This is a genomic window from Trichocoleus sp. ST-U1 (assembly GCF_039961835.1).
In the GTDB taxonomy this organism is placed as follows: domain Bacteria; phylum Cyanobacteriota; class Cyanobacteriia; order Cyanobacteriales; family FACHB-T130; genus FACHB-T130.
Window position 1 is genome coordinate 1 of sequence record NZ_JAMPJZ010000045.1, and the last position, 46,211, is coordinate 46,211.

Annotated in this window: 39 protein-coding genes and 1 pseudogene; 11 read left to right on the forward strand and 29 right to left on the reverse strand. The window is 45.1% G+C overall.

The features are described from left to right. Together NDA06_RS16335 and NDA06_RS16340 are read right to left on the reverse strand one after the other, a co-directional pair. Positions 1-940: pseudogene (locus tag NDA06_RS16335) on the reverse strand (hybrid sensor histidine kinase/response regulator); the annotation flags it as partial. Then, the gene (locus NDA06_RS16340) at positions 925-1,725 is read right to left on the reverse strand and encodes an alpha/beta hydrolase (protein WP_190986065.1); all 801 of its coding nucleotides are present in this window, start codon (positions 1,723-1,725) and stop codon (positions 925-927) included. The gene NDA06_RS16340 and the pseudogene NDA06_RS16335, both read right to left, overlap by 16 nt. Positions 1,726-2,289: 564 nt before the next feature. On the opposite strand from NDA06_RS16340, the gene NDA06_RS16345 reads away from it, so the two are divergent. After that, a complete protein-coding gene (locus tag NDA06_RS16345; protein ID WP_190986064.1) occupies positions 2,290-2,988 on the forward strand; it encodes a hypothetical protein in 699 nt (232 codons plus the stop codon). A 44-nt stretch (positions 2,989-3,032) separates the two neighbouring features. Here the strand turns inward: NDA06_RS16345 and NDA06_RS16350 are convergent, their stop codons facing one another. From NDA06_RS16350 to hpsE (NDA06_RS16440), 19 genes are all read right to left on the reverse strand, one after another. Next, positions 3,033-3,578: a hypothetical protein gene (locus tag NDA06_RS16350; protein WP_199324109.1), complete on the reverse strand. Its 546-nt coding sequence runs from the start codon at positions 3,576-3,578 to the stop codon at positions 3,033-3,035. A gap of 312 nt (positions 3,579-3,890) precedes the next feature. Then, the gene (locus NDA06_RS16355) at positions 3,891-5,111 is read right to left on the reverse strand and encodes a glycosyltransferase family 87 protein (protein WP_206755374.1); all 1,221 of its coding nucleotides are present in this window, start codon (positions 5,109-5,111) and stop codon (positions 3,891-3,893) included. Between the two features lie 287 nt (positions 5,112-5,398). Further along, positions 5,399-6,124 (reverse strand): SDR family oxidoreductase, encoded by a 726-nt coding sequence (locus tag NDA06_RS16360; RefSeq protein ID WP_190986062.1) that lies wholly within the window; start codon positions 6,122-6,124, stop codon positions 5,399-5,401. Positions 6,125-6,155: 31 nt separating this feature from the next. After that, a complete protein-coding gene (locus tag NDA06_RS16365; RefSeq protein ID WP_190986068.1) occupies positions 6,156-7,433 on the reverse strand; it encodes a DUF4910 domain-containing protein in 1,278 nt (425 codons plus the stop codon). A gap of 313 nt (positions 7,434-7,746) precedes the next feature. Next, positions 7,747-8,688: a hypothetical protein gene (locus NDA06_RS16370; protein ID WP_190986061.1), complete on the reverse strand. Its 942-nt coding sequence runs from the start codon at positions 8,686-8,688 to the stop codon at positions 7,747-7,749. Between the two features lie 104 nt (positions 8,689-8,792). Beyond that, entirely contained in the window at positions 8,793-9,341 is a 549-nt protein-coding gene (gene rfbC, locus NDA06_RS16375) for a dTDP-4-dehydrorhamnose 3,5-epimerase (protein WP_190412206.1), read from the reverse strand. Next, positions 9,338-10,579 (reverse strand): class I SAM-dependent methyltransferase, encoded by a 1,242-nt coding sequence (locus NDA06_RS16380; protein WP_190986060.1) that lies wholly within the window; start codon positions 10,577-10,579, stop codon positions 9,338-9,340. The genes rfbC and NDA06_RS16380 overlap by 4 nt, the downstream gene beginning before the upstream one ends. Continuing rightward, positions 10,566-11,615 carry an SDR family oxidoreductase gene (locus NDA06_RS16385; RefSeq protein ID WP_190986059.1) on the reverse strand — a complete coding sequence of 350 codons (1,050 nt, stop codon included), beginning with the start codon at positions 11,613-11,615 and terminating at the stop codon, positions 10,566-10,568. Before NDA06_RS16385 ends, NDA06_RS16380 begins: the two co-directional genes overlap by 14 nt. 11 nt (positions 11,616-11,626) lie before the next feature. Further along, positions 11,627-12,841, reverse strand: a complete 1,215-nt coding sequence (lhgO, locus tag NDA06_RS16390; protein ID WP_190684323.1) for an L-2-hydroxyglutarate oxidase — start codon at positions 12,839-12,841, stop codon at positions 11,627-11,629. A 53-nt stretch (positions 12,842-12,894) separates the two neighbouring features. Continuing rightward, positions 12,895-13,668 carry a glucose-1-phosphate cytidylyltransferase gene (gene rfbF / locus NDA06_RS16395; RefSeq protein WP_190428867.1) on the reverse strand — a complete coding sequence of 258 codons (774 nt, stop codon included), beginning with the start codon at positions 13,666-13,668 and terminating at the stop codon, positions 12,895-12,897. Positions 13,669-13,976: 308 nt separating this feature from the next. Beyond that, positions 13,977-14,324, reverse strand: a complete 348-nt coding sequence (locus NDA06_RS16400; RefSeq protein ID WP_190412201.1) for an SMR family transporter — start codon at positions 14,322-14,324, stop codon at positions 13,977-13,979. A 45-nt stretch (positions 14,325-14,369) separates the two neighbouring features. Further along, positions 14,370-14,954 (reverse strand): YqeG family HAD IIIA-type phosphatase, encoded by a 585-nt coding sequence (locus NDA06_RS16405; protein WP_190412200.1) that lies wholly within the window; start codon positions 14,952-14,954, stop codon positions 14,370-14,372. 52 nt (positions 14,955-15,006) lie between these two features. Continuing rightward, positions 15,007-15,987, reverse strand: a complete 981-nt coding sequence (locus NDA06_RS16410; protein ID WP_190986058.1) for a decaprenyl-phosphate phosphoribosyltransferase — start codon at positions 15,985-15,987, stop codon at positions 15,007-15,009. A gap of 564 nt (positions 15,988-16,551) precedes the next feature. After that, entirely contained in the window at positions 16,552-17,754 is a 1,203-nt protein-coding gene (locus NDA06_RS16415; protein WP_190986057.1) for a glycosyltransferase family 87 protein, read from the reverse strand. A gap of 361 nt (positions 17,755-18,115) precedes the next feature. Then, positions 18,116-19,420, reverse strand: a complete 1,305-nt coding sequence (locus NDA06_RS16420; protein WP_190524873.1) for a hypothetical protein — start codon at positions 19,418-19,420, stop codon at positions 18,116-18,118. 40 nt (positions 19,421-19,460) lie between these two features. After that, positions 19,461-20,327 (reverse strand): glycosyltransferase family A protein, encoded by an 867-nt coding sequence (locus tag NDA06_RS16425; RefSeq protein ID WP_190524875.1) that lies wholly within the window; start codon positions 20,325-20,327, stop codon positions 19,461-19,463. 74 nt (positions 20,328-20,401) lie between these two features. Further along, positions 20,402-21,571, reverse strand: coding sequence for a glycosyltransferase (locus tag NDA06_RS16430; protein ID WP_190986056.1), 1,170 nt, complete (start codon positions 21,569-21,571; stop codon positions 20,402-20,404). 185 nt (positions 21,572-21,756) lie between these two features. Then, positions 21,757-22,734, reverse strand: coding sequence for a hormogonium polysaccharide biosynthesis glycosyltransferase HpsE (gene hpsE, locus NDA06_RS16435; RefSeq protein WP_190436068.1), 978 nt, complete (start codon positions 22,732-22,734; stop codon positions 21,757-21,759). A 124-nt stretch (positions 22,735-22,858) separates the two neighbouring features. Further along, complete coding sequence (gene hpsE / locus NDA06_RS16440; protein WP_190412193.1) at positions 22,859-23,887, reverse strand: hormogonium polysaccharide biosynthesis glycosyltransferase HpsE; 1,029 nt, start codon at positions 23,885-23,887, stop codon at positions 22,859-22,861. A gap of 906 nt (positions 23,888-24,793) precedes the next feature. Between hpsE (NDA06_RS16440) and NDA06_RS16445 the strand changes: the two genes are divergently transcribed. Further along, entirely contained in the window at positions 24,794-24,985 is a 192-nt protein-coding gene (locus NDA06_RS16445; protein WP_190428861.1) for a hypothetical protein, read from the forward strand. A 100-nt stretch (positions 24,986-25,085) separates the two neighbouring features. On the opposite strand, the gene NDA06_RS16450 is transcribed toward NDA06_RS16445, so the two are convergent. Beyond that, positions 25,086-26,561, reverse strand: coding sequence for a leucyl aminopeptidase (locus tag NDA06_RS16450; protein ID WP_190436074.1), 1,476 nt, complete (start codon positions 26,559-26,561; stop codon positions 25,086-25,088). A 145-nt stretch (positions 26,562-26,706) separates the two neighbouring features. On the opposite strand from NDA06_RS16450, the gene NDA06_RS16455 reads away from it, so the two are divergent. From NDA06_RS16455 to tatC, 5 genes are all read left to right on the forward strand, one after another. Beyond that, positions 26,707-27,813, forward strand: a complete 1,107-nt coding sequence (locus NDA06_RS16455) for a class I SAM-dependent methyltransferase (RefSeq protein ID WP_190986054.1) — start codon at positions 26,707-26,709, stop codon at positions 27,811-27,813. Positions 27,814-27,861: 48 nt separating this feature from the next. Continuing rightward, positions 27,862-30,093 (forward strand): transglycosylase SLT domain-containing protein, encoded by a 2,232-nt coding sequence (locus tag NDA06_RS16460; RefSeq protein ID WP_190986053.1) that lies wholly within the window; start codon positions 27,862-27,864, stop codon positions 30,091-30,093. A gap of 755 nt (positions 30,094-30,848) precedes the next feature. Then, entirely contained in the window at positions 30,849-31,058 is a 210-nt protein-coding gene (locus NDA06_RS16465; protein WP_190412187.1) for a hypothetical protein, read from the forward strand. After that, a complete protein-coding gene (locus tag NDA06_RS16470; RefSeq protein ID WP_190668196.1) occupies positions 31,055-33,319 on the forward strand; it encodes a transglycosylase SLT domain-containing protein in 2,265 nt (754 codons plus the stop codon). Before NDA06_RS16465 ends, NDA06_RS16470 begins: the two co-directional genes overlap by 4 nt. Positions 33,320-33,554: 235 nt before the next feature. After that, entirely contained in the window at positions 33,555-34,358 is an 804-nt protein-coding gene (gene tatC, locus NDA06_RS16475; protein WP_190412185.1) for a twin-arginine translocase subunit TatC, read from the forward strand. A gap of 98 nt (positions 34,359-34,456) precedes the next feature. Here the strand turns inward: tatC and NDA06_RS16480 are convergent, their stop codons facing one another. Both NDA06_RS16480 and NDA06_RS16485 read right to left on the reverse strand, forming a co-directional pair. Beyond that, positions 34,457-34,663: a hypothetical protein gene (locus tag NDA06_RS16480; protein ID WP_190986052.1), complete on the reverse strand. Its 207-nt coding sequence runs from the start codon at positions 34,661-34,663 to the stop codon at positions 34,457-34,459. Positions 34,664-34,893: 230 nt separating this feature from the next. Beyond that, entirely contained in the window at positions 34,894-35,211 is a 318-nt protein-coding gene (locus NDA06_RS16485; RefSeq protein ID WP_190412183.1) for a DUF3067 family protein, read from the reverse strand. Positions 35,212-35,447: 236 nt separating this feature from the next. Here NDA06_RS16485 and petC point away from each other — a divergent pair, with 236 nt between their 5' ends. Together petC and petA are read left to right on the forward strand one after the other, a co-directional pair. Next, positions 35,448-35,987 carry a cytochrome b6-f complex iron-sulfur subunit gene (gene petC, locus NDA06_RS16490; RefSeq protein ID WP_190412182.1) on the forward strand — a complete coding sequence of 180 codons (540 nt, stop codon included), beginning with the start codon at positions 35,448-35,450 and terminating at the stop codon, positions 35,985-35,987. Positions 35,988-36,162: 175 nt separating this feature from the next. After that, positions 36,163-37,152 carry a cytochrome f gene (gene petA / locus NDA06_RS16495; RefSeq protein WP_190986051.1) on the forward strand — a complete coding sequence of 330 codons (990 nt, stop codon included), beginning with the start codon at positions 36,163-36,165 and terminating at the stop codon, positions 37,150-37,152. 205 nt (positions 37,153-37,357) lie between these two features. On the opposite strand, the gene NDA06_RS16500 is transcribed toward petA, so the two are convergent. Further along, positions 37,358-38,149, reverse strand: coding sequence for a cobyrinic acid a,c-diamide synthase (locus tag NDA06_RS16500; protein WP_190986050.1), 792 nt, complete (start codon positions 38,147-38,149; stop codon positions 37,358-37,360). A 235-nt stretch (positions 38,150-38,384) separates the two neighbouring features. On the opposite strand from NDA06_RS16500, the gene NDA06_RS16505 reads away from it, so the two are divergent. Continuing rightward, positions 38,385-38,609, forward strand: coding sequence for a hypothetical protein (locus NDA06_RS16505; RefSeq protein WP_190986049.1), 225 nt, complete (start codon positions 38,385-38,387; stop codon positions 38,607-38,609). A gap of 145 nt (positions 38,610-38,754) precedes the next feature. On the opposite strand, the gene NDA06_RS16510 is transcribed toward NDA06_RS16505, so the two are convergent. Then, entirely contained in the window at positions 38,755-39,993 is a 1,239-nt protein-coding gene (locus NDA06_RS16510; protein ID WP_348251781.1) for an EcsC family protein, read from the reverse strand. A 210-nt stretch (positions 39,994-40,203) separates the two neighbouring features. Continuing rightward, the gene (locus tag NDA06_RS16515; protein ID WP_190412178.1) at positions 40,204-40,968 is read right to left on the reverse strand and encodes a hypothetical protein; all 765 of its coding nucleotides are present in this window, start codon (positions 40,966-40,968) and stop codon (positions 40,204-40,206) included. Positions 40,969-41,180: 212 nt separating this feature from the next. Here NDA06_RS16515 and NDA06_RS16520 point away from each other — a divergent pair, with 212 nt between their 5' ends. Beyond that, positions 41,181-42,770, forward strand: coding sequence for a glycoside hydrolase family 57 protein (locus NDA06_RS16520; RefSeq protein ID WP_190412177.1), 1,590 nt, complete (start codon positions 41,181-41,183; stop codon positions 42,768-42,770). Between the two features lie 12 nt (positions 42,771-42,782). On the opposite strand, the gene NDA06_RS16525 is transcribed toward NDA06_RS16520, so the two are convergent. Continuing rightward, on the reverse strand, positions 42,783-44,189 hold the full coding sequence (locus NDA06_RS16525) for a CHAT domain-containing protein (protein ID WP_190429823.1): 1,407 nt from the start codon (positions 44,187-44,189) through the stop codon (positions 42,783-42,785). Positions 44,190-44,545: 356 nt separating this feature from the next. After that, positions 44,546-45,940 (reverse strand): hypothetical protein, encoded by a 1,395-nt coding sequence (locus NDA06_RS16530; protein WP_199324242.1) that lies wholly within the window; start codon positions 45,938-45,940, stop codon positions 44,546-44,548. Between the last annotated feature and the right edge of the window lie 271 nt (positions 45,941-46,211).

Below are 46,211 nucleotides of genomic sequence, written 5' to 3' on the forward strand. Positions count from 1 at the left end.
CGGCTTGATTGATCCACCCTTGCTCCCCACTTTCATCTACAAATACCACTCCCTGATGGATTGTCTCTAACATGGCACCGAAGCGGGCTTGTAGATTCTCCAGCCGTAGGGTGGTATCGCTGAACTGTAGAAGGGTGCGTAACTCGCCAAGTAGCGACTCAATAAATTGGCGCAGACTTGGGGAGATACTGGTCTGGCGATGCCAGATCAGCAAAATTGCACCGCTATGGGGCGCTGATAAAGTCGTGCCCCTACCGGGATACTGAAATGGAAGGATGGCGAGGGATTGAGTCCCTTTAGCGACCAAGACATGAGAAGCACCGGGAGTAGCGGGGTAGTTTGGATAGTAGAGACAGCGATTTTGAGCGATCGCTTTCTCAAACAAGGTGGGCGTTGTCAGTTGATCTGGCAGCGCCTGCTGGGGAATACACACCAAGGCTTCAGCGGTGACATCATCAAGTTGGCGTAGCGCGATCGCTGCGTCGGCACAAACAAACTCCCGCAGTAAGATCAGGGCTTGCCGGATCGGTATATCGGGAGAATTTCTGGTATCGGTATTAGTAAGAGTACTCAGCACCGATTGGGACGCCAACCGCCACTCGATTCCCCGCAGAAAAGAGCCTACAAATGTTCCGAACACAGCCACACTGCCCAGCTCAAGTGACTGGCGGGTTAGCCGCCAATCGCCATGCAGCAGTCCCAGCAACAGAATGTAAAGCCCTGCGGCGGGTGCAACTTGCACCGCTGGTAGGGGTAGAAGCGTGCATATTGTCAAGATGACTGGGGCGACCATCTGCATAGGCTTCCATCCATCCAGCACGCCCAGTCCGATGAAAAAGAGGGTTAGCCAGATTAGGACGGCTCTAAAGGTCGGTAGTCGGTCAGGAGGACAAAGCAGCAACCGCGATCGAAGAAGATTTAAGTTTAAGCGGCGATACATTGGGCAATTGCACTCGTTACCACGTCGGGAGCGCTGATATGCGGTAAGTGTCCTCTAGCAGCGATATTCATCAGCTTACCTTGAGGAATTTTATCTGCCATGTACTGACCAACTTCAGGCGGTACGGCAATATCATCGCTTGCCTGTAAAATCACAGTTGGTACATTCAATCGTGGTAAATCATCTCGGTGGTCAGACTGGAAAATCACTTTAGCGACCGCTTGCGCGATATCTGGACGGATAGCAGCTAGCGTATTAGCAAACTCCGCTGCCAATTCAGGTTTATCCTGAGTAGCCATTGCGATCGGCGCAAAACCGCTAGCCCAAGCATAGTAGTTGGTTGACATGGCTGCATAGAGTGTATCTAAGTCAGACTGCTCGAAGCCACCCACATATCCGACATCGTTGAGATAACGGGGGGACGCATCTAGAAAGATCAGTTGGCTAAAGCAATCAGGCTCGACTAAGGCTGCCAGTAAACTAACCATCCCGCTGACCGAGTGCCCCACCAAGATGCTCTTGGTTAACTTTAACTCGGCACATAAATCCAGCAAATCCTCAGCATAGCTGTATAAACTGCTGTAGCGGCGCGGACTATAGGCAGAAAAATCTGACTTACCTCCCCCTACATGGTCGAACAGCACAATGCGAAAATTAGGTGCGAAGGCTGCTACCTGATGTCGCCAAGCCGTCTGATCCGAGCCAAAACCGTGGGCAAAGATGATTGTCTGGCTGCCATCACCCAGCATCTGGACATTATTACGCTGCATGATGCTCGTTGCCATAGGTAGTTACTCCTGCTCTTTATTAGCTTAATGCAAGACAAAAACTGTACCGAAACCAAACTAAAAGACTTACCTCATTGAGGTTATATTTTAGCGTTCCCTAAAAGCTCAGATATGTAACAGCAGCCATGCGAGAAGCTGTCAATTACTATACCGACTTTCTTAACGCGGTTCCCAAGCCCGATCTAAAGACAATAACCTAACGATCCTTTAAATAATTTTAGGTTGAGGCATACTAAGCCTAATGCAAAAATAAACAGTAACGATAAAACGAACATAACTTAAGCTGACCCAATGACTAGATTACAGAATTTCGCTTGATTGTCTCCCCAACCCTTTGTGGCTCCAACTCTTTTTAGCTGCTCAAGCGATCTATTCGTCTACTGTATTTCTTGAAGTACAGAAAGCTTCAGTACGGGGATAAATCAATGATGTTCCCCAGTTACCTGGACTAGTTCGTTCAAAGTTATTCATACTCAAATACATAGAAATGTAAAAAAAATAAGCATTTATTATTTTTTACATTTTTTTAGCATAGAATTAATACAAAAAGCTTGACTAAAAATGCGTAATTTACAAATAAAAAACATCTGGCAAGACATCAAAAAGCAAATCCTAGAAGACCGCTCCGTTCTTGTTCTTAATGGTCTAGTGCTGTTACTGTTTCTGGGAATGACAGTCTATGTCAAAATGGCAGGCACCTACTACGGTTCAGACTACTATGCCAGAGTTAATTTCATAAAACTTCTATTTGCTGAACCTTTTCGTAAAGACATCCCTTACCTGGCTCTTTTCACTCACTTTTCAGAAATCCTCTGGTGCATCTCTTTAACGATCTGTTTATTTAGCTTTACCTTACTAAAAAGAATTCGTCATAGTCACAAAGGCGATCCCTTTATCCTCTTCTCTGCGATCGCGCTGACTATTTTTCTATTGGATGATATATTTCGGCTCACGTTGACGCTGGATTTATTAGTGGGTATCCCAAAGGTAATTATGTATTCCCTATACGGTCTTGGTTTAGTGAGCTATATCGTTGCATTTTGGCGCAGAATATTATCAACGCCCTATATTCTGTTGCTAGCCGGTTTTAGTTTATTTATAATCTCTGGTATGGCGGACTTATTGCCTATTAAGGGTGAAGGAACTCCAGTTATTTTAGAAGATGGAAGCAAGATATTAGGCTTAGTGAATATTATTCTCTATTTTTGGGACGTATGCGAAAAAGAAGTAATGCGATCGCGCAACCTGTCAAATGAATAAATTGCTTTATAACTATTTTTTATTGTAAGGCTTATTTAAAATTGCTAATTCAGTTTATACAAGCCAAATTCGCTACGAATTGATTTCGTTATAAATCGATAATTGAAGGCTTCTCTTATCTGAGATCGGAGGCTTAACGTGATTCCCGCCTTAGCACCAAATAAAGTGTCGAAACCTGTTGGATAGAGATTTTCTCCATTTCCGATAATATAAACAGCACCTTCAAAGGGTAATTCCTTAAGTCTTTCTCCCTGCTTGCTCTCGGTTAATTTATAAGAATCAAGGCGAATAAGAGAAGTTAGCTTGGCATCTTCCATCTTTTCAGGCAAATTATACAAATCGTACCGGACAATTCGGCAGCTTCCACACGATCTATTGAAAGCATATTTTTTGTAATATATGAGTTGGCTACCCTCCTGATATACATAGCCCTTATCTACAAACCATCCATTAGATTGAGGATGCTTATTAACAAATTCTGCCAAATACTTACTTACACAGTCATCGGCATCAATAGCATTATATGAGAGGGTTTTAGCTGTTGAGCATAGATGAAACCTGTCATCACTTTTTGCAACTTGTCTAAACACTTATATGCCAAATCAGGAGCTTTCTATTTCTCCATAGCCGCAGTTCTTTAAAGCTGGACCTGGCGGTAGTAAATCTACTTCAATGTAGGTAATGTGAGGATGATTCAACTCAATATTTTGGTTTTTGTGACAAACAAAAATCACCCTAAAATCTGGTGAAGTTTGATTGCAGATTGACTTGATACATCTTTCAAATAACTTAAGAACGCGCTCCCAAGAATTTGAAGATTGCTGACTTCTGAGCGGTATAACAAAAACAATCATACTGACACCTTAAGAATTAATGCCATAAAGCATGGTCACAAAGCAGGGTTACAGAGAACCAAGACTACTTTGAGATTGCTGAAAGCGTTTTGAATTCTGCCATCGAGCAGCCAACAAGACTCCCAGTAGTAAGATGCCGCCGAAGAAGTAATGAGAGATAAACACCCTGGATACTAAATAACTCAGAAATTGAGCATTTCCTGGTTTGAAGTAAGCCAGAGTATAGGTAACAGGCAACGATATCAATAAAATGCCTAATATTATTAGGCTAGACCAAAGCTGTTTATTAGGGACTGCTAATTTGTTGCCTAGATAGAGAGATAAAGGTAGTAGCAACAAGAGATAGTAGTGAGTCCAAGAGATAGGACTTGTAAGCAGTGCTAAACAAAGGACAACAGAAAGCTCTAAATTTTCTTCTTCTAATGTGACAGGTTTTTTTGAGCGCCAGCAAATCCAAATAGTCGCACCAAACAGCAGTGAGAGCAATGCGTACCGCACCAGTTTGAACCCCAATCCTACCTCTAGAGGCAGCCACTTAGTAAGACCACCGTCAGTTAGCAAACGAGCTAAGAAGCTATCAAGTGACTGACTGTTGTAGGCGGCGATTGGCTTTCCAGCGTAAGGCTGAATGCACATCTCAAACCAAGTCTGATGTAAATCGAAACCGAACAAAAGGATTGATGCTCCGACAATTGCCAGTAGCGCTGCACTAAACCCCGCCACTACTCGCCATCGACTTCTCATTACAAAGTAAACACCAAAAAGGAACAAGGGAATTTTAATCAAAGCAGCGATCGCTAAGAGCGCACCCGTCCAAATTTCGCGTTTAGCCTGGATGCAAAAAAAAGCTGCGATTAGCAACAACAAGACAAAATGAGTCGAATTTCCTTCTCGCAAATTGTAATAAAGAGGACCATTGATCGCCAATAGTCCGAGTAGGGCGATTTTTTGTTTTTCGGTTGTTAGTTCGCCTAGCTTGATTAGTAAATAGTAAGTGAAGAGAATCGCAATGCCACTTAAAAACATCAGCAGAACGTGGGCGTTTTGCTGACTCAATAATGAAAAAGGAGTAAATAAATAGGCGATTATTGGAATATTTACAAAAGTTCCAGCCGGACAACCTGGTTGTCCTAAGCAATTTTTATCCGGTAGGTATAAATCAGCAGGATTTTCTAGTATCAGACGACCTGCCGGGTAATAAGCTTTGTCGAAGTCAGCAAATAAATTTTGTGCAGGGGGATTAGAAATATTCCATAAAAATAGCATCATAAGTAAGACAGGGAATCCATAGCCTAACCATAAATTCCATCGCTTTTTTAAGTATTTATCAGCAAGGCTATTTAGCCCAACTGCCCCTAAGATTAAAAGAATGAAAATCAAGTAATTTTTCATAGAAAACCTGATTTAACTCCTATAAATGCTATAAAAAGTTCTGAAGATAAGGCCAGACAAATGATATCTCAGCTCGTGAAAACATAAAGTTGAGGATTATGACGCCTATTAAGCCTTTGGTTATTACCCAAATGTGTCTTTGATTCTATGAACTTGAAGGAAATTTAAGCTTTTCTCAAAGGTCGAATGTTGATGTCAGTTACTTCGGCGGTGCGGGGCAAACTGAGGGCATTGAGTACCACGGCGGCTACATCTTCTGGTTGCAGCAAGCGATCTGGCTGGTATTCTCGACCCTCCATCTCTTGAACCGATGCTTGCATGGGACTAGCAGTGCGTCCGGGGTAGATACTGAGAACGCGCACGCCATCTGCGTTGACTTCTTCTCGCAGACTGTCAGCGATCGCTTTCAGTGCATGCTTGGTCGCAGCATATTGTCCCACACCGCCTCTGGCATTCAAACCCACGGTCGAGTTGAGGAAAGCGATCTGACCCTGACGAACTGTTAGCATCGGCAATAAGGCTTGTGTCAGCGCATAAGGAGCGCGAACATTGACACGGTACTGCCAGTCAAAGTCTTCTAGAGAGGCGGTTTTCATCTGCCCTAAGGTGATAACACCAGCACTATGAACGAGCAGATCAACCTCTCCTACATCTTGCTCAAGACGAGTTTTTAGCTGCTGAATGTCTTCGTCTAGTGTCAGGTCAACTTGATACAGCAGAACTTTGGATGCAGTTGCTTTAGCAGTTTCGGCAACTGCCTCTAGCGCTTCTAAATTACGTCCCACCAAGCAAAGCGTTGCTCCTTGTGCTGCCAAACCGAGAGCGATCGCTTTGCCAATTCCGCTACTCGCTCCCGTTACAACTGCAATTTGGTCTTTTAAGGCTGACATTCAATTTTGGATGCAAGGATTTAGATTAATCTCAGCTGACGGCTGCTGATTTCAAACACTCTTTCAATAAATCATGTTCTAGTAAAGCATCTGCTGCTCTTCTAATCTCATCAAATGCTAAACCCGACCTGTCTGCTATGTCTAGCAAGGTATGATTGCCATCGGCTAAATTCAAAACCCACAAAATTGCCATTTCATTCAGTGCCCCCTCTTTCTGCCCGCCAATTCCTTTATATAGACCCCTTTTTCCCAGTCTCGGCTCGCATTTAGGATTTTGATTTAAGTAAGTCCCATTGCCTTCCAAAACGTGGAAAATTGACAAACATTTAGAGAATGAGTCAGCCAGATATTGCGGTTGCACAAAATCTAGATTATCTGCCGATGTGTGGTATTCGGGAAACTCACCGTGCTGCGATCGCATAAAACAACCCACAGCCAGATTGAACCCCGGCGAACAATACTGCCGCTCATCGTAGCCATAGGGGAAGAAATCTATAATCTCATGCTCTTGCCCCGAATGCTTTAAAACGTGAAGGCTGGCTCTATCGATTTGAGCATCACCTTGGCGGCTTCTCTTATAAGTAACTTTGCCTGGATCTCCCACACATGTTAGTACCAATCCGTGTTTAATTTTTTGGGCTTGGGCTTCATTTAAACACAGCCAAGTAATGGAACCAATCGTTCCCGGAATAAATAGAAATCGGTAAGAGTATCTCAGAGAAATCGAGCTGAGATGTTTTGCTAAATAGGCACTTAGAGCGATGCCCGATAGATTGTCGTCGCAGAGAGATGGATGACAAGCATGGCAGGAGATTAAAACTTCGTCTGGGCTTTCTCCCTTGATGTAATACTCGCCATAAGTCAGGCTTCCTGGTTCTAAAGATGAATCAATGCAGACTTCATACTCTTCATCTTTTAGTTCTAAAAATTGCTTGTGGCTCAAACAAAAGCCCCAAGTTTCTTTATAATAAGAAGTTCGATAAGGAATCCACTCAGGAGTATCTGGTAGGGTAAACAGGTGTTCTTTCAGTTCCTGGAAGGGCATTTTTTTCCGAACCGGCACGCTGTAATTGACAACATGCAAGTTAGATTTTTGGAAGTCTACGACTCGCTCACCTTGGGAATTTTTGATGTAGGCATCTTTAATGTTCCACTCCTTCGGAACCGTCCAGTCGAACACTTCCGTTCCCGTCGGTACCTCGTGAATTTCTAAAGGAATGAGTTCTTGAATAATCTTGAGAGTTTCTCGAAAGCCATTTCCTGTAATACTGCGGCAAATCGGATATAGCTTTGAGATCACCTGGTACATCTCGTTGCCAATATCATCAGGGTTAAGAACTCTCTTTAGATCGGTGAGGTTCACAGCTTTAAGCCTCTTTTGCAAAAAATCAAGGGCAACTCGAACGTCCTTAATACTAGCTTCAGCACCCGTAAAGTTAGCACTGATTTTAGCGACCTTTACAGGATTGTTAGTTGCTGCATCAGATGGCAATACATCTGAGTGGGTCATTTCAGCTCTCGGAGATCCCCCCAATTGCCTTTTAAAAAGGGATTGGGGGAGATCCTAAACCGAAGAGGGCATCATCTGGAGCTGGAAGTGTTTGCTGAATGCTCGTTAACTTCTAACGAACAGAGTTTAGGACTTCCGCTGGAGGTTGGAACACAAGCCCCTCCTCACTGGGTGGTGGCTCGTTTTCGTAGAGCGCAATGATGTCATCAGGAATGCGAGTGAGATCGCTACCCCGCATGAGTTCTCTGAGCGTAGTGCCCTGAGGCGCGGAGTCGAGATTCGGTGCGCCGCCCTTAGCGATAACATCGTCGAGGTGTACAGTTCTGAAGTCGATGCTAAAGCGCGTGCGTCCGGAGGTGTTGGGCACTGTCCAATGCAGCTGTGCGCCAGAGAAGAGGATGATTCCGCCTGGTTTGGTAACGACTCGGAGCTGCGGATCGAGATCGACGTGTTCTAATGGGCGGGGCTGCTTCCGGGTATCTTTCTTTATGTGCTGGGCGGCGTTTTTCCGCCCCTCCCGGTTCCACTCATAGTGGTTGTACTCGCTAGAGCCATTTTTTACTGGCTGGCTCCAGTAGCGGGGCTGAAATGCCATCGAACTCTCGGATTCATAGTCGTAGATGGGAAGCCACCAGTTCATCTGGCAGAGAGGAGCGGCGTACCAGGTATCACGATGCGGGTGCAGCGGATAAGCAACCCCTGCGTTGAGGTAGGTGCCATCACACACAACCCTCATGCGCGGAACGTCGAAATAGGTTTTGTTCATTTCGCAGCCAAGATCCTCTAGCAGTTCCCGAATCAGCTGCTTTGACTTGGGGTGATGGATAAATCTGGGCTTGAGCGGAGCGACAATCTCCACAAACTTTTCGACGGGGAGGCTAAATTGTGCTTCTCGTGGATCTAGAGAACCAAACGCTTCTTGGGTGAGTTCGCGAGCTAATTCGCACAGCGCGATCGCACTTGGACGGGGTGAGAAGACGAAAATCTGTCCGTTGAAAAGATGTTTTCGCCTCACCTCATCGTTAACATCAGAATCGAAAAAGATTGTGTTCACTTTGCTATTTCCTTAAGGGTTGTAGCGCTCCATTCACTCTACATTATCCAAACATTGAGCGGGTAGTTCTGTATCGAACAACTCGCTCAATAGTTAGAAAAAAATTATGCCCCGACAAGAACATAAGAGCTGAACAAAGGCCAGGATAAATCTTTTTCGGAAATTTCACTGACGGGTAAGGGCCATTCAATCCCCAGGATGGGGTCGTCATAGTGCAGCCCGCGCTCATACCCTGGTGTATAAAACTCGCTCATCTGATATACCACTTCGGCGTCATCGGTTAGGGTTTGGAAACCGTGGGCAAACATTTCAGGAATATACAGGGCACGTCGGTTTTCAGCGGTTAGTTCGATGCCAACATGACACAAATACGTGGGCGATTCTGGACGCATATCGACGATTGCATCGTATATGGCACCACGGGTACAGCGAACTAATTTTGTTTCGCTGGCGGGGGCTGCTTGATAATGCATACCCCGCAACGTCCCTTTTTTGTAGTTCACGGATAGGTTGCATTGGGCAACGTTTGGCTTTAATCCACGATCTGCAAATTCATTGGCACAAAAAGTCCGAGCAAATAATCCTCGATTATCTTCTCGTTGCTCTATGTCAATAATAAAGGCACCCTTGAGTTTGGTTTCGGTGAATATCATAGGTAAACTTGCACTTCTGGAATTGGGACTACAAATTTGCCTCCCCACTCTCGAATAAATGCCATCTGCTGCATAATTTCCTCTTTGAGGTTCCAAGGCAAAATTAGCAGGTAGTCAGGCTGTTTTTCGCGGATTTCGTCGGGGTTGAGGACGGGGATATGAGTGCCGGGTAGAAAGGTTCCTTGCTTGTGAGGGCTGCGATCTACCGTAAAATCAACAAAGTCTGTGCGAACTCCACAATAATTTAGGAGGGTATTGCCTTTGGCTGGGGCACCATACCCTGCGATCGCTTTCCCCTGTTGTTTCGCTTCAATCAAAAAAGTCAGTAGCTTGCGCTTGGTTTCTTTGACTTTTTCTCCAAAGGTCAGATAGGTGTCTATCTTATCTAAGCCTGCCTGGGTTTCCTTGGATTTTAATTGATTGACGCGATCGCTCATGGCTGGCTCAGCCGCATTGTCATGCTTGCCGTAAATTCGTAGCGAACCGCCGTGAGTCGGGATTTCTTCGACATCAAATAAGGTCAAACCGTGAGCTGCAAAGATTTTTTCGACGGTTAAGAAGGAGAAGTAGGAAAAATGCTCATGATAAATTGTGTCAAACTGATTTTGCTGCATCAGCTGTAACAAATGGGGAAATTCCATTGTCAAGATGCCATCTGGCTTCAAGGCTATCTTCATTCCCGCTACAAAATCATTCACATCCGGAACGTGGGCGAGGACGTTGTTGCCCAACAACAGATTGGCTTGCTTCCCCTCTGCTGCCAGTTCCTTAGCTGTTTCCACCCCAAAGAACTTGACTAAGCTGGGAATTCCTTTTTCCTCTGCAACTTTTGCTACATTTGCCGCTGGTTCGATTCCTAAAACCGGGATTCCCTTTTCATGGAAATACTGCAACAGGTAGCCGTCATTACTAGCAATTTCAATGACTTGATGATTTTTGTCAAACCCAAACCTTTCTACCATCAAGTCCGTGTAAGCTTTGGCATGACGCAACCAACTGTCTGAGTAAGAAGAAAAGTAAGCGTAGTCTCCATCCCCAAAGATATGATCGGGAGATTCAAACTCTTCTAGCTGCACCAAAAGGCAACTTTCGCAAACATAGGCATGAAGTGGGTAACTTTTTTCTGCCCGACGCAGCTGTTCTGGTGTTAGGTAGTCATTGGCAATGGGTGACATCCCTAGATCGGCAAAGGTGTGCTCAAGGGATTTGCTGCAAAAACGACACTTAGCGCTCGCCATGATTTAATAACTCCTTACTCCAGAAAAAATCTCGATCAATTTGTTGAGTGCGAATTAGGTACTCTAGCTGCTTCAAGCGAGTGAACCCTCTGAACAAGAAGATGTCTTCAGTCATATCAATTTGCTTGAACAAATCGAATAACTGCTGGGCACCCCGTTGGGCATCCCATTCACACTTAAATCCCGGTAGGGTTTTGTTAATCTTCTCGAAAGAAACTCGATAGCTGCGGTTATCCGAGCCATTTTCTCCAAAGGTTAACTGGCATCCTTGGAAGACTGAGGCAATAATTTCCGCAATTTCTTTAACTCGATAGTTATGAGCGGTGTCTCCGACGTTGAAAATTTGGTTGTGAACAATGTCACGGGGTGCTTCTAGGGTGCAGATAATTGCCTTACAGATATCAAGGGCGTGAACCAACGGACGCCAGGGAGTTCCGTCGCTGGTCATTTTGATTTCTTTCGTTGTCCAAGCTAAGCCCGCCAAGTTGTTTAAAACAATATCAAAACGCATTCTGGGGGATGCCCCAAAAGCGGTGGCATTTCGCAGAAAGGTCGGAGAAAAATTGTCATCGGCGAGTGGTTTGACATCTCTTTCTACGAAGGTTTTACATTCCGCATAAGCAGTTTGGGGATTGACAGGAGACTCTTCAGTCACATCGTCTTTTGTTGCTACGCCGTAGACGCTGCAAGAAGACATATAAACGAAGCGCCGCACACCCGCTGCCTTCGCTAGATTGGCAAGGCGAACTGAACCTTTATGGTTAATGTCGTAGGTGATATTGGGTGAGAGTTGTCCGGCGGGATCGTTGGAAAGTTCTGCCATGTGAACAATTGCCTCGACCCCCTCTAAGTCTTCTGGTGTGATGTGCCGCAAATCTTTGTTGAGGGTTTTGGCAGTTAAATCGGTGGCGTTATACAGCCAACCTACTTTGTAGAAGCCGGTGTCTACCCCGATCGTTTCGTGTCCGCGTTTCATCAAAAGGGGGGCGAGTAACGAGCCAAGATAGCCTTCTGTTCCGGTTACTAATACTTTCATTCGTTCAATTCCTAAACGCTAACAGTTGTTTGTAGGGGTTGGGGTTCCGGAATTTGCTCTACGATTGCTTTGCCAATTTCCAGGGAAGAGGTAGCCGCGGGGGAAGGCGCATTGCAAACGTGGACGGAGCGATCGCCTTTGACAATTAAAAAGTCGTCCACTAACTTGCCATCGTTCATCAAAGCTTGAGCGCGAACCCCAGCGTGGGTGGGAATTAGGTCATCCGATTGCACTTCCGGAATCAGCCTTTGCAAGCTCCGCACAAAGGCGGCTTTACTGAAAGAGCGAATGATTTCCTGAATGCCTTCGTCGGCGTGTTTTGCCGCTAGTTTCCAAAAACCGGGATAGGTCATCACTTCAGCAAAATCCCGCAGATTAAAGTCTGTCTTTTTGTAGCCTTCACGCTTGAGGCTGAGAACGGCATTGGGTCCTGCGTGGACGCTTCCATCAATCATCCGGGTGAAATGAACGCCTAGGAAGGGAAAATCTGGGTTAGGAACCGGATAAATCAGGGTTTTGACGAGATAGCGTTTTTCTGGCGTGAGTTCGTAGTATTCTCCCCGGAACGGGACAATTTTCGCTTGTGGATCGACGTTTCCTAATTTGGCAACGCGATCGCTATGCAGTCCGGCACAATTGATGACAAAGTGCGTTTCAAACGTGCCGTTATTTGTCTCAAGTACCTGATTCTCGCCCGTTCCAACAATTTTCTCAACTTTGGTATTGAGGCGAAGTTCTCCACCTTGGGCTTCAACTAGCTCAGCATATTTCCGAGCCACCTGCTTGTAATCGGCAATCCCCGTTGCGTACACCCGAATACCCGCGATACAGGCGACATGAGGTTCAATTTCTTTGACTTCCTCTGCACTAATCTTGCTAATCTTTAACCCATTTTCCAAGCCGCGTTGATAGAGGCTTTCTAATCGTGGCAGCTCTTTTTCCTCCGTTGCCACAATTACTTTGCCGCAGACTTCGTGTGCAATGCCATGCTCTCGGCAGAATTCTACCATTGAGCGGCTTCCTTCTCGGCAAAATTTAGCTTTGAAACTTCCTGGTTTGTAATAAATGCCAGCGTGAATCACGCCACTATTATTGCCAGTTTGGTGATAAGCCCACTGGCTCTCTTTTTCCAGCACCACTATACGGGCAGAGGGATAGCGTTTGCCTAAAGCCATTGCTGTAGAAAGTCCAACAATCCCGCCGCCAATAATTGCAAAATCATACATAAGAATTCTTGCCCCTGCAACTGAAATGGATGAGTGTTTATCCTAAAAATTTGTTACCAAACTTTCCAAGGAGCATTCCCACTCTTCCAAAGTTCTTCTAGGTAGTTCTTATCTCGTAAAGTATCCATTGGTTGCCAAAAACCAGGATGTCTGTAAGCAGCCAGATGTCCATCTTGAGATAATTTTTTCAGGGGTTCTTGCTCCCAAATTGTGGTGTCATCTTCAATATAATCAATGACTTCCGGCTCTAGAACAAAGTAACCCCCATTAATCCAAGCACCATCCCCTTCAGGCTTCTCCCGAAAAGTGGTAATTTTATGTTGATCGGGTTCTAAAGAAATCGCTCCAAAACGTCCCGGTGGCTGAGTTGCAGTCAAGGTTGCCAAACACTTTTGCTCTCGATGAAAGTCTATTAGCTCTTGAATATTGACATTCGCTACGCCATCTCCATAAGTAAAGCAAAAGGTTTGATTCCCAATATGCTCTCTAACTCGCTTTAAGCGTCCTCCGGTCATCGTTTGATCTCCGGTATCTACCAACGTGACTCGCCAGGGTTCGGCATAGCCACAATGCACATTCATTTGGTTAAACCGCATATCAAACGTGACATCGGACATATGTAAGAAGTAGTTGGCAAAATACTCCTTAATTACGTAGCCTTTATAACCACAGCAGATAATGAAATCGTTGATTCCATAAGCTGCGTAAATTTTCATAATATGCCACAGCACAGGTCGTCCACCAATTTCCACCATCGGCTTTGGTTTGATTGTGGTTTCTTCCGTGAGTCGAGTTCCAAGGCCTCCAGCCAGTATCACTGCTTTCATGCGATCGCCTCTTTTTTCATGAAAATGAATCTATACCTTTAGATAGATTCATGTATAATAGAAATGTATTGTTAGTCGAAAAAATCAATTTTCTCTAATTAAATATTCTAAGCGGAAAATACTGAGATATCTGTAAAGATACAGTAAACAAATAGAGGGTCTTTATTAAAACTTTAAAAAGTTGAGCCTCTAGTAGTTTTAAATTTTTAACTCATAAAAACAGCAAAAAAATCGCAAAATCGACTAATTTTGCGATTCAAGCTTGTAGGCTAGAGCAGTAGCCTAGAAGGTTGCCGATAGAATACTAACTATGTTATTGAAGACAATCTGCCAAAAGCGATCGCGCAAATTCCACTGATCATCAATCCCACTCCCACCCAATCAACCGGAGAAACTTTCTCCCTGAGAATAACTGCTCCGGCAATCGTCGTTGCTACCACCGTTAAGCCAATCACCACTGGATAAGCAACTGATAAATTAAACTTCCCCAAAACTAAAATATAGAAAACTGTACTGAGACCATAAACTAAAATCCCACCCAGCAAGTAAAGATTTAAGGGATTTTGACCGGCTCCCAATTTTAACAATGTTTGTGCGAGAGTATTTAAGCCAACGGTCAGCAAGATTAAAAAAGGAAATAGAAGATTAGCTAACATAAACAACGACACTTTCTTGGATATTCAGCTTGCTTAAGCCATCGCTTAATAAAAAGAATCAAAATCCCAAAGCTCGCGGTCGTTAGGCCACGGTGTTTGGACTCGTTTTCCCAGGAGTTTTTCCCACCATCGAAAGGGATGAGGAAGCGTGGCAACTTGGATGCTCGCACAGCCGCTTAGCCATGCCCCTAACACATCTGTATGACGGCTATCACCAATAACGACAACTTGTTTTGGTTTAAGCCGCATATATTTGATGGCTTTACGGAAGGCAAAAGGAAAGGGTTTCTTGGCTGGGTTGATTGCTGGAATCTCTAAACGATGGGACCAAGCCTTTACCCGATACCGGCGCTTGCCATTCGAGAGAATGAAAAATTGAAATCCTTGTAATTTTGCCTGTTCGATCCAAGCTTCGGCACCAGGAGACACGTAGCGATCGTCTTCAGAAACAATGGTGTTGTCTAAATCGATAATAATCCCTTGAATTCCGCAAAGCTTTAGCCAGTCAAGCTCTATGGCTGCCAAGCTGTACGCCTCTCTCGGAAAACTGTAAGGCCCCTGGTTGACAGCCGGTTTTTTAGATTTTTGTTTAACAGAGCGGGAAAAGAACAGAGACACTCGGTTTAACATTTGGTCATTTCACTCACAGCCACAACAAGTTCAGAGACTAACAACTCAAAAATTACTCGATTAGCCCTTGACGTTTCACGAATAGAATGACAAAGCTGGTAACGATCCAAAAGAGTACCGTCAGGAGAATCGGCACGTCTTTTAATAAAATTTCCTCCGGACGCTCAGTCTGTCCTCCTTCGTCATCGATATCGCTTCTCCGAGCGATTTCTTGCGGATCGCTCAGTAGCTGATAGCGGAAAACCCCGTATAAAACAAAGGGTAATGTAAGTAACATCCAAGGTGTTGATGCTCCACGAACTTGAGGTCCGGAACTCCAGATCGCGTAGGTCATGACTGCGCCGGTTGTCACTGTATTTTCCATGCGGCTGAGTAGAGGCAACGAGTAGCGTTTCAGTACAGACCGGGTCTTGCCACCTCTAATTGACAATAGCCGCAGTTCTGCTTTGCGCTTTTCCACACCCAGAAACAAAGCCAGCATAGCAGTACACAGGAGAAACCAGGGGGATAAAACAATGTTTGTTGCAGCAGCACCTGCATAGGCTCGCAAGACAAAACCCATTGCGATCGCAATAATATCCAAAATCACAGTCCGCTTCAGCCGCAGGTTATAGGCAATTTGCAGCAGTGCGTATGCGGTGATGGTTGCTCCCAAGTAGGGCGATCGCAACCAGCCGACAATTAAACCAGTACCCAGCAAACAGACTGCCATTACCATCGCCACTGGTACGCTGACTAAGCCTGCGGCAATGGGTCGCTTACTCTTGACTGGATGTAGACGGTCAGCTTCTACATCTGCAATGTCATTGAGTAGATAGAAGCTACTCGAAGTCAAACAGAACAAAGCAAACGCCAGTAAAGAGCCTAGCAAAGATTCCAGATTAATACTGAAAGCAAACAAGGGCGCTGCAAAAACAATCAGATTTTTTGTCCACTGGCGTGGTCTTAAAGCTTTAATATAAGGAAATTTTATAGAATTATCAGCTAGCTTAGTTGAATTTTGTTTATCACTAGGAAATCCGGGAATTTTCATTTGCTTTTAAACCTTTTTTCTGATAGAAATAATTTCTTTAGGCAGATTCACTGCAAAACTTCGTTTTAAAGTAACCCAGCTTGTAGTAAATACTACAGTCAACAACACCACGGTTTAAATGACTTTTATTCCCAATCTGTGGATGCATCTGTATGTAGTCAATGATTTCCGACTTTAGAACTCAATACCCACTTTACTCTCCTAAGTACCAATTCCTCCAGTAAGCAGCGCTGCTTTCATGCAATAACCTCGTAATTCTCACAGAGAGTAGCTTTTTTATCTAGATGTACCAGTTTAAGCCGAGATTAAATAAGAAAAAATTTAATCGCTTATTCCGTAATGATTTTAGTCTAAAAATCGTTAATAAACTATCAAGACTCCATAAATATGCATTCTTTTATATAAAGATTTGGCAAAGCAGGCAATTTCTCACGTAGCTCCCTAATTTCGTAAGAGCATTCAAAAAAAATACCCAGGTAAGTTGCACAATCGTTGATAACCAGGATTTTAAGTAAGCTCTGATAATTTCAAAGGTTATTTGCAGCAAATCGCCACTAATTGTTACTACTCAATAGCTACGTTATTTTGAGGGTTATCGTTACCCTCATTTATCTCATATTTCGTACCCCTTAAAATGTATAGACATACTAAAACCATTAAACCGCCAGCCAGTAAATAAGACAGAAAAATGTTTAGGGGGAGAAAAGCTATTTTTTTGTACGCTAAATCCTTAGCGATCGCAAAATAATTACTGGTTAAGAAATAACTTATAGCCAGGAAATAAATCGTAAACTTTCCTAATACTTTTTTTGTTAATAAATAAGGAAGTAAAAAAGCATAAATTGGCAAAAGAATCCCATAATGATGTTCCCAAGCAATTGGAGAAGCAATTGTGGAGGTTAATGCAATAATAGAGAAATCCGTGATACTTCCTTTCTCACTCGTTAGCATTGGCAAGAATAGAGCTGCTGAAATTAAAGCGATTGAACTTAGTACTGTTCCCAAGTAAACCCAAGGGTTATAGGGCGGGAAAGAATTATGATTAAAGTTAAGAATGGGATCGTTAAATAACCATCTATTTAAAACACCATTAATTGATTGGTTTGTAAAAAAAGTTTCGCCGTGCTTGGAAATAAATGATAATACGCTTAAGTAGTTAACATGATCTGCAAAGCCAATTAAGGATATTGAAACTATCAATCCAAGCGAGCTTGTGGCGATAAATCCCAGAGTAAAGCTCCATTGCTTACGCAAAATTCCCCATATCAAAATCAGAGCATACTGGGGCTTAATCAGGCACATTATTCCTCCTAAAATGCCTGCGATTTTTTTTCTATCTGTCATCCAACACCAAAAAAGCACAGCAAACAAAGCATTAAGCCAACACTGAATCTGCCCTAATGTATAGGCTTTCACTACCGGGTAAAAACTCAAACTTAAACAAACTAGGAAAAAATTGATAGCAATTCGCTCGAATCTCGGTATTGCTCCGTTTTCTTTCCATTTGTGCTTTTTTAAACTTAAATTAAATATTTGAATAACAAAAGAAATCGTTAGGATAATAAAATTCCATGAAATAAATTTTAAAGTATTAAATATAGATAATCCAATATTTCTTAGAAATCCCTCAACTACATTTATTTTTAGAAAATAGAAGACCAGCAGAGAGGTAGGGGGATACTGAAATTTTGTTTGTTCTTCAAAAAAAACCTTAGAGTATAATAATTGCTGATGCTCGGATTGAATATAGTTGAACGCTTCTAGCATGGGTTCCCATGAATCATTGATGGTTCGCCCGTACCGCAAGAAGATTTCAGTTCTAGATAATCCTAGGTCTTTCCACTCTGTAGAAAACAGGGTTATTAATATAAAATTAACGACGACAACATTAGCAAACGTAAAGAGCAAGAGGTTTCGATTTAAAGGATTTAATCTTCGCCAATAGTTCAGTAAATTGACTAAAATAAGCGAAAAATACATATGCTTCTTCTATACTCCTTGATTAGATTTGAATTTGAGATTTTTGTTAGTTCGCTTTTTTAGCCCTATCAACTCCTTTAATCAGTTCAAGCTAGCTTACGGCAAATTCGCAATACTTAAACATGCCCTATCTTGACTACGAAACTCGTTATACTTTGTTCAAGCTTAAATTTGATTGTTGATACAAGGAAACTAACGTGTCAACGAATTGTGCATTGTTTAAAAGTTGGGTGATTACAAACAGTAATAACAAGGCATTTAATACTTTTGAGCTAATCCCTTCTGCATGACTATAGAATTTTAGAGAAAGAGCCACCCAACTCAATACTAAAAAAGTCCAATTCGGAGTAAACAAGAACAGCTCATAGTCTTTTCCATAAATATTATGTAGTAAAAAATTAAATAAAATACAAAAAATTAAACTCCTCATTATCGGCATTTTATCGGCGCGAAACTTAATAAAGGCATAAAGACTCCAAAGGAGTAAAACTGTCCACAGCAAAAAAGCGATAATGCCTGGTATGTAAAGTGCTGTAATAGATGGAGGATCGAAGTTCACCCAAGGTGCAGGTGCAGAATTAAGTTTTACCCAAGAAGGTGGGTTATCTTCAATAGTTCTCCATATATGCGGCTTAATGGCAATAAAATTGAATATAAAAATATATCCTAGCAATTTTAGGATTCTCGAAAAAATACTGCTAGATTGAGCGGGCAAATTTACATAATCTCCCTCTTTAGAGTAATAACTTCCTGGAATAAAAAATAGATCGACACTTGGATATATCAACTTCTGCAAGAGGTTCAAAGCAATAGCACCAGACAAAACTAACCCGATGAAAATAATCAGTTTTGTAAAAACTTTTTTATTAAAGCTACCCTGATAGATGCTGAAAAAATAGGCAATAATCCCCTGCACTACGTTACTTATTACCATGCCGAGCGCAAAAATAGTTGCTGGAACCATGTAGATTAAGCTGCCTGGGTAAGCAACTGCCAGCAAATAAATAATAATCAGACTACAGGCAGCGAAAATAAACGTATCGGGAACCGAACTGAAAAATATATGAGATGTAGATAATCCTAAGATAGCCGAGTAGAGAATGGCGTGAAAAGGCTTAAACCCCAGTTTTTGGAAAAAAACTAAGGTTAAAACAACGCAAACAGCTCCAAAAAAGGTACTAAATAGTATGCCAACAATTTCCCCAGAACCAATTATTTTTTTGAGTAAAAATCCTAGAGGATTAAAGACAAGAATAAATAAAGGATGAGTATGAGTGCGCCAAAAATTAATTTTATACGTGGTTAGTTGAGTAATAACTCGATGATAATCTGAATGAAATAGTAAGTCGGAACGCTTGACTCCAAGTACTCCGGTAAAAAAAAGAGACAAACTGGAGAAAAGGTAAAGTATCCAAAAGGTTAGAAATGTTCCAACTCTAATTCTTGAAAACATTTAAGATTCTGTCCTGTATCTCAGACAATAATTGCAATTCTTAGAAGGCTAAAATTCGGTACTTAACGCAACCTTGTAAACGTCCTATACGCCAAGCCAAATCTTTTACCCATTTACTACGGGTTTCCTTAGTGAATACTTCTTTTGGAAGGCGCTTTAACAAGTGCAACCAAGCTTTTCCACTGGTCTTCCATGAAAGCTGGGGCATACCCAAGGGTTGATACTTTTTATATAGAAAAACATCATACTCTCCCCACAGGCGTGCCTGCTTGTACATACCGTTCAGAGTGCTGCGGAGCCGGTAATGAACGACTGCGTCTTTTACAAAGTGAAGTTTTACCCCGGCAAGTTGGAGCCGCCAACAATAGTCTACATCTTGCAGCCGGATCATGTTTTCATCAAAACCGCCGATAGATTCGTGCAGCGAGCGTTTAACACCAAGATTGCAGCTACCTGCAAAAGGCAGATAAGGAGGATATTTGTATTCAAGAAGCTCATTTCGCTGCTTAAGTGTATAAACTTTTTGTACCCAAGGTTCGTTAAGCTTTTGATATTCAAGGCGACCTGCTACAAATTCATACTTCGAGAGCGCTTCCCCCATAGCAGCAACCCATCCAGGAGCCACTTCGTCGTCAGCATCGCAGAACACCAGTGCGTCGCCAGTCGCCGCTTTTGCAGCAGTATTCCGTGCATAGGAACGCCCTTGCTGTTTAGATGAATCAACGATGCGGAGATTGGGTAACCGTTCTTTATATTGTTCCACAATTGCTAATGAATCGTCAGTGGAGCCGTTATCGGAGATAATTAATTCCCATGAGTTAAAGTAGTCTTGGTTTGCCAATGCTTCAAGTTGAATTGCAAGGGTATCTGCTGCATTAAAACAGGGAATAATAATACTTAACTTCATAAATCAATCTTCCGCTTCGCACCCGTAGCTATATTAAGTAATTTTATGTACTAGCTACTTAATATATTTGACACTTATTCTCTTTGCAAGTCATCTTCAACTTTATCTAAGACTTTAGTCACAACCTCCTGATATCGAGTTAGGCTAAAAGTATTCAACGCTTTCATGCGAGTCTGTTCCCAATCCACAGGAGGAGTTGTACCATTGACAATCGCAAGAATTGTTTGGGCGATTGATTCACCTGTTGGTTCGCAAGTCCAAAAGTCCACTTCTGGGTCGAAGAATTCTTTTAAACCAGGAAAGTTCATATTCAAGGTTGGTATTCCCATTGCAAGGGATTCGACTAATTTATTGGGGGTTGCACTATTACGCGCCCTTTCGTTATTACCAAATACACCTAGGGCTAGGTCGCAATTTTCTACTAAATATTTAGGTAGAGATCCATCAGAAAACTTTAAATCTTTTCTAAGAAAAACGCGATCGCTTAGTTCCTCTTGCTTGATTTTCTTTTCGTAGGCATGAAACCGTTCTGCATATCCAGATCCATAAGCACCAAATAAATTGCAAGTAAACGGTATCTCTTTTTCCTTTAAAATTTTCATGGCTTGTAATATATTATCTATTCCGTGTAGAGGAAGAATTGTTCCCCACCAGCAGATATTTAGGATACCATCCCCCATAAATTGTCTTTTAAGGCTTAGTCTAGATTCGGTAAATAAAGGAGCAATAAAAACTTTATTTTGATCGAGTTCAACGTCTAAAACTTTTGCCCAATAAGCAAGTTCATAAGCGGACAGGTGAATTATATAATCTGTTTTCGTAAACGCTAGGATATCTTTCTTCAATATTTCTTTGGCTGCTTTACTTCCTTCTTGGATGTCATCTTTATTTCTTACATAAGTGTCATACATTGATATGTATGGTTCTATGACCACTTTATTTTTAAAGATTTTTGACACCCACAAAGCGCTTTGAATAAAATTAGCGCTCATTGGCAATACGTAGATTACGTCTGTCAAAGCTGCTTTTACAAAAAGCTCTATGAGATAAAATTTAGAGAAAACTTTGCGAATAAACTGAGTGAAAAAAGTTTGTCTTCCTCTTCCTCGGAGGTAAAAATCTGGATAGACGAAGGAAACATAGTATCCAGAATCCAACAAAAACTTGAGCAAATTTTCGCAACGATAAGCTCCATGTACATTTCCATAGAGCAAAATCTTGATTTTTTTCTTGAAAATTGACATGGTTGATGCAGCTACCCTTTTAAAAACCAGTTCAACCAGGCGAAACTTAGCACGTCTATGTCAAGTTTAGTTCAATAGACGTTCGTTTGATTAATTGAACCTTATTAAAAGTCAACGGTTATGAGCTTAATAAAATCAATTAACAAAATTCCTCGAACTACTTAGTTGTAATTCTTGTATTTTTACTAATTTTTCCCTGTTAGAAATTTCATTTGCATACTTTTTTTCAAAAAATAAAATGGACTCACTAAACTGCTCAAGAAAAATTCCATTTCGCAAGCAGCAACCAGGTCAGTTTTCAACTTACCTCTATATTTAATTAGTTGAAGAATGGCTCTACGCAGGTTTCCTAAAAGGATTCTGGTAATAATAATTGGCTTTTGCCAATTATTAGCATTAATCATGCGTAGCTGACAAATACTTAAGCCTACCCCCCGAATCAGGGTTATTAAGTAATCTTTCTCTAGCCGCCACTTGGGAATTTGATGATAAATACACATTTCGGGGTTGTACCAAATTTCCCAACCAGCGCGTCCGATGTAGAGTAGCGCTTCAAAATCTTCTCCTTTGGCTGCCAAGGATGACCCAACTGGTCCCTGAAGAACAAGTTGAGCGGGAACGTTGTCTAGCCACACTTGCTTTTGGACAACTAATCCGGCTCCTGGAGGAAGGCTTAAATTCTCCGGATCGTATAGATTAGGTTTTGAACCTCTTTCTTTCAGTGCCAAAAAAGATTGAATTCTTTCAAAGTTTTCTGGCGGATAAACTTCAAATTCCCCTTTTATCTGACCTCCAAAAGCACCTGCTTTTGGATGAGATTTCCCGAAGGAGTAGGCTGCTGCTACCCAATTTGGGTTCGGAAAATTATCATCATCCAAAAAACCAATAAAAGTACCTCTTGCTTCCTTAATGGCGCGTAGTCTTGCAAACACTGCGCCTTGCTGTGGCTCAAAGTAATACATGAGCGGATATGCTTGAGGCCAGTTAGATTGATATTCTTGAATGATTTTGGCGGTGTTGTCAGTGCTATTGTTATCGACGACAACAATTTCCCAAGAAATCTGCTCGGTGCCTACCTGCGATCGCAATCGCTCCAAAACGGCTGGTAGAAGCTTTTCCCCGTTGTAAGTGCGAATTGCTACAGTAAAGTCTACCTTAGACATATCTACAAGCCCAGCCCTGATTGGGGTTCAGAAGTTGCCTTCAGAGTAGCCGTGGATTGAGCTAGCGTCAACCCCCACGGCTAATTGTTGTCTCCAGTCCAATTTTAAATTTAACCAACCTTTCTTATGGGGCAGTAGATACTTTGCGATCTACCAGTCCCGGTAAAGAATTAATGTCTTCTCTCAAGCCAAATATTTTAGCTTGTCCAAGTTCTAAGTATTTATTTTTGAAAAGGAAAAAGGGACTAATCAAGCTAGATAACAGTAGTTCCCGCTCGCAAGCCGCAATCAAATCTCTTTGATCTCCTCGATATTTAATCAGATGGAGCATTAGTCTGCGGAGATCGTTGAGCAGGTAAGCTGGAAAAGCTACAGGTCTTTGCCAGTTCTTCAGACCGAGCATCCGTATGTGATACCGACTTAAACCCACGCAACGGATGAGAGAAATTAGGTAATCTTTTTCCAAGCGCCAGCGGGGAATTTGATGGTAAACACGCATTTCGGGATTGTACCAGATTTCCCAACCCGCGCGCTGAATATGCAATGTGGCTTCCAAATCTTCACTGGCTAACTTAGCTTCTCTCCCCTTGTGATTGAGGACGAGGCGCTTAGGCACGTTTGCAAGCCAAGCTTGCTTGCGAACCACTAATCCTGCCCCTGGAGGCAGGATCTTCTTGCGTGGTTCGTAAAGGCTGGCTTCCGCACCTCGATCCACTAATGCCAAGAAACAAGCGATTTTTTTAAAATTTTCAGGTGGCTCGATTTCAAAATTTCCTTGGATTTGGCTACCGTAGGCACCCGCTTCTGGATGCGCTTGACCGAAGGCATAAGCAGCAGCAACCCAGTTAGAGTCAGGCAGATTGTCATCATCTAAAAAGCCAATTAAAGTGCCTCTGGCTTCTTCAACAGCCCGTTGGCGAGCAAATGCAGCTCCTTGCTCAACTTCCAACGTGTAGTGTAGCGGAGCAACTTCTGACCAGTTGGCTTGATATTCTTGAACAATTTTTGCGGTTTTGTCGGTGCTGTTGTTATCAACAACAATAATTTCCCACGAAAAGTGTTCGGTGTTGATCTGCTCTCTGAGTCGATCGAGAACTTCGGGTAAACGCTTTTCACTATTAAAGGTGGGAATGGCTACTGTAACGTCAACCATAAGTTTTGACCGGTTTTTTGAGTAGATAGATGCCGATGTTGTGTTAGTAGAGCTTGGGTGAGAACACCAACTTCAAAACGATGCAGATTAGTAGTACCTGCTGCTCTTGCACTGTCCCCTGAATGGCGTGGGGTACGTCGAGCTTTGTAGGAGGCCTACTAAATCTTCCCCGCGATAATACTTAAGTAGACTGACAGCGAAGCGGTTGCTGGGTCGAGCGATCGCTTTCTCGTTGCAGTCAACCTCAGTTATCTTGGTTAAATCTACACCATTGGATCGGGGTTTTTACGGAAAACTTTCTTAAAGCTTCATAAGATTTTACCCAATACTTACGAACTCATCTACACATGGGTTAAGTATCTTTACTCAAGCTTTAAATTTCCGGGTTTTGTGGGGACTCTTGTGAAGTTTAGATAAAGTTAGATTAAAAGGCTCGCCAAAAACGACTTTTATTGTCAGTCCATATCTTAAAGAGATGCGCACGTAATATCATCTGTAAGAAGACATAAATGGGATTCGGCAATCGAGCCTTTGGGTATACCCATATACTTCACCGTGGGGAGCGAGCAGATAAATTGCCTAAATTGTCGTGGTGTTGGGGGTAGCCCGCAGGCATCCTCTGGCAGTGAGTCCGGGTTCAGCAGTGACCGACTCCAAGGGTACAGCAGAAATTAGCGAATCCCTGGACGTGGGACACGGCAAGCCGTCTACTTCACCCTGGCGGGAGACACGACCTAATTAGGCTCGTTCCGTTAAAATATTTGGAAAAGTAAATCTTTAATGTCTTTGAGTTGGAGGGTGCGGCTTCTCCCCTCAAAATGTGCTGAGTATTGAGCATTCCCTTGCTTGGCTCAGTTCTCAATCCCGAACAAACTGGGGTGTAGGTCGCGCAAGTACAAGTATTTGATGAATTCAGAAAACCGCAAATTTACACCGGAACAATCTCAGTCACAGCCAGAACCAGTGCCGCAGCTCAAGCGCACCGTTCATCCAGACAGCCTGAAATTTATGAATATGGCAAAAGAGATTCTCGATAGCCCTGCTGTTCAACAAGCTGTTGAGGGTGAAAAGCAAAAAACAAAAGACGGGAACGAATGAGTGATTGAGTTGTCGTAGGGACACGGCATTGCCTGTGTCCCTACGACAACTCACCATTCCCGATTACCAAGCCTTGGATAATCGGGATGTCTCTGAGATATCAGTGGCTCAGTACCCAGTTGACGAGAGTGCGGACACCGTAACCCGTAGCACCGGAATTGTTGACACCGTTCTCTTTATCCGCCCAGACAGGACCGGCAATGTCGAGGTGCGCCCAAGGTGTCTCTTGGACGAACTGCTTTAGGAATAAGGCAGCCGTAATCGAACCACCCGGACGAGGACCAGTATTTTTCAGATCGGCAATGGGAGACTTGATGCCTTCAAAGTATTTCTCTTCCATCGGCATCCGCCACAGCTTTTCCCCTGCCTTTTCTGATGCTTGCAGCAACTCTTGAGCAACAGTGTCATCGGGGGTAAACAACCCAGCGATATCATCGCCTAAGGCAATGACGCAAGCACCTGTCAGCGTAGCTAAATCGACAATGGCATCAACGCCGAGCTTTTCCGCAAACACCAACGCATCTGCTAAGGTCAATCGACCTTCCGCATCCGTGTTGTTCACTTCAATCGTCTTGCCGTTGGATGCCTTGAGGATATCGCCTGGGTGCATGGCATGACCGCTGATCATATTCTCAGTGACGGCTGAGATAAAGTGAACTTCAACATCTGGTTTGAGTTGACCAATCGCCTTCGCCGCGCCGAGGGTAGCCGCAGCACCTCCCATGTCCATTTTCATGGTTTCGATGCCACTACCCGCGCCCTTAATGTTTAGACCACCCGAATCGAAAGTGAGACCCTTGCCGATGATAGCCACTTTCCGGCGGGGTGTTCCTTCTGGCTTGTAAGTGAGGTGAATAAACTTCGGCGGCATATCGGAAGCTTTGGCAACACCGAGGAACGCCCCCATGCCCAATTTTTCGCACTCTTCTTGTTCCAGAATTTCCAACTGGAGGTTGTGGTTAGACGCGATCGCTTGTGCGGTTTGAGCCATCGTTATGGGAGTGCATTCATTCGGCGGTGCAGCAACCAGTTCCCGCGCCAGAATCACCCCCGAAGATAGGAATTGAGCGCGATTAATGGCTTCTTCCTGACCTGCCAATCCGAGTAAATCCACCCGCTCTAGCTGCGGCTCCTTATCCTCCGGTTCTGACTTAAAGCGATTATCCTGATGAAGAGCTAGCAGTATCCCTTCAGCGATCGCGCCAGCCGTTGCATCGGGTGCCTGATTCCACACCGGCAGGCTAATCCCCAGGATTTTACTCTTTTCCTTCTTCGCTAACCGCGCGATCGCCGCACCAATTCGCCGCAGAGTATCCGGTTGAAAAGCCTCTGCTTTCCCCAGTCCTACCAGAATAATTTTCCGAACCGGGCTACCTGCACCCACGCGGGTGACGGCACTACTCCCTTCTTTTCCCTTAAATTCTGTTTCTGCAATCAGTTCGTTCAGCGTACCGGCAAACTTCTCATCCAGCACCGCTAAATCGTCTGTCACCTCTACCGCATCCTCAAAAAAACCAAGGGCGAGAGCGTCCCCAGCCCAGTCCAAACGCGGCGTATCAATCGCTCGAATATCCATCCCCGGCTCTTACCTTAAAGCACTACCTGTAACAGTATTGCTCAAAAATCATCAACAAGACTCGTCTGCCCACCCGCGTAACTTGTCCCCTGTAGATACACTTTATAGGAATACACTTTTTCCGATTGGACTTAGGAGCGGATTGATGGTTTCAAAAGCTAGGGGAGAACCCCAACCTCTTTCGTCGCCATCCAATGCGCCAGTTCTTAGCAACCAGTCGGTAGCCCGCCCCGATCCGAGCGTGCTACAGCAAGATCTCCAGAGACAGTTTAATCATCATTCCTCTGCCCGCGGTGAACTGACGATGCCCTGCGTGCCATCAATGCTAGATTATGCACTCAATCGGCTAGTGCGGCTGTTTGAGGCGATTGGTCGCCAACTCTCTCCTGAAGAACTGCAAAAATTGCGCGATTTGATTGCATCTAATATTCAAGAAGGTTTTCTGGCTTCTCCTCATGCTCGATTAGTCATTCAGTACCAACCCGATCCTACTTCCTTAAATAGCCTCACCTGTAACGTCTCAACCAGGATTTTATCGGTTGCCCAGGAGTACCAGCAGTGGATTCAGAACCGAGAGCCGCCCCTATTTGGTAGTCACCCAGATGCGAAAGTAATGGCAACGGTTGCCGAATTGGGAGATCCAGCTCGGAACCCGATTCTTGATGTAGGAGCAGGAACAGGTCGCAATAGCCTTCCCTTGGCGCGAAAAGGCCACCCGGTTGATGCCTTAGAACTGACTCCCGGTTTGGCGGAACAAGTGTTAAATGCGGCAGTGGCAGAAAAATTACCGATTCGAGTCATCCAGGGTGATATCCTCGACCCCTTGGTGAGAATGCGACCCGCTTATTACAAATTCGCAATTGTGGCGGAAGTGGTGTCTCACTTCCGGGATAACGATCAAGTCCGCTTACTCTTGGCGAAAATGTGCGATGTTATCCAAGGTAGCGGTCTGTTGCTGTTCAACCTCTTCTTAGCTGTGGATGGATATGAGCCAAACGATCGGGTGCGGGAAATGTCACAGGTAGCGGCATCGTATATCATGACGCGAGCGGAGCTGAAGCGAGCGATGGAGGACTTACCTCTGGAAATGCTGTCAGATGAGTCTGTGCTTGATTATGAGCGCGCTCACCTTCCGCAAGAGGCATGGCCCCCAACTAATTGGTTTGTATCCTGGACGAGCGGACGTGACGTGTTTCCCATCCAAGAAACCCCTCCGATGGAGCTGCGTTGGATTCTCTGTAGACGGTACTAACGGAATACAAGGTTGTTGCCCTTTTTGGGTTGGTAAGGATAAGGATCGATGCTAAAGCTTGCACAGAAAAATAAAATTTTGCTAAGTGTTGGAGCCGGACTACTAGCGCTAGTCGCTGGAGCAACGCTGTCAGTCCCGCAATTAACCAGTTGGCTGGAGAAATTAACCCCGAACGGTCAGTCCCCCGATAAAACCCTTTTGAATCCGGGGAGCCAATCCAAGAATTCTGTTTTGCCATTGGCGTCACTACCGGCGGCACAGCGGGGCGCACAACTCGAAGCGATCGCCAATGGCACCCCATCCCCAGAACGCAATCGCGCCCGCTATCTGTTGGCGAACGATTCGCTCCAACAACAGCAGCCTAAAAAAGCGATCGCGTCTTTGGAAGGATTGGAGGCAGACTATCCGGTTCTTGCCCCTTACATCGCCCTGAAACGCGCCCAAGCTTACCAACTTGCCGGGGACAAAGCAAAAGCCACAGCAGCTTGGCAGAATTTACTCGAAAGTTATCCCGATAATCCCGTCGCCGCAGAAGCGTTGTTTGTGCTGGGGCAAAATAATCCGAAGTATCGAGAACAAGCGATCGCTCAGTTCAAAAGCCATCCGCGCACCCTGGAAATTGTGCGTTCTTCCCTGAGTAAGAATCCCAATCAACCCAGATTACTCTTACATTTAGCCAAAAATGCTCCAAGCGACCCTGGCATTCTCCCGATTCTGGATCGGCTGGTGACTTCTCATGAAGCGGCGCTCAAACAGCAAGGTACAGGGCTACTCAAGCCAGAAGATTGGCAAGCGATCGCTTATAGCTATTGGGAAAACGGTCAGTACCGCAAAGCCGGACAAGCCTACGCCAAAGCCCCCCGCACCTCCCTCCACGCCTACCGCATTGGGCGCGGACTCCATCTGGGCGAGAAACGAACCGAAGCGAAAATTGCTTATCAACAGATGATTCAGCAATTTCCCGATGCCAAAGAAACCGGACTGGCTTTGAGGCGGCTGGCTTCTTTATCATCCCAGCCACCGGAAGCGATCGCCTATCTCGACATCGTCATCCGCAAATTTCCCGACGAAGCCGGTGAGGCACTCCTCGCCAAAGCCGAAATCCTCGATCGTCTCAACAGCGACAAATCAGCCGCAGAAGCTCGTCAATTGCTCCTGACTAAATATGGCAGTTCCGATGTCGCGGCAGAATACCGCTGGAAAGTCGCCCAAGCCAAGGCGACTCTAGGGGATTTCTTAGGGGCTTGGCAATGGGCGCAACCAATCGCCAACCAAAACCCCAATCATATATTGGCTCCCAGAGCTGGCTTTTGGGTCGGCAAATGGGCCGCAAAACTAGGGCGTCAGCAGGATGCAAAAGCCGCATACGAACACGTACTAGCGAAATACCCCCAGTCTTACTATGCGTGGCGATCTGCCGTCTTGTTGGGCTGGGACGTTGGTGACTTTACCACCGTGCGTCAATTGTCCCCGCAGGTGGTGCGACCTGACGAGCATCCCATCCTACCTGCCGGGTCTGAAACGTTGAAGGAATTGTACCAGCTCGGTCAAAAATGGGATGCTTGGACGCTCTGGCAGGCAGAATTTCAGAACCGGATGCAGCCAACCGTTGCCGAACAATTTACTAACGGCATCATGCAGGTGGGATTGGGCAACCACCTGAAAGGAATGAACCTGGTCTCGACTCTAGAAGACCGAGAAACACCCGAAGAGCAAGCTGAATACAAAGCAATCCGCAAACAACCAGTTTACTGGCACACCTTGTATCCGTTCCCGTTCTTGGAAATTATCGAAAACTGGTCGCAACAGCGCCAGCTCAATCCCCTGCTTGTCACCGCCCTGATTCGGCAAGAGTCCCGATTTGAGCCAAAAATTCGTTCGGTTGCGGGTGCAGTTGGCTTAATGCAGGTCATGCCCGGAACCGGCAAATGGGTGGCGGATAAAATTGGCGTCAAGCAATTTAACACCGAAAATCCCAACGATAACGTGAAGCTGGGTACCTGGTTTTTAGATTTTACCCACAAGGAATACAACAATAATTCCTTGTTAGCGGTTGCCAGTTACAATGCGGGTCCCGGTAATGTATCGAAATGGCTAAAAGAGAAAGGGCCATCTATCGATCCTGATGAATTTGTCGAAGAAATTCCCTTTGAGGAAACTAAAGGCTACGTCAGACAGGTGTTTGGGAACTACTGGAATTACCTTAGATTGTACAATCCACAGGTTGCCCAGTTGGTCGCCAAATATTCGGATGGTCAGCCAACTGCACTCAAAAATTAATCAAAGACTTCTTGCAAAAATCTTTTAACTCGTGTAAAAGCACAATTTTATTTAGCCTGCTCTCGTATGGCTTTGTCATTTTTGCAAGAAGTTTCATATATCCTGAAAACTCGAAGAATTTTTAAGCATTTCTGGGCAGCTTCTAGCAGGTAATATCTGCGGCTATCCAGTAATTGCTGAAACATCTGCGTGTCTACTCTCTGTTGGGGGATTTTCTCCCAGATGTGAGGGGATAATATAAATTTTTCATAAATTTGTGTTAATCAATTTTGAACACTGTTGTTCTCATAGAAGCGATCGCTTGCTGCCTAAAATTTCCTCGCGCCCACTGACGGGGATCACTAATCTTCGGCTGTTCGCTTAAATCGATTATCCTGGTTTAGATAGAGTTCCATGTCAATGGCTGCTGAGTGAAGCAGTCAGCGCGGGAGCTTGTATCACCCAATAACCAGCGAATTCAAAGAGTTTTGCGCTTGTGCTTCATTCATTAATCGGGCACCAGCAGCGACTGCTTTGTAAGAGCTGTCTAATTTCAACGTTTATTGTTTAGTTCCATAAGCATGACGACCGCGAATCAGGCTACCGGAACCCAAGCGTATGATGGCACGGCTACCAACTTTAAAATTAGGCTCTCAAATCAGGGGCTGCAAAGTACTCGCGATCTTCTCATCGCTCAAATTTAGAATGCTGGTCAATTCCATCGCTTCCTTAAATCATCCAAATGCCAGGGGATCTCCCTCAAGTGCAAACGCGGCGTGTCAGTCACGCTTTCCTTCCATTCTTTTTTCTCTAAAGGATTTTTACCTATTAGCGATAAAGAGTCAACGAGCCGCCAGTTATTAGAAGGATGGCTTGTCAATAATACGACCAGTTTGGTCTTCCATCTGGAAAAAGCAAATAACGAAATCGACGTTACTGAAATGCCAGATGGAGGGAGCAATGTCCGCCGCCAGGAGGTTACATGAGGAAGTCACGCTCGATTTTTGCTCGGAGAAAGTCACAGTTTAGTTTTTCTCGCCCCTATCAATCTAGACGGGGAAACAAAGTCGCGATCGCTGCGGGTGTGGGACTAAGCGCAATCCTTTTGGGAGCCACCTTTTTACCAACTAAGTATGGCGTCTGGCTGGAAAAAGTAGTTGGCTGGGTGCCGATGCATGGGTACGGCAGTTTCTTGATGTCGGGAAATCAGATCGACAACTCTGCGATTGTGTCTTTAATCTCGCTACCCCCACAAAAGCGGGCATCACAACTAGAAGCGATCGCTACAGGGCCAAGATCCCTCGACCGCAGCCGCGCCCGTTATCTCCTGGCAAGCGATCTGATTGCCTCCAAACAGGGAGAAAAAGCACTGGAATGGTTAAAAGGATTAGAGTTTGAATATCGCGTCCTAGACGGACACATTGCTCTTCGGAGAGCGCAAGCTTACGAACTCACCGGCAACACCCGAAAAGCCAAGGCAGCTTGGGAAGGTTTGTTAAAACACCATTCTCAAGATCCCGTGTCAGTCGAAGCTTTATATGTGCTGGGGAAGACGGAACCGAAATATTGGGAAGAAGCCGTTGAGAAATTTCCCAGTCATCCCCGCAGCCTGGAAATCGCCCACGCCTTACTCAAAGACAATCCTAACCAAGCAAAATTGATGGTGTCGCTGGCAAAGTATGCCTTTGACACTCCAGGAATTACTTCAGTGCTAGATAAGTTGATAGGTTTGCCAGCAGAGCAACTCAAGCCAGAAGTATGGGAAGCGATCGCTTTAGGCTACTGGGGAAACCAGAAATACGGTCAAGCCAGTACCGCTTATGCTAAAGCCCCCCGCACCCCCCACAACGCCTACCGGGTCGCTAGGGGACTCGATCTCGCCGAGAAGAAAGTTAAAGCCCTCCGCGCTTATAAAGAGGTGGTGCAAGACTTCCCCAATGCTGACGAAAGTGCAACCGCGCTCATCCAGATCGCCAAAATCGGTCCCGCTATCGAGGCGGTTCCTTATCTCGACCAAGTTATCAGTCAATTCCCCGACCGAGCTGGCGAAGCCATCTTATTAGAAGCGAAAATTCTCGATAGTCTCAAAAGTTCCGAATCCGCAGCCGAAGCGCGTCAATCATTACTCACCAAGTATGGCAATACCGATGCCGCGGCAGAATATCGGTGGAAATTAGCTCAATCGAAGGCGCGGGGTGGAAATTACCAAGAGGCGCTGCAAATCGCCAAGCCGATCGCCACTCAGAATCCTGATAGCGAATTAGCTCGTCGGGCGGCTTTTTGGGTGGGTAAATGGTCAAACAAGCTGGGACGCAAGCAGGAGGCGAAAGCAGCTTTTGAGAACGTCGTGGCGAAGTATCCCCAGTCTTACTATGCTTGGCGGTCTGCCGTCATGCTGGGCTGGGATGTGGGAGACTTTAACAGCGTGCGTCAGCGAGATCCGAAAGTAGAATGGCCTGCCAAGCGACCGTCATTGCCCGTGGGTTCTGCTGCTTTACAAGAACTTTACCAAATGGGTCAAGGCAAAGATGCCTGGAGGCTCTGGCAAGCGGAGTTTGAAAACCGGGTCAACCCAACGGTGGCAGAACAATTTACCGATGGTTTGCTTCGGCTCAATATGGGAGACCACTTGCAAGGAATTGCTAAAATCTCCAGCTTAGAAGACCGTGAGAACCCGGAGGAGCAAGCACAGTACAAAGCTCTAACACAACAAATTGCTTACTGGCAGGCTTTGTATCCGACGCTTTATGTCGAAGCGATTGAAAACTGGTCTCAACAACGTCAACTCAATCCCTTGCTCGTGATCTCTGTCATCCGACAGGAATCCCGCTTTGAGCCAAAAATCCGTTCCACTGCCGGTGCGGTTGGCTTAATGCAGGTGATGCCGGAAACCAGTAAATGGGTTGCCGAAAACATTGGCCTCAAGAAATATAGCCTGGAAAATCCTAACGACAACGTTAAATTAGGCACCTGGTATCTGGATGAAATTCACGATCGCTACAAAAATAACTCCATGTTAGCGATCGCAAGTTACAATGCCGGTTCTGGTAATCTGTCAAAGTGGCTCCAAGGCAAAAAAGTCAGCGATCCAGATGAATTCGTCGAAGCCATTCCCTTTGATGAAACGCAGGGTTATGTCAAAAATGTGTTTGGCAACTACTGGAATTACTTACGCCTGTACAATCCGAAAATCTCCCAGCAGGTAGCAAAATACTCCGAAGGTCAGCCAACCGCATTCAAAAATTAAAAATTGGAATTTGCACTTAGGCGCGATTAAAGATCGCTCTTTAGGGAATTGGGAATTGGAAATTGGTAAAAACCCATTTTCGATGACCGATTCCCCATTACCAGCTTTTAAGAGTGGCGTTGATTTCCATTTCTGTGCTTTGTTCAATTTTTAAGGGTCGGTGAGCCATGCGCGATCGCACGGTACGGATGACCCGGATACAATAGTCAAGAAATCTTCAAATCAAACTTGACCGATGACGCTTCCTTCAGAAGTCGATACCGCATCCCAGCTAAATCCAGGCCTGGAGCCGGAATCAGCGAACCGCAATCTAGAAGATGAATACCTTGATGAGCTGCCCGCTGAGATCGAGATGTCTCTATTCGACCATCTGGAGGAGTTGCGGCGGCGGATTTTCTATGCGCTGATTGCAGTTGCCTTAGGTGTTATTGGCTGCTTCCTGTTTGTCAAGCCAATTGTCCAACTGCTGGAAGTACCGGCGCAGGGCGTCAAGTTCCTCCAGCTGGCACCAGGAGAATACTTCTTTGTCTCCATTAAAGTTGCCGGTTACAGTGGCTTGCTCGTAGCCAGCCCCTTTATCCTGTACCAGCTCATCTTGTTTGTTCTCCCAGGACTCACTCGCCGCGAACGCCGCTTAGTAGGACCCGTTGTTTTAGGGTCGGGTGTCTTGTTTGTGGGGGGACTGGCATTTGCCTATGTAGCATTAATTCCAGCCGCTCTGAATTTCTTCATCAGTTACGGGGCAGATGTCGTCGAGCAGCTGTGGTCAATTGACCGATATTTTGAATTCGTGTTGCTGCTGATGTTTAGCACCGGATTGGCATTTCAAATTCCGATCGTTCAGCTGCTACTCGGCTTTTTGGGAATTGTCTCTTCTGGGCAAATGCTATCTGGCTGGCGGTTTGTGATCCTGGGAGCAGCAATTTTGGGTGCCATCCTGACGCCTTCCACCGACCCCCTCACCCAAAGCCTCCTCGCGGGTGCCGTCTTGGGACTCTACTACAGCGGGATTGGCTTAGTTAAGCTCGTAGGGCGCTGAGATCGGCAAAATACGATGCAACCTGGACGAGTTAATTTTTGAACTGCCTCATCTTCGGCTCTCTGGAGTGCTGCTGTATTGGGAATCGCCCTGAATAGCTACACTCGACGAACCTCAAGGGTGAAATTGCTGAGCTGAACATTTTCAATCTTGTCTTCAGAAACCTTTTCAGATGAAAATACCTTACAAAGCCGAGGGCGAATTGAAACCCTTGGCTTTGCCTTGTCTTGGCTGAAGCGAGCTTGCAAGAGGGTTCGTCTTACACCTTGCCCTTGGATAATTGTGGTGCTGCGGTAAATTTCCATTCAGAAATTTACCCATTCTGCAATGAGTTCGTCAACGTTGATTTGAGAAGTAGGAGCTTCCCAACCCAAAAACCCTCATACATCAAAATCTTTTAAAAAATAATTGACAAAGCACTTGACAACAGGTGTCGCTATTGCGAATCAAAAGATAGTTTAGGTATGCAGTGAATGCGACAATAGTGCCAACAGGAAGCTGTCGTTCTATTGAGTGAGAATCGCACGCACGGCTCCTAAAACTGTTCGAGCATCCACTCCGAGGCTCGCTCGCCCAGGTCTAGGGGGATGCTGACTGCTTTACCGAGTCGAGGGCGATCGCGCGTTTGTTCAATATAATGTTGTACTTGGTCAGCTCCACCCCAAGCATGAAGATACTCGGCGACAGTCTCCAAGTGCGCTATGTAGTCTGCCTCCGACAGCGGAAAAGACGCCTGTTCTAAGTATTTCCACATTACCTGGAGGAAAATTTTGCCCTGAGTCCGCCTGATCTGGATATCGTATGAGCGTCCCCACTTGTCGATCAGGAGTTGGCGAAGGTCTTGTCCTGTCATAGTTTTATCGCAATTACTTTTCTTTACATTTCGTCATAAATGGAGCGCTTCTTAAATTAATGATACGGTGCAAAAGAATGTAATAATACCCTTAGCAAGGCTGTAAACCTTTCTACAAAAGGGTTTGTGGCGAACAGGCTTGCGACTTGCTTGGTATATATTTATTGGGCAAGTTTTAACAAAATCTGGGACTTAGCCCAGGGTTGTTCACATAGCTATACACTCAGACGTTACTCATGGCTCAACTTTCTAGCTCGTCAGACGTTCCCGATATGGGGCGTCGTCAATTTATGAATTTGCTCACTTTTGGGACCATTACAGGAACAGCTCTGGGGGCACTGTATCCCGTTATTAAGTATTTTGTCCCCCCTTCGAGTGGTGGAACGGGTGGTGGTCTAACTGCCAAAGATGCCATCGGCAACGATGTCATTGTGAGTGATTTTTTAGCTAATCATAATCCAGGCGATCGCACCTTGGTTCAAGGCTTCAGAGGCGACCCCACCTACATTGTCGTGACCGAGGAGAAAACCATTGACAATTACGGCTTAAACGCCGTCTGCACCCACTTGGGTTGCGTTGTTCCTTGGAATTCTGGTGAGAACAAGTTTATGTGTCCCTGCCACGGTTCCCAGTATGACAGCACCGGCAAGGTGGTACGGGGACCAGCACCGCTGTCTCTGGCACTGGTTCACGCTACCGTGGCGGAGGACAAGGTTACATTAACGCCTTGGACGGAAACCGACTTCCGTACCGGCGAAAATCCTTGGTGGACATAAGGTCATTAGTCATCGGTGCTTAGTTATCAGTCATCAGTTAGTCGTCATGGGTCATCGGTTATTTGTAACCGACCAAAAACGAAGGATGAAAAGGACAAAAAACTAAGAACGAAACCTAAGGACAAAGAACTGATAGATATTGTTTGAAATTCGACCCAGAATCCCTTCTTGAGAGATGAGAAAAGTTTCTTTATCGGCGATATCCAAAATAGGCAAACAGGCGATTTGCAAAACCGTCCTGGTTGCGATCGCCACCGTGTCAATATTCCTCGCCAGCGATCTAGTCCTTCCCCAATCAGCCAGTGCCTATCCCTTCTGGGCACAGCAAACCTATCCTGAAACCCCTCGCGAAGCAACGGGGCGGATTGTGTGTGCTAACTGTCACCTCGGTGCCAAACCCACACAAATCGAAGTTCCTCAATCGGTTCTCCCAGACACCGTTTTTGAAGCTGTCGTAAAAGTTCCTTACGACACCAACACGCAGCAAGTGCAAGCAGATGGTAGCAAAGGTCCCTTGAACGTGGGTGCTGTGTTAATGTTGCCAGAAGGCTTCAAAATTGCCCCCGAAGATAGAATTCCTGAAGAAATGAAGGAAAAAATTGGGGAACTCTACTACCAACCCTACAGCGAAGACAAAGAAAATATTGTCATCGTTGGTCCCATTCCAGGCGATCAATATCAGGAAATTATCTTCCCCGTTCTGTCTCCCAATCCACAGACCGATAAGAAAGTTTTCTTCGGTAAATACGCGATTCACGTGGGTGGCAACCGGGGTCGCGGTCAGGTTTACCCCACAGGTGAAAAGAGCAACAATTCCGTCTATAGCGCTTCCGTAGCGGGTCGCATCACTTCCATTACCCAAGCTGAAGAAGGTGGCTCTGAAGTCACCATTCAACCAGCAGAAGGCAATGCAGTTGTTGATACAATTCCCTCCGGTCCAGAGCTAGTTGTCTCCGAAGGGCAGGAAGTCAAAGCTGGCGAAGCGCTGACCTCCAATCCGAACGTCGGTGGATTTGGTCAAATGGACGCCGAAATCGTTTTGCAAAGCCCCACCCGGATCAAGTGGTTGATGGCATTTATTGCTGCAATCATGTTGTGTCAAGTCTTGCTAGTCTTGAAGAAGAAGCAAGTTGAAAGAGTGCAAGCTGCTGAGATGAATTTCTAAGTTTGGCGTTGTACTGAATCATTATCAGACAGGCATTTTGCCTGTCTTTTTTTGCGCTCAAAAATAACGTACTTGCAAGCCTCCTCTACCTTTGCAACTTTATGGAGTAGGGAGGTTTCAGTCATCCCAGGCTATAGCACTGCATACCCTGTGCTTGGCTAACGCGATCAACCTAATAAAGTTTTAAGCCCAAAGCAAATTAGGATTATTTAAATACACCTTCTTGTTCATCCTCAAAGATATATTCATAGTCAAAAACTAAAGAGTTGAGATGTCGAATAATTGTAAAACCAAAATGAGTAACTAAATCCGTATTAAAAGTAGCGATAACTAGCTGTATTAACTTCTTCTCCGTAATTACAGGTTTTTGTACGAAATAATTACGTTTGTCAAAAAATCGACTTTTAGGACTAGGAACAACGATTGCATTAATTCGATGAGCATGTTGAATGGGTTTTATATAAGTATTTAAAAACTCTTCTTGATTAATTTGTAGCTGGTATAGTCTTTCATGCTGCAACCAGCTCATTTTAAACATCATTTTAATCAGTTCAAAACCCAAGATGTAGTTAAATACGTTGTTGCGTTCTTCTGAACTTAGAACCAGCCGCAGAGCTGATTCTAAGTACAATTCTGGCTGCCTACTTACATCTTGAGCTGAATGAATATAAAACTGTCTAATATAACTTCTTAAAACTGATTCATTTAAGTCTAATTTAAGGTGAAATTGGGTTAAATAGTCTTGGACCCGTTGCTGAGTATTTTTGTCTTGAAGTCTTTTGGCAACTAAGCCAGTAGCCGTATAATCATCCAGAAATTCGGCTTGCATTTCTGGAGTAGCCGCACACATTAGATGACACAATGACAGCACATAACGGCGCTGGCTCCAAGGCAAGCTTTCGGCCCATTTTTTGGCTTCGGGCGGGAGTTTATCAAGAATACTTTCTGATTCTCCAAGTTCAAACATCGCCGCTATTTGAGAGATTTGTTCAGTCATAACCAAAAAAAATATCAGTAAGTATACAAACCTAATCATCAAAAAATTCAAACAACCGAACAATTCTTAAGTTGAGTTGAGAATTAATTTTTTAAATTTATTTTTACCTGCCTATTTAGTTACTTGGAGTTCCTAAATCTCATCTCTTGTACCAGGAAGCGTTTCCTGCAACGTTTATCCTGCCAGGAAAGAGAAGTAATTCTCTGCTTTGATTACAAGGGAAAGAAGCTGAGGGGTGAGTTTTTCAGATGCAAGAGATGAGGCAATCAAACTTAAACTTATTGATGCTGACGTAGCGCTACAGAATCCAGTCCGAGCAGAGAAGTCGTACCCCTGGTTCCACGCCTTGTTGTTCATCAAAGCTGCAACGCTAGTGCGTGCTTCTTTCCCGGCGCTGGTTTGTTCTCGAAAATTCCACTGTTTCGTCATGGCTAGCAGCGATCGCAGGAGAGAAATTTAGTATCGTCTCCCTCCTAGGATTCCCAGATCAAAAGCGTGACTAACACTCAACAGACAAAAACGCACGAGATTCGTTCCCCAATCTTCGCTTTTTGAAGCAGACTGGGGCGATGAGAGCGATCGCGCACAAGCGTTAGTAGAGTCTGTCAGCCTTGTATCGAACTGGCAATTTTTTTAATTGCTTCTACGTCAACATCAAATTCTTGGGTAATTTTTTCAATGACTTGGGATTCTGCTGGTGTCACTGCGCTATCTAGTTGGGAGATTGTATGGCACTGAGCTAACAGCGGCAACGCATAGTCCCGATTGAGTTGATCTAGAAGCGTATCTAAAGGCTGTTGTTGATTGATGTTATTGGCGATCGCTTCTAGAGAAGCAGAGCTAAGTTTGGCAGCTTGTAACGACGGTAAGATATCTTCCCAAGATTTGCCCGGATGACTCGCCACGATGATATGAACCAGAATCCGATCCATAATCGCTTGTTGCGCGATCGCAGTTTCTAAATACTTCTCACTTGCTGCCTGAGACTCTACCAGCTTTTCCGTCGATGCCTCAGAATGCAGCTGTGCCTCATAAAAGCGACAAGCCGCATATCCCAACGCATAGATCATCGTCGCATTCGCGCTAGCACCGATTGCCGCACCTGCTACTGGCGTCGCTTTTAACAAACCCAAACCCGCCTTAATTGCACGAGAACCGCCCAAAGACAAACCAAAGATTCCCAGCACTTCACCCTTACGCGCGGGATCTTTCAAATCTAATCCATAAGCCGCCGCAATCTGATAAACCATCTCCGACTGCAATAGCGTCGTTGCTGCCAAATCAACCGTCAGCAACGCCAATGCTGCTCCCGGCAACAAGCTAGTCGCCAGTCCCATCCCGCCTCCATAAACCGCTTTCTCCATCATCAGACGATGGGCAATCTGATTCGGTTTTTCGTCGGGATACTTTTGCTGTAGCTTTTGAACATCCGCTTCAGCTTTTACGACATCAACTTGATTGATAATTCCCAGCAACCAATTCGTGGGTAACGCCTTCGTGACGTGCCGCAAAAATGAGTTGTCGCCCACAAAAGTCACTGCACGCCCTGCGCCTTGTGTGGTTTGTTCGAGCAATTTTTGCGCTTGTTTTCCCGCCGCTTGGGCTACCCCAGTCGTCGTTGTCGCCACAGCTTTCCCTGTCTGGAAGGCAGTGTTACCAACTGCCATGCCGACTCCGGCTACTGTTTTCGCCACTGCTTGCCCAGCAGTCGCAACTGAATCGAAGAACGATGGCTTCTTGACATCCGTGGATTGCGTTAAAGATTCCGCATGGTCTGTTTTTGAGACAGAAGTTGAGGAGTTTGCTTCTGTCTCTTCAGACACGATTCCCGGCTTGTCATCCATCGTTTAATTCCTATTGCCCGGTGGGTTTATCTGCGAGCATATCTCACTCAAATTCGATTCCGCCTGTATCGGGGGAAAGAAAAACCGCGAACTTTCAACCAGATTTAAGTCCCCGAAAGGGATTTAAATCTGGTTGGGCAACGCGATCGCCTTCAATCCCCCTCTATGGCAGAAGAGAGAAAGCTCAGCGCGATCGCCTTCTATCGATCTTTAGCGGGCGCGAGGCAGATTGGCAGCAGGAGACACCTGCAAAATCCGGCTATCTAGCTTGCGAACCACATCTCCTACCTGCACCGCGGGCTTTTTCCCATTGACGTACATCACCGCTGTTAGCGCTCCTGTCGAATTTCGGCGAAAAGCAGCGATATCCATCCGCACAGGTTGCTGTTGTATCTTCAGAGCCAGCGTCATCCCACTAGAAGCATTCCCCAAGTTATTCAGTTCCGGCAGGGGTTTGTATTCTACAACTTCTAGCCCCTGGTATGCTTTGAGTCTCTCCCGCAGTAGGCTCAACATCTGTTGTTGCTTCTGAGGGTTCTGCATTTCTTGCAGACCCGCATCAAAATTAGCTTGTTCGGGCTGATTTGGCATATTTCCAGTGAAGCCCAAAACGATTTGGTAGTTCTCCGGATTAACGAAAGCAAAGAAGTTCTCCGGCTTCATGTTCGCTTGCGTTAGTTGTTGTCTGAGAACATCCAATTTGGAGGCAATCTCAACGGCTACATCCGGTGGGAGTTCCTGAAACCCAGCAGGCAAATCTTCTAAAGTCAGCTTTACCTCAGACGACGCTGGTTGAGTGGTCGGTGCTGGGGAGGCTGCCGGGGAGGCTTCTGAAGCTGGTGCGGATGGAGCGACTTTTGGTTCTGGGGCGGGTGTTTGGACAGGTGCTTCTTGGGCAACAATAAGGGGAGTGGCGAACGTAGATTGAAAAGAGCCACCAACGCAAAGAGCGCCGGTTAACAGGCTAAGTGTCAAAGTTACTTTTTTTAGCACAGGTTGAACTTTACGCTGATTTCAAAACAGAGCAGGCAAATCGATCGTCAATTACCAGGATAGGCGAACCACCACCGGAACTTATTGGGAATCCCCGCCGAATGCTGACTCGCTTTCGCCGTAAAATCTTAAAATAAATTCAATTTTGCCCAGCCTGCTTCAATTTCATGTCCATCTAAGACCCCAGAATTACTATGCCCATCGGCTATCTTGCTCTTGTTCTCCATGCCCACCTGCCCTTCGTGCGGCATCCTGAAAGTGACTACGTTCTGGAAGAAGAGTGGCTGTTTGAAGCCATCACCGAAACCTACATTCCTCTGCTGCACGTATTTGAAGGCTTAAAGCGGGACGGCATTGACTTCAAGATCACCATGAGCATGACACCGCCTTTGGTGTCGATGCTGCGCGATCCGCTACTGCAAGAGCGCTACGATGACCACTTAGCGAAACTGGAAGAACTCGTTGAACTAGAAGTTGAGCATAATGCGAATAACGGTCATATTCGCTATCTTGCCGAACATTACGTTCATGAATTTAGCGAGATTCGTCAAACCTGGGAACGCTATGACGGCGACTTGGTAACGGCGTTTAAGCAATTTTTAGATAGTAACAACCTGGAGATCATCACCTGCGGCGCAACGCACGGCTACCTGCCGCTGATGAAGATGTATCCTCAGGCAGTCTGGGCACAAATTCAGGTCGCAGTAGAACACTACGAGCAAAACTTTGGGCGTCCTCCTAAAGGGATTTGGTTGCCGGAATGCGCTTATTATGAAGGGTTAGAGCGGATGCTCGCTGATGCGGGATTGCGCTACTTCCTGACGGATGGACATGGTATTCTCTACGCCCGTCCCCGTCCCCGCTTTGGCTCTTATGCACCCATCTTTACAGAAACCGGAGTTGCTGCCTTTGGTCGAGATCACGAGTCTTCCCAACAGGTGTGGTCTTCGGAAGTAGGCTATCCCGGTGCGGCGGAATATCGGGAATTTTACAAAGATTTGGGCTGGGAAGCGGAATACGAATACATTAAGCCCTACATCATGCCCAACGGTCAGCGCAAGAATACGGGCATCAAATATCACAAAATTACTGGGCGCGGTTTAGGGTTGGGCGATAAGCAACTTTATGACCCTTATTGGGCGCGGGAAAAGGCTGCTGAACACGCTGCTAACTTTACCTATAACCGAGAGCGGCAAGTTGAGCATTTGCACCACATTATGCAGCGTCCGCCAATCATTGTTTCGCCTTACGATGCGGAATTGTTTGGTCACTGGTGGTACGAAGGTCCTTGGTTTATCGATTATCTGTTCCGCAAGTCTTGGTATGACCAAGGCACGTATCGGATGACGCATTTGGCTGATTATTTACAAGAGAATCCTACGCAGCAAGTCTGCCGTCCTTCTCAGTCGAGTTGGGGTTATAAAGGCTTCCACGAGTATTGGCTGAATGAAACGAACGCATGGATTTACCCGCACTTGCATAAGGCAGCAGAGCGGATGATCGAGCTGGCGCGGCGGGAACCAGCGGATGAGCTGGAGTGGAAAGCGCTCAATCAAGCGGCGCGGGAAGTGCTGCTGGCACAATCTTCTGACTGGGCGTTTATTATGCGAACCGGAACGATGGTGCCTTATGCGGTGAGAAGAACGCGATCGCACTTGATGCGCTTCCACAAACTCTACGACGAGATCAAAGATGGCAAAATCGACAGCGGTTGGTTAGAAAAAGTGGAGGAAATTGACAACATCTTCCCCGAAATCAACTATCGCGTCTATCGACCTCTTTAATTCAATTAAAAATTACCAGGGGCTGCCGACTAAGGTGAAGGCAGCCCAATAGTAGGGATGCGATAGATTCACGTTCTGAATTCCTGCCAGTTCTGGCGGCAGGGATATCTCCCCTCTGGAACTGTACAACTGACCATTTTGCAGACGTACCTTCCCTTGCACCATCCCTATCTGAGCTTGCCTGAGTGCCTCTGCTTTAATCGGCGCAGTTTTCAGTTGCCCATAAAACTCGGTCATCAGTGCTAAAGTTCCTTCATCGCTGACAGACCACAAACTGGCGATCGCAGACTTCGCTCCAGAGTTAACGGCTAACCCCGCAAAGCCTAATTCTGCTTGTTTATCGCCGAGAGCAGTTCTACAAGCACTCAGGACTAACAGTTCCACGGGTGGAGAGTTCCACCGTAATTGCCGCATCTTATCCAATGTTAGTTTCGCGTCCCATAACTGAACGTAGGAGTTGCTCGGTTCTCCCGGCTCGAAGAAGGCATGAGTCGCCAGGTGAATAATTTTATAGGGTTCTGAAGCGCGTTGCGATTGCAGATTCGCCAGGGTGAATTGTTGGTTTAAGAAGAATTTACCCTGCCATAGCTTTTGCGCGATCGCAGATAACTCCACTGGCACCGCAGGCAAGGGAGTTTGCTCCTTGAATTTTGACGCACCCATCGCCAGAACTTGCGAATTCTTTAGAGAGACATAGAGGGTATCTGTCAATTTGAAGGCAGGAATGCGCCCAATATTATACTTTTCCACCAGAAACTTTTGCCCATCATGGAAAGCTGCCAGCGGTATCGTCCGCAGACCAGCACCCACACAAAAGATTAGCGTGTCTATCTTATTTGTTTTTAAATCTGCCTCCAGTGGCGCAATAATCCACTGATATAACTGCTGCGCTGCTGGCAGATAGCGGGTACTATTCCGCTGTCTGGGATCTACGATGTTTTCTCTAAACTTTGCCGCTTCTTTGAGCAGGATTTCACTCTTTGCTTCCGGGATGCGCTTGTGAATCGGTTGATTCCCCGGAGTAATCAACACCAGTTCTAGTTGTTTGGCTCTAGGCACTACATAAATTAGAGCAGGCTTTTGACCCGTTTGAACCGCGATTTTGCCTAGAGTATCGGCGACATCCTTTGCTGTAATTGACTCGTCGGAGAAATTGAGCCGAAAGTAATCTTCATATTGTTTTTCCCACGTTTGCTCAATTTGCGGCACTATCTCCGTTAAATTTTCTCGGTCGAAAGCGTTGTCTAATTTGGTGGGGGTAGCAGCTTGTGCCAGAAGAATCTTCCCTTCCGCACCAGATACGGTGGCAGTAGTATTGGGTGCTGGAATGATTGCTTGTGCCTGTACCCGTTCTGTGCTGATTCCCACCAGGTGTAGTACTGCTAGCAACAAGCTAACACTACTCACGATTGATTTCATAGCGGCCTCGCTAATTTTGAGATGACTGGAAGATTAAGCTTAAGCGATGCACTTCACGAGTAGATATAGATAGTGTTAGCGCATATTTTTTCGAGTAACAGCAAAGACAGCCAAAGTTCTACTATTTGGGAGCATTTCAATTGTAAAAATTTACATAGAAGGGGTTTTATCCTCTCTTTAAGCATCGGAAATAGGATTTCTCCCTTCCCTTCTCTCTCTATTCCCTCGTTTTCCGGAGAGAAGATAAGAAATATAGCAACATCTGAGTTGCGTAGATGCCACTCTCCGGGACACGGCAATACCGTATCCCTAGCTCATTCCAGCCTAAGTTTGAAAAAAACTGGTAAATTCTTAATCTATCGCCGAACAATTTGGTGCAATTGTTCCACTTCATCTAAGATTTTATCCATTCCGGCTTCGGCAATGCCTTTGACGTAGTTAATTTTGATTTCTTCTAACATATCTACAAGTAAAGATTCGATTTCCTTAAAGTTGTCTTTTTTCTGTAATTCCACCTCTAAAGCTTTTCCAAAGTTATCAATTAACCGAGTCGTTAATTCTGTCCCGACTGGATCTTCAACTGCTTTCAGGGCGTTGCTGTAAGCAGTTTGAGATAAATTTTTAGCGAGATTTTCACTAATCTGGCTAGGTAAACGGCTCAAACCCGGAATATTTTGGAATTGCTGAAAAACCGGAAATTGATTGAGACTACTTTCTAGACTGTGATGTACTAAAGCTTCTAAATCAGGCTGAATTTTGGGGAGAACATTATGGACACTGAGGTTAATCAGGCGGGTTGCGATCGCTTGCACCTCATTAGTGTTATTGATATTAATATAGGGGCGGCTATTCCCCGGATGAAACAGCCTGCGTGCGAGATCGCCGCGTTGAATCGCTCCTTGCATTTGGTTAATTACCTGTATCCCCATAATTTCAGTCAATTCTTCAGCGAAGTTAGCTACAAAATCATGGTTAATTTGCTGCCGTACAGGCTCAAAATTTAGTAATTCAGATTGATAGAGGCGAACCATTACCGGAATGACTCGCAGCCACCGCCACAAGGGTAGCAGCAAAAACAGGTCATACCATCGCCGCAGCATTCCCTGTAGCCAGCTAAAGTTAGGATATTGGCGTCTGATATAGAAAGTGCGAACCAAAAATTCTAGAGCGAATAAAATTGTAAACGGTAAGTCAAGCAACCAAAATTCATCAAAAAATTTTCCATTGATTCCCAAACTGCGATAGTAGTTAGTCTGAATCAGAGGGCGAGTTTCTGTATTAAAGAAGTTGAGTTCTTGCTGCCAACCGGCTTGGGAAAGATAAGCTTGACTCCAAAATTGATTAAAGGCTTGATGGGCAGATTCTTTCCCCACGCGATCGCGCACTTGATTCTTAATTTTTTCTAAAGCACCGCTTTTCTTCGCCAGCGCAAATGGATTATCCTCAATCATTTCATTACTGCGGCTACGCAAGTCCTGTAGCAAGCTTTCTACCTCAGCTGACTCTAGCCCAGTCTGCATCACTTGCTGTTCCAGTTCGTTCACCCGATTGAGATAAGCCTGTGTTTCTCGATGCGGTTCAATTCCTTTAATTGGATCGTACACCTGAATCAGACTGGGAATTTCCCGAAGGTAGAAATCACGCCAGGGTATATAACTGAGGTCAAACAACACTAAAACAAAGTTGATCGTGGCAATGATTGCCATCAATCTTTCAAACCAGCGGTGGCGGCGGACTGGAGGCTTTCTCATCGCGAATGTTAATTGCATAAATCTGTAGAATGAGCCTATTTCTTAAAAAAGTATGGAATTCTCTCGGAAAACTCGCAATCTATACTAAGAAAGTTGACGAATTGGTAATACTTTGGCTGCCATCAGGCAAGATGAATCCGGTTCATCGGGCTTTATTATAAGTGCTTATGTAAAATAAATTACACATAATAAAAAGTAGAATAAGCTAAAACAAAAGTCAAGAAAACAAGAGACTTATGAGATTTATTAGAGATTTAAGCCGAGAAACTCA

Excerpts from the sequence above, each read along its gene's own strand:
- NDA06_RS16405 (WP_190412200.1), bottom strand. The coding sequence starts at position 14,954 with ATGTTAAACCGAGTGTCTCTGTTCTTTTCCCGCTCTGTTAAACAAAAA.
- NDA06_RS16360 (WP_190986062.1), bottom strand. The coding sequence starts at position 6,124 with ATGTCAGCCTTAAAAGACCAAATTGCAGTTGTAACGGGAGCGAGTAGC.
- NDA06_RS16470 (WP_190668196.1), top strand. The coding sequence starts at position 31,055 with ATGAGGAAGTCACGCTCGATTTTTGCTCGGAGAAAGTCACAGTTTAGT.
- hpsE (WP_190412193.1), bottom strand. The coding sequence starts at position 23,887 with ATGGTTGACGTTACAGTAGCCATTCCCACCTTTAATAGTGAAAAGCGT.
- NDA06_RS16450 (WP_190436074.1), bottom strand. The coding sequence starts at position 26,561 with ATGGATATTCGAGCGATTGATACGCCGCGTTTGGACTGGGCTGGGGAC.
- NDA06_RS16425 (WP_190524875.1), bottom strand. The coding sequence starts at position 20,327 with ATGAAGTTAAGTATTATTATTCCCTGTTTTAATGCAGCAGATACCCTT.
- NDA06_RS16520 (WP_190412177.1), top strand. The coding sequence starts at position 41,181 with ATGCCCATCGGCTATCTTGCTCTTGTTCTCCATGCCCACCTGCCCTTC.
- NDA06_RS16415 (WP_190986057.1), bottom strand. The coding sequence starts at position 17,754 with ATGCTAGAAGCGTTCAACTATATTCAATCCGAGCATCAGCAATTATTA.
- NDA06_RS16345 (WP_190986064.1), top strand. The coding sequence starts at position 2,290 with ATGCGTAATTTACAAATAAAAAACATCTGGCAAGACATCAAAAAGCAA.
- NDA06_RS16485 (WP_190412183.1), bottom strand. The coding sequence starts at position 35,211 with ATGACAGGACAAGACCTTCGCCAACTCCTGATCGACAAGTGGGGACGC.
- NDA06_RS16460 (WP_190986053.1), top strand. The coding sequence starts at position 27,862 with ATGCTAAAGCTTGCACAGAAAAATAAAATTTTGCTAAGTGTTGGAGCC.
- NDA06_RS16380 (WP_190986060.1), bottom strand. The coding sequence starts at position 10,579 with ATGGCGAGCGCTAAGTGTCGTTTTTGCAGCAAATCCCTTGAGCACACC.
- tatC (WP_190412185.1), top strand. The coding sequence starts at position 33,555 with ATGACGCTTCCTTCAGAAGTCGATACCGCATCCCAGCTAAATCCAGGC.
- NDA06_RS16340 (WP_190986065.1), bottom strand. The coding sequence starts at position 1,725 with ATGGCAACGAGCATCATGCAGCGTAATAATGTCCAGATGCTGGGTGAT.
- NDA06_RS16455 (WP_190986054.1), top strand. The coding sequence starts at position 26,707 with ATGGTTTCAAAAGCTAGGGGAGAACCCCAACCTCTTTCGTCGCCATCC.
- NDA06_RS16430 (WP_190986056.1), bottom strand. The coding sequence starts at position 21,571 with ATGTCAATTTTCAAGAAAAAAATCAAGATTTTGCTCTATGGAAATGTA.
- NDA06_RS16355 (WP_206755374.1), bottom strand. The coding sequence starts at position 5,111 with ATGATGCTATTTTTATGGAATATTTCTAATCCCCCTGCACAAAATTTA.
- NDA06_RS16500 (WP_190986050.1), bottom strand. The coding sequence starts at position 38,149 with ATGACTGAACAAATCTCTCAAATAGCGGCGATGTTTGAACTTGGAGAA.
- NDA06_RS16400 (WP_190412201.1), bottom strand. The coding sequence starts at position 14,324 with ATGTTAGCTAATCTTCTATTTCCTTTTTTAATCTTGCTGACCGTTGGC.
- NDA06_RS16445 (WP_190428861.1), top strand. The coding sequence starts at position 24,794 with ATGAATTCAGAAAACCGCAAATTTACACCGGAACAATCTCAGTCACAG.
- NDA06_RS16420 (WP_190524873.1), bottom strand. The coding sequence starts at position 19,420 with ATGTTTTCAAGAATTAGAGTTGGAACATTTCTAACCTTTTGGATACTT.
- petC (WP_190412182.1), top strand. The coding sequence starts at position 35,448 with ATGGCTCAACTTTCTAGCTCGTCAGACGTTCCCGATATGGGGCGTCGT.
- lhgO (WP_190684323.1), bottom strand. The coding sequence starts at position 12,841 with ATGTATGATTTTGCAATTATTGGCGGCGGGATTGTTGGACTTTCTACA.
- NDA06_RS16385 (WP_190986059.1), bottom strand. The coding sequence starts at position 11,615 with ATGAAAGTATTAGTAACCGGAACAGAAGGCTATCTTGGCTCGTTACTC.
- NDA06_RS16410 (WP_190986058.1), bottom strand. The coding sequence starts at position 15,987 with ATGAAAATTCCCGGATTTCCTAGTGATAAACAAAATTCAACTAAGCTA.
- rfbF (WP_190428867.1), bottom strand. The coding sequence starts at position 13,668 with ATGAAAGCAGTGATACTGGCTGGAGGCCTTGGAACTCGACTCACGGAA.
- NDA06_RS16530 (WP_199324242.1), bottom strand. The coding sequence starts at position 45,940 with ATGAGAAAGCCTCCAGTCCGCCGCCACCGCTGGTTTGAAAGATTGATG.
- petA (WP_190986051.1), top strand. The coding sequence starts at position 36,163 with ATGAGAAAAGTTTCTTTATCGGCGATATCCAAAATAGGCAAACAGGCG.
- NDA06_RS16365 (WP_190986068.1), bottom strand. The coding sequence starts at position 7,433 with ATGTACCAGGTGATCTCAAAGCTATATCCGATTTGCCGCAGTATTACA.
- rfbC (WP_190412206.1), bottom strand. The coding sequence starts at position 9,341 with ATGATATTCACCGAAACCAAACTCAAGGGTGCCTTTATTATTGACATA.
- NDA06_RS16510 (WP_348251781.1), bottom strand. The coding sequence starts at position 39,993 with ATGGATGACAAGCCGGGAATCGTGTCTGAAGAGACAGAAGCAAACTCC.
- NDA06_RS16525 (WP_190429823.1), bottom strand. The coding sequence starts at position 44,189 with ATGAAATCAATCGTGAGTAGTGTTAGCTTGTTGCTAGCAGTACTACAC.
- hpsE (WP_190436068.1), bottom strand. The coding sequence starts at position 22,734 with ATGTCTAAGGTAGACTTTACTGTAGCAATTCGCACTTACAACGGGGAA.
- NDA06_RS16480 (WP_190986052.1), bottom strand. The coding sequence starts at position 34,663 with ATGGAAATTTACCGCAGCACCACAATTATCCAAGGGCAAGGTGTAAGA.